This window comes from Klebsiella grimontii (genome assembly GCF_900200035.1).
Classification (GTDB): domain Bacteria; phylum Pseudomonadota; class Gammaproteobacteria; order Enterobacterales; family Enterobacteriaceae; genus Klebsiella; species Klebsiella grimontii.
Genome location: NZ_FZTC01000007.1, coordinates 1 through 56,446 on the forward strand (window position 1 = coordinate 1; position 56,446 = coordinate 56,446).

A 56,446-nucleotide genomic window follows, 5' to 3' on the forward strand; every position below is an offset into this window, starting at 1 on the left:
TAGGGAACTGCCAGGCATCAAATTAAGTAGTAAGCCGGTGCATTAATCCGGTGGTTACAGAAGTATTCGGTGGAGCGGTAGTTCAGTCGGTTAGAATACCTGCCTGTCACGCAGGGGGTCGCGGGTTCGAGTCCCGTCCGTTCCGCCACTTATTAAAAAAATTAAGCCTGCTGATAAAGCAGGCTTAATGATAAGAAAATTTAGGGGCGTAGCTCAGTTGGTAGAGCACCGGTCTCCAAAACCGGGTGTCGCGAGTTCGAGTCTCTCCGCCCCTGCCATATAATAATCCTTTGCTCAGGCAAAGGATTTTTTTTGCTTTAAATTTCCCGCCGATCCTCCTCCGTCCCTGGAGGAGTGCGTCTATCCCAATATATTGTGCTTCAGGATCTCACGAATCTGCGCTTGTTTGTCGCTGTTTTGTAGCCAAATTGCATAGAGGGGTCTTGAAAGCGTCGCACTGTCGGTCACCGTATGCAGGTTATTTTTCTCCTGCGCCCAGAGCACGGGCAACCATGTACAGCCCTTAAGGGCGCTGAGTTGCTGGTACGCTAATTCGGCAGAACTGGTGGTCAGCAGAGGAATATCATCATTTCCGATCAATCCGGCTTCATTTTGTTGAAAATCCGGCCCCCATTCCAGGCGTAAATAATTCAATTCATTCGTGTACTTAGCCGGTGATGAACAATAAAGCGCTAATGTAAAATTACCCAGTAACTGGCTGCTTAGTTCATCCATCTTCGGCGATTCTGTCGTGATCAAGAGATCAAGCTGGCGTTCATGCAGCTGTTTGACCAGCGATTGGCGCTGCGCAATCCGCGCCTCAAACTGGAGGTTATAGGGCTCCGTATAGAGCTTGCCCAGCCATCCGTTAAGCAGACATTCCCAGAGAGAAGCGCTGGCACCGATCGAAAATTCATTATGTCGGGAAGCATTCGCGACCTCCTTGCGCGCAGCTTGCCAGGTATTCATCAGGGTTTCGGCGTAGGGCAGCAGTTTCTCTCCGGCTGAAGTCAGACGGATATTATTACGATGACGGGTAAAAAGGTTCACCCCCAGCTGGTTCTCCAGCTGACGAATACGAAAGCTAACTGCTGACTGCGTCAGATAAAGCGCCTCTGCGGCTCGGCCAAAGTGGCGAGTTCTGCTCACCTCAAGGAAAGTCTTCAGCAATTCCGTATCCACACTCTTCTCCGCAAAATTATTTGTCGTGATGATTTAAATGTTTTGTTTGACGCTCTGTCAAGCGTAACTAATACTCCGCGCCATAATTAGCTCGGCCAAAGAATCAGGAGCGTGTAGGATGGCGGAAAGCTTTACGACAACTAATCGTTTTTTCGACAATAAAAATTATCCGCGCGGGTTTTCCCGTCATGGAGATTTCACCATCAAAGAGGCGCAACTGCTGGAACGTCATGGTTATGCCTTTAATGAACTCGAACTAGGTAAACGCGAGCCTGTCACCGACGATGAAAAACAGTTTGTTTCGGTATGCCGTGGTGAACGTGAGCCCGCAACGGAAGCAGAACGCGTCTGGATTAAGTACATGGCGCGCATTAAGCGTCCGAAGCGTTTCCATACTCTGTCCGGCGGCAAGCCGCAGGTGGAAGGTACGGAAGATTACACAGAAAGCGATGATTAAGAAAAAGGGCGTAAGCCCTTTTTTTACGCCATCATTTTTTGTAGATGGCTCAACATTCTGTCTATTGCCCTATAGCCGAGAGCCTCCTGCAGATGATGACGTTCGATGCAATCGACGGCTTCAATATCCGCAATAGTCCGGGAAACTTTAAGCAGGCGTTGCCAGGCGCGGATTGAAAGTCCAAGCTGAGTTAGCGTCTGCTCCAGCCAGATAGCGTCATCTTGATGAAGCCGGCAGCAGATTTTCATCTCATCATTTCCCAGATGCGCATTAAGTTTTTTCTGTCGTGATAGCTGTCTTTCGCGTGCGGCCAGAACACGTTGACGCACGCTGGCGCTACTTTCCTCCTCGTGTGTTCCCTGACTGAGTACTCCCGGCGGCGGAAGTGGGATCTCCAGAGAGAGATCGAACCGGTCGAGAAACGGGCCGGATAAACGGCCCAGGTAGCGTAGCGTCTGTTGTGGCGAGGCGCGATTATGCTGGCCCTGATAGTGCCCTGTCGGGCTGGGGTTCATCGCTGCAATAAGCTGGAAACGGGCCGGATAATCAATTTTGGCGCGCGTGCGAGAGATATGGATAACCCCTGACTCAATCGGTTCTCGTAACGCATCCAGTACCCTGCGTTCGAATTCAGGCAGCTCATCCAGAAACAGGACGCCATTATGGGCCAGCGAGATCTCTCCTGGTGCCGGAATTGAGCCGCCACCCACCATGGCCGCCAGGGAGGCGCTATGATGCGGGGCGCGAAAGGGCCTGCGACGCCAATTTTTCGTCGCACGCGTGGAATCGACCAGGCTATGTATTGCCGCGCTTTCCAGCGCCTCCTGGTTACTCAACGGCGGTAGCAGTCCCGGTAATCGACTGGCGAGCATCGTTTTACCGGTGCCGGGCGGGCCTATCATCAGCAGGTTGTGGCCACCTGCGGCGATAATTTCCAGCGCGCGTTTCCCCTGCTGCTGGCCAATAACATCACGCAGGTCAACCGGTGTATCATCCGAATACTCTCCTTCTGAGAGTGGATGAGTGAGGGGATTGCGACCTTCGAGAAAAGCGCAGACTTCCTGGAGATCGGTGGCGATAAGGCAGTCACTGCCGCCGATTAATCCTACCTCCGGAGAATTCTCATTAGAGATAACAATCTTCCGACCCGCTTTTATTGCCTCCATGGCGCTGGATATGGCACCAGGAACGCCACGCAGAGCGCCTGTAAGCGCCAGCTCGCCGACAAACTCATATTGATTTAGCCTGGTAGCATTTAGCTGCTCTGAGGCCACCAGAAGCGCGAGAGCGATAGGTAAATCATATCTTCCACCTTCTTTTGGCAGATCGGCCGGAGCCAGATTAATGGTGATTTTTTTCGCCGGATAAGCGTAGCCGCTGTTGATAATCGCACTACGTACCCGGTCACGCGCTTCTCTCACCGTTGTTTCCGGCAGCCCTACCATGGTCAGGCCAGGGAGTCCGTTGCTGATATGAACTTCAACCGTGATAAGCGGTGCGCCGATCCCGAGAGCGGCGCGGGTGTAAACAATGGCGAGTGACATAAAACCTCCTGAGAGCCAGGATTATGTCGGGGATCTGTTATCGAGTAATTCGGCAATATTAAATTTTACATGCTTGCTTCCAGCCAATTTTTGGCCCATTGCCACTTTGCACTCGCTTTGGATACTGGCTCGCAAAACACGGTTGTCAGTCAGGAACAGAAAAAGTGCTGTGGAGTACGCCACAAATTGAAATATTTTCATTTCATATTTTTTCTATTAAAAACAATTGTTTTTTCGTAAATGGTTAGCAAGGTAAGAAATGCGGTCATAAAAAAATCTTGTGTTTAACGTGATGTCTGTGGTACCTCTTTAGGTATTCCTTCGAACATGAAGCCAGAAAGAACATAAAATGACAGCCCTTCTACGAGTGATTAGCCTGGTCGTGATTAGCGTGGTGGTGATTATTATCCCACCGTGCGGGGCTGCACTTGGACGAGGAAAGGCTTAAAAAACAAGCCTTAACGAACTAAGACCCCCGCACCGAAAGGTCCGGGGGTTTTTTTATAACTTAAAAACAGAAAAGAGGAGCAGACGATGGCTGGTAGCATAAAATTCTGTTTCTCTCGATCTACGACGGGGAAGTAACTATGAATGGGGCGCGGTGGGTAGTACATGCTTTGCGAGCACAGGGAGTCGATACCGTTTTTGGCTATCCGGGTGGAGCAATTATGCCGGTTTACGATGCATTGTATGACGGCGGCGTGGAACACCTATTGTGCCGGCATGAACAGGGCGCGGCTATGGCGGCTATCGGCTATGCCAGGGCTACCGGCAAAACCGGGGTGTGTATCGCCACTTCGGGGCCTGGCGCAACCAACCTGATCACCGGCCTCGCCGACGCGCTGCTTGATTCCGTTCCCGTTGTTGCTATCACCGGCCAGGTTGCCGCCCCGTTCATTGGCACCGACGCATTCCAGGAAGTTGATGTTCTCGGTTTATCGCTGGCTTGCACCAAGCACAGTTTCCTGGTGCAGTCGCTGGAAGAACTGCCGCGCATCATTGCCGAAGCTTTCCACGTAGCAAACTCCGGGCGCCCCGGTCCCGTGCTGGTCGATATCCCAAAAGACATCCAGCTGGCTCAGGGCGATCTCGATCCGCATTTTTCCATGGTAGCCGACGACGTTGATTTTCCATATGCGGATATCGAATACGCTTTGCAGATGCTGACTCAGTCGCAGAAGCCGATGTTATACGTTGGCGGCGGCGTGGGGATGGCGCAGGCGGTTCCGGCGCTGCGCGAATTTCTTACCGTCACGCAAATGCCAGCGACCGCCACCCTGAAAGGACTGGGGGTGGTGGCGGCGGATTATCCCTACTATCTGGGGATGCTGGGGATGCACGGCACCAAGGCGGCCAACCTGGCGGTACAGGAATGTGACCTACTGATCGCGGTAGGCGCCCGCTTTGACGATCGCGTCACCGGCAAGCTGAATACGTTTGCCCCGCACGCCAAAGTTATCCATATGGATATCGATCCGGCTGAACTGAACAAGCTCCGTCAGGCGCATATCGGCCTGACCGGCGATTTGAATGTAATGCTGCCCGCGCTGCAGCAGCCGCTGTCTATTGATGCCTGGCGTCAACGTAATGCGCAGCTGCGCGCCGAGCACGCCTGGCGCTACGATCATCCGGGCGAGGCCATCTATGCTCCGCTGCTGCTGAAGCAGCTTTCCGAGCGCAAACCAGCAGATTGCGTCGTGACCACCGATGTGGGCCAGCATCAGATGTGGTCAGCGCAGCATATGACCTATACGCGTCCGGAGAATTTCATCACTTCCAGCGGATTAGGGACAATGGGCTTTGGCCTGCCGGCAGCAGTAGGCGCGCAGGTGGCCCGCCCCGATGATACGGTTATCTGTATCTCCGGTGACGGCTCCTTCATGATGAACGTGCAGGAGCTGGGCACCGTAAAACGCAAGCAGCTGCCGCTGAAGATAGTCTTACTGGACAACCAGCGTTTAGGAATGGTTCGACAATGGCAGCAGCTGTTTTTTCAGGAACGTTATAGCGAAACCACTCTTACCGATAACCCCGATTTTCTTACTCTGGCCAGCGCCTTCGGCATCCCTGGTCAACACATCACCCGTAAAGACCAGGTTGAAGCGGCACTCGACACCATGCTTTCGAGCCAGGGGCCTTACCTGCTTCATGTCTCAATCGATGAACTTGAGAACGTCTGGCCGTTGGTGCCGCCCGGTGCCAGTAATGCAGAAATGCTGGAGAAATTATCATGATGCAACATCAGGTCGCCTTGCAGGCTCGCTTTAACCCTGAAACCTTAGAACGCGTGCTGCGCGTCGTGCGCCATCGCGGGTTCCAGATTTGCGCGATGAATATGGAAACCGCCGCCGATGCCCGGAATATTAATATCGAACTGACCGTTGCCAGCCAGCGGCCCGTCGAATTACTGTTTAGTCAATTAAGCAAACTGGTGGACGTCGCCTGCGTCGAGATCCAGCAACCTACATCACAACAAATTCGCGCCTGAGCGCAAAGGAAGAATAATGACGACGAAAAAAGCTGACTACATTTGGTTCAATGGCGAGATGGTTCCGTGGGGCGAGGCGAAGGTTCACGTGATGTCCCATGCGCTGCACTACGGGACGTCCGTATTTGAAGGCATCCGTTGCTACGACTCTCACAAGGGACCGGTGGTGTTCCGTCACCGTGAACATATGCAGCGTCTGCATGACTCAGCCAAAATCTATCGTTTCCCGGTTTCTCAGAGCGTCGATGAGCTGATGGAAGCCTGTCGCGAAGTTATTCGTAAAAACAGCCTGACCAGCGCCTATATCCGTCCGTTAGTCTTTGTCGGCGACGTTGGCATGGGCGTTAACCCGCCTCCGGGCTATAACACTGACGTGATCATCGCGGCGTTCCCGTGGGGCGCCTACCTGGGTGCCGAAGCGCTGGATCAGGGGATCGATGCGATGGTTTCTTCCTGGAATCGCGCGGCGCCAAACACCATTCCGACCGCGGCCAAAGCCGGCGGTAACTATCTCTCTTCGCTGCTGGTCGGCAGCGAAGCGCGTCGCCATGGCTATCAGGAAGGTATCGCGCTGGACGTGAACGGCTACATCTCTGAAGGCGCCGGTGAAAACCTGTTTGAAGTTAAAGACGGCGTGTTGTTTACTCCGCCGTTCACCTCTTCCGCGCTGCCGGGCATTACCCGCGACGCTATCATCAAGCTGGCGAAAGACCTGGGCCTGGAAGTCCGCGAGCAGGTATTGTCCCGCGAGTCCCTGTACCTGGCTGACGAAGTCTTTATGTCCGGGACTGCCGCAGAGATCACCCCAGTACGCAGCGTTGATGGTATTCAGGTGGGCGAAGGCCGCTGCGGCCCGATCACCAAGCGCATTCAGCAAGCATTCTTTGGCCTCTTCACCGGTGAAACCGAGGATAAATGGGGCTGGTTGGATCAGGTTAATCAATAAGCATAAAAAATGGGGCGACACGCAACGCCCCATTTCACCGAAACTGGGAGTAACTAAAGCATGCCTAAGTACCGTTCCGCCACAACCACTCACGGCCGTAATATGGCGGGTGCCCGCGCGCTGTGGCGCGCCACTGGAATGACCGACGATGATTTTGGTAAGCCGATTATCGCCGTGGTGAATTCTTTCACCCAGTTCGTGCCGGGCCACGTTCACCTGCGCGATCTCGGCAAACTGGTTGCTGAGCAAATCGAAGCCGCTGGCGGCGTCGCCAAAGAATTCAACACCATTGCGGTGGATGATGGTATCGCCATGGGCCACGGGGGTATGCTTTATTCACTGCCATCCCGCGAACTGATCGCCGACTCGGTGGAGTACATGGTTAATGCCCACTGCGCTGATGCGATGGTCTGTATCTCCAACTGCGACAAAATCACTCCGGGGATGTTAATGGCGTCTCTGCGCCTGAATATTCCGGTAATTTTTGTTTCCGGCGGCCCAATGGAAGCCGGGAAAACCAAGCTGTCCGATCAAATCATTAAACTCGATCTGGTCGATGCGATGATTCAGGGCGCTGACCCGAAAGTCTCCGACGATCAGAGCGATCAGGTTGAACGTTCCGCCTGCCCGACCTGCGGCTCTTGTTCAGGAATGTTCACCGCGAACTCCATGAACTGCCTGACCGAAGCGCTGGGCCTGTCGCAGCCGGGTAACGGCTCGTTGCTGGCGACTCACGCCGATCGCAAGCAGCTGTTCCTCAATGCGGGCTCGCGTATCGTTGAGCTGACTAAACGTTACTACGAGCAGGACGACGCCTCTGCGCTGCCGCGTAATATCGCCAATAAGGCGGCGTTTGAAAACGCCATGACGCTGGATATCGCCATGGGCGGCTCCACCAATACCGTACTGCATCTGCTGGCGGCGGCGCAGGAAGCGGAAATCGACTTCACCATGAGCGATATCGATAAACTTTCCCGTAAAGTGCCGCAGCTGTGTAAGGTCGCGCCAAGTACGCAGAAATATCATATGGAAGATGTTCATCGCGCGGGCGGCGTATTGGGCATTTTAGGCGAACTGGATCGCGCCGGGCTGCTGAACCGCGACGTGAAAAACGTGCTTGGTTTGTCCCTGCCGCAGACGCTGGAGCAGTACGATATCACCGTCACGCAGGACGAAGCGGTCAAAAAAATGTTCCGCGCTGGCCCTGCGGGTATCCGCACAACGCAGGCTTTCTCTCAGAACTGCCGCTGGGATACCCTGGATGACGATCGCGCAGAAGGCTGTATCCGCTCGCTGGAACATGCTTACAGCAAGGACGGCGGTCTGGCGGTTCTGTACGGCAACTTTGCCGAGAATGGCTGCATCGTGAAAACCGCCGGCGTTGACGACAGCATCCTCAAATTTACCGGCCCGGCTAAGGTATACGAAAGCCAGGACGCGGCTGTGGATGCAATCCTCGGCGGCAAGGTTATCGCCGGTGACGTGGTGGTTATTCGCTACGAAGGGCCGAAAGGCGGTCCGGGGATGCAGGAAATGCTCTACCCGACGACCTTCCTGAAATCAATGGGTCTGGGTAAAGCCTGCGCGCTGATTACCGATGGACGCTTCTCCGGCGGTACCTCGGGTCTTTCCATTGGCCACGTTTCTCCGGAAGCCGCCAGCGGTGGCAATATCGCGATCATTGAAGATGGCGACATGATTGCTATCGATATCCCGAACCGCGGTATTCAGCTGCAGCTGAGCGATGCCGAGATTGCGGCGCGCCGCGAAGCTCAGGAAGCGCGCGGTGATAAAGCATGGACGCCGAAAGATCGTGAGCGTCAGGTTTCCTTTGCCCTTCGCGCCTACGCCAGCCTGGCAACCAGCGCCGACAAAGGCGCGGTGCGTGATAAATCGAAACTTGGGGGTTAATAATGGCCGAGTCGCAACCCCTGTCCGCCGCCCCCGAGGGGGCGGAATACCTCAGAGCGGTACTGCGCGCGCCGGTATATGAAGCCGCGCAGATCACGCCGCTGCAAAAAATGGAAAAGCTCTCGTCGCGCCTCGATAACGTTGTGCTGGTGAAGCGTGAAGATCGTCAGCCGGTGCACAGCTTTAAGCTGCGCGGGGCGTACGCGATGATGGCGGGGCTGACGGAAGAGCAAAAATCGCATGGCGTGATTACCGCTTCGGCGGGTAATCATGCGCAGGGCGTGGCTTTCTCGGCTTCTCGCCTGGGCGTGAAGGCGCTGATCGTCATGCCAACCGCCACGGCGGATATCAAAGTCGATGCGGTGCGCGGCTTCGGCGGCGAAGTGCTGCTGCACGGCGCGAACTTTGATGAAGCCAAGGCCAAAGCTATCGAGCTGGCGCAACAGCAGGGCTTTACCTGGGTACCGCCTTTCGACCACCCGATGGTGATTGCCGGGCAGGGTACGCTGGCGCTGGAGCTGCTGCAGCAGGATGCCCATATCGATCGCGTATTTGTCCCGGTCGGCGGCGGCGGTCTTGCGGCGGGCGTGGCGGTGCTGATCAAACAGCTGATGCCGCAGATTAAGGTCATTGCGGTTGAGGCCGAGGATTCTGCCTGTCTGAAAGCCGCGCTGGATGCGGGTCATCCGGTTGATTTACCCCGCGTCGGGCTCTTTGCCGAAGGCGTAGCGGTTAAACGTATCGGCGATGAGACTTTCCGTCTGTGTCAGGAGTATCTCGACGACATCGTTACTGTCGATAGCGATGCCATCTGCGCGGCGATGAAAGACCTGTTTGAAGACGTACGCGCGGTGGCTGAACCTTCCGGGGCGCTGGCGCTGGCGGGGATGAAAAAATATATCGCTCAGCATAATATTCGCGGCGAACGCCTGGCGCACGTGCTTTCCGGCGCGAACGTCAACTTCCACGGCCTGCGCTACGTTTCCGAACGCTGCGAGCTGGGGGAACAGCGTGAAGCGCTGCTGGCGGTCACCATTCCGGAAGAGAAGGGTAGCTTCCTCAAGTTCTGCCAGCTGCTGGGCGGCCGTTCGGTCACCGAATTTAACTATCGCTTCGCCGATGCGAAAAATGCCTGCATTTTTGTCGGCGTGCGCCTGAGCCGTGGTCTGGAAGAGCGGAAAGAGATCCTCAACCTGCTGCACGAGGGCGGCTACAGCGTAGTGGATCTCTCTGACGATGAAATGGCTAAGCTTCACGTGCGCTATATGGTGGGCGGGCGTCCGTCGCAGCCGCTGCAGGAACGTTTGTTCAGCTTCGAGTTTCCGGAATCCCCCGGTGCCCTGCTGAAGTTCCTGCATACCCTTGGCACCCACTGGAACATTTCTCTGTTCCATTATCGCAGCCACGGTACCGATTATGGCCGCGTGCTGGCGGCATTCGAACTGGGCGATCACGAGCCTGATTTTGAAACCCGCTTGCATGAGCTGGGCTACGATTGTCACGACGAGAGCAATAATCCAGCGTTCAGGTTCTTCCTCGCAGGTTAGGCTGCGCAGCGCTTATCTGGCCTACGATCGGGTTGTAGGCCGGTTCAGGCATCCGGCACTAGTGGCCAGGCAGCAAATTCCAGAATGCATTAATCAGCGGCTCATGCAGCCGCTTTTTTGGCGCGCAGACGCCGAGTTCAAAAGGGGTCTTCTCGTCGCTGCGCTCCAGAATCATTACGCGATTGCGTACTGGTTCCGGGCTATTTTCCAGTACCACTTCCGGCAGCAGCGCTACGCCGCAGCCCAGCGCCACCATAGAAACCATGGCTTCATGTCCGCCCACCGTAGCGTAAATCGACGGATTACTGATTTTATGGCGGCGAAACCACAGCTCAATGCGGCGGCGCACGGGCCCTTGATCGGCCATAATGAAGGGTACCGTTGCCCAGTCGGGTTTCTCCACCGAGATCTGGTTGCGAACCGGACAAGGCAGCGCCGGGGCGATCAGCACCACCGCCAGATTCTCCAGCATGGAAAACGCCACCGCGCCAGGCAGCGTCTCGGGTTTCCCGGCAATCGCCAGATCGGCCTCACCCGTGACCACTTTCTCCATCGCATCGGCGGCATCGCCGGTGGTGAGCTTTATTTCCACCGAGGGATGTTCGGCGCGGAAACGATCGAGAATCGGCGGCAGATGACTGTAGGCGGCGGTCACCGAACAGAAGATATGCAGTTCGCCCGACAGCGACGGACCTTGCTGATCGATAGCGTGGCGCAGCTGCTGATACTGCAATAGCGTCTGCTGGGCAAAGGTGCGGAGCTCTTCTCCCGCTTCGGTAAGCGTTACCGTGCGGTTATCGCGGACAAACAGCGGCTGCCCAAGGTCTTCTTCCAGGCGCTGAATCTGCCGGGAAAGCGTGGAGGGGCTGACGTGCATCGCTCGCGCGCTGCGGCCAAAATGGCGGCTTTCCGCCAGATGCAGGAAGGTTTTTAGATCGCGTAAGTCCACCGGCGGCACTCCACAATTTTACATTGCAGAAATTGCAACGTGACGTTGTGAATATATCAATTTCCGCAATAAATTTCCTGTCATATAGTAAGTTCATTCTCTCTTGCACAGACACGGCAAGCGAACCGAACAATAAGACAGCACAACATCACGAGGTATCACCATGGCTAACTACTTTAATACACTGAACCTGCGCCAGCAGCTGGCGCAGCTGGGCAAATGTCGCTTTATGGGTCGCGACGAATTCGCCGATGGCGCAAGCTACCTTCAGGGTAAAAAAGTGGTCATCGTCGGCTGTGGCGCTCAGGGCCTGAACCAGGGTCTGAACATGCGCGACTCCGGTCTGGATATCTCCTACGCGCTGCGTAAAGAAGCGATTGCCGAAAAGCGCGCTTCATGGCGTAAAGCGACCGAAAACGGCTTCAAAGTAGGTACCTACGAAGAGCTGATCCCGCAGGCTGACCTGGTGGTCAACCTGACTCCGGACAAACAGCACTCTGACGTTGTGCGTTCCGTTCAGCCGCTGATGAAAGACGGCGCGGCGCTGGGCTACTCTCATGGCTTCAACATCGTGGAAGTTGGCGAGCAGATCCGTAAAGATATCACCGTCGTGATGGTGGCGCCGAAGTGCCCGGGTACCGAAGTGCGTGAAGAGTACAAGCGCGGCTTCGGCGTACCGACCCTGATCGCGGTTCACCCGGAAAACGATCCGAAAGGCGAAGGCATGGCGATTGCTAAAGCCTGGGCTGCGGCGACCGGCGGTCACCGTGCGGGCGTTCTGGAATCTTCCTTCGTTGCGGAAGTGAAATCTGACCTGATGGGCGAGCAGACCATCCTCTGCGGTATGCTGCAGGCCGGTTCTCTGCTGTGCTTCGATAAGCTGGTGGAAGAGGGTACCGACCCGGCATACGCTGAAAAACTGATTCAGTTCGGCTGGGAAACCATCACCGAAGCGCTGAAGCAGGGCGGTATCACCCTGATGATGGATCGCCTGTCTAACCCGGCTAAGCTGCGTGCTTACGCGCTGTCCGAACAGCTGAAAACGATCATGGCGCCGCTGTTCCAGAAGCATATGGATGACATCATCTCCGGTGAATTCTCCTCCGGCATGATGGCTGACTGGGCCAACGACGATAAGAAACTGCTGACCTGGCGTGAAGAAACCGGTAAAACCGCGTTCGAAACCGCACCGCAGTTTGAAGGTAAAATCGGCGAGCAGGAGTACTTCGATAAAGGCGTTCTGATGATCGCGATGGTGAAAGCGGGCGTTGAGCTGGCATTTGAAACCATGGTGGATTCCGGCATCATCGAAGAGTCTGCTTACTACGAATCACTGCACGAGCTGCCGCTGATCGCCAACACCATCGCTCGTAAGCGTCTGTACGAAATGAACGTGGTTATCTCCGATACCGCTGAATACGGTAACTACCTGTTCTCTTACGCTTGCGTACCGCTGCTGAAAGAGTTCATGACCACCCTGCAGACCGGCGACCTGGGCAAAGCGATTGCCGAAGGCGCGGTAGACAACGCTCAGCTGCGCGACGTGAACGAAGCCATTCGCGGCCATGCTATCGAGCAGGTTGGTAAGAAACTGCGTGGTTACATGACTGATATGAAACGCATTGCGGTTGCCGGGTAAATAAAAACGACGGTGGTGGGGGGATACCCTCACCCCAGCCCTCTCCCACAGGGAGAGGGAGCAAACATTCAAGGCCTTCTCAGCGAGAAGGCCTTGTTGTTTATTTCCGGTACAGCACTTTGATGATGTGATAACCAAACTGGGTGTGCAGCGGGCCGGTGGGCTCCAGCTCCGGGCAGGAGAAGACGACTTTATCAAACGCCGGCACCATCTGGCCCTGGCGGAATTCACCTAAATCGCCGCCGCGTTTGCCTGACGGGCAGATCGAGTGCTTCTTCGCCAGTTTACCGAAATCGGCGCCGTTTTTAATTTGCTCCAGAAGATCCAGTGCCAGCTGCTCTTCTTTAACCAGGATATGCAGTGCTGCTGCCGTTTTTGCCATGATCGTACCTTGATTGAATAGGGGATGAATCAGGGCGCAATAGTAGCATGGGCTAGCGGCGATACAGCACCTTAATGATGTGGTAGCCAAACTTGGTTTTGACCGGCCCGTAAGGTTTGAGCAGCGGGCAGCTGAAGACTGCCTTATCGAACGGCCCAACCATGACTCCTTGATTAAACTCTCCGAGATCGCCGCCGTTGCGCCCGGAGGGGCACTTTGAATAGCGCTTTGCCAGATGATCGAAGCTTACGCCACGTTCCAGTTTGGCGAGGATCTCTTGCGCCAGCTTCTCTTCTTTAACCAGGATGTGCAGGGCTGCTGCGCTCTTTGCCATTATTTTGTTCTCACGTCTCAAAGATATCCCGTTACTTTACCATCCGCTTTGGTCGTGGACATATACTCTTCGCCATCGCGGGACAGATGTCTCGCCTGATAGACGGAAGCGGGAGATGAGCAACACTTTTATCCGGCGTATTCCCCCCTGCCAGGGACAGCCGTCCTGTCCTTAACGTTGTGGAGCGAGATAACATGGGCACAATGAAAAAACCTGACTTTTCAGTTAGCTGGCTTTCCGGGCTGAGCGAGATTGTGAGCGATCCGCTGCTCTATGAATTACTGAAATATTGTCCTCTGGAGATCATGCGGCGCTGGCGCTTCGAAGAGATCCCGCGCGGTGATTTTATCTGCCGGCAGGGTGACGTGTGTCAGCGGTTTTCGCTGATTATCGCCGGTGAGGTGGACGTTTTCTATGAGGCTGAAGACGGGCGCCGCTACCGCCAGGCCCGTTACCGTAAAGGCGACATGCTGGGCGAGCTCGAGATCTTTGAGTCGCGTCATTACATCTGCTCGGTGGTGGCGGTGGGTCATGTGCAGCTCCTGAGCCTGTCGCAGGAACATTTCTGCCGCTGGCTGGCGTTAGATAACCATTTTAACCAGCGGATGCTGCGCTTTTTTAGCCAGCAGTATTACCAGCTGTCGAAGAAGGCCAGCAGCGACAATCTTTACTCGCTGCATCAGCGGGTATGTCAGGCGTTATGGCTGCGTTATCAAAATGATGGCGCCAGTGAAATCTTGCTGGATAAGCAAAATCTCAGCCAGGAATTCGCGGCGACGACCCGCAGTATTAACCGTATTTTGCATGACCTGAAAGCGCTACAGATTATTGATACCGATGGTGAACGCATTGTGTTGTTAGCTCCTGAAAAACTGAAGCAGGAGGCTGATATCGGATAACCGCAAGAGTAAGGAGGCGGGAGAATGTCGCTGCAACCCCATATCCAGTTAAGCAAAGAGATGACCGGCGCGCGGTACGCGCTGCTGCCGGGCGACCCGCAGCGGGTCGACCGCATCGCCAATTTTCTTGATAATCCACAGCCGCTCGGTCAGAACCGGGAGTTTCGCGCCGCGCGCGGCTGGTATCAGGGCGTCGAGATTTTGGTACTCTCCACCGGAATCGGTGGCCCCTCCACCGCGATCGCCATTGAAGAACTGCGCCAGATCGGCGTAACCACTCTGATTCGTATCGGCAGCTGCGGGGCACTGCAGGATAATCTTGCGCTCGGCGACGTGATTATCGCTCACGCCGCGGTGATGGATGACGGTACCAGCCGAACCTATGCGCCGGCGGGCTATCCGGCCTGCGCTGACCCACAGCTGACCTGGGAACTGATGGCGCAGGCGCGGCAGATGAATATCCCGGCCGCGTGCGGTCTGGTGCGCAGCCATGACAGTTTCTATACCGATCGTGAGGCGGAACTGGATGCGCAGTGGTCGGCGCGCGGCATTCTGGGGGCGGATATGGAGAGCGCCGCCCTGATGACTATCGGCGCGCTGCGCGGGCTACGTACGGCTTCATTACTCAACGTGGTTGTTGCCCATAACGGTTGTCTGGATAGCAGCATCAATGATTATGTCCAGCAGGAAGCGCTGTGCCAGCAGGGCGAAGAACGGCAAATTACCCTGGCGCTGCGCGCCATTTATTCCGCTAGCCAGCAAGGAGGTTTGTGATGGACTTTTTTAGCATTAACAATGTGATGGTCAACATTCCTCTCGGCGAAGGCGGCTATGCGCTATCGTGGATTGAAGCCATCGGTACCATATTCGGCCTGTTGTGTATCTGGTGCGCCAGCCGGGAAAAAATCATCAACTATCTGTTTGGCCTGATCAACGTCACGCTGTTTGCGGCCATTTTTTTCCAGATTCAGCTCTATGCCAGCCTGCTGCTGCAGGTGTTTTTTTTCGCAGCCAACATTTACGGCTGGTACGCGTGGAGCCGGCAAAACGAGGCGCAGGAGGCCGCGCTCAAGGTACGCTGGCTTTCCCGTCAGCAAACCCTGGCGCTGGGCGGCGTCTGCGCGGTGGCGATTGTGCTGATGACGTTGTTTATCGATCCGGTGTTCGCGACGCTCACTCGTATCATGATTGCCCTGCTGCAAACTTTCGGTATGCAGGTTGCGATGCCCGACCTCCAGCCCGATGCCTTCCCGTTCTGGGATTCCACCATGCTGGTGTTGTCGATTGCCGCCATGGTGCTGATGACGCGTAAGTTCGTCGAAAACTGGCTGCTGTGGGTACTTATTGACGTGATTAGCGTCGTTATCTACGCGGTACAAGGCGTTTACGCCATGTCGCTTGAATATGTCCTGCTGACGGCGATCGCGGTGATGGGCTCGTACAGCTGGATCAAGAGCGCGCAGCGTAACGGCTATACTCCGCTTGCCGCATCCTGATTGACCGATTTCCAGGCTGCCTGAATGGGCAGCCTGTTGCTCTCACCGCCCCTCTTTCTGCTACAATCCCCACCCCGTTCGAAGATTGAGCAAAATACACCCATGCGTTTAAATCCTGGCCAACAACAAGCCGTCGAATTCGTTACCGGACCGTGCCTGGTGCTGGCGGGTGCCGGTTCCGGTAAGACCCGCGTTATTACCAATAAAATCGCCCACCTGATCCGCGGCTGCGGCTACCAGGCGCGCCATATCGCGGCGGTTACCTTTACCAACAAGGCGGCGCGCGAAATGAAAGAGCGCGTCGGGCAAACGCTGGGGCGTAAAGAAGCGCGCGGCCTGATGATTTCCACCTTCCACACGCTGGGGCTGGATATCATCAAACGCGAATACGCTGCATTAGGGATGAAATCCAACTTCTCGCTGTTCGACGATACCGACCAGGTGGCGCTGTTAAAAGAGCTCACCGAAGGGCTGATCGAAGACGATAAAGTGGTGCTTCAGCAGCTGATCTCCACGATCTCCAACTGGAAAAACGATCTGAAAACCCCTGCCCAGGCCGCCGCCGGCGCGAAAGGGGAGCGGGATCGGATCTTTGCTCACTGCTACGGACTGTACGACGCGCATATGAAAGCCTGTAACGTACTCGACTTTGACGATCTGATCCTGCTGCCGACCCTGCTGCTGCAGCGCAACGAAGAGGTGCGGGAGCGCTGGCAGAACAAGATTCGCTATCTGCTGGTGGATGAATACCAGGACACCAACACCAGCCAGTACGAGCTGGTGAAACTGCTGGTGGGGCAGCGGGCGCGCTTTACCGTAGTCGGCGATGACGATCAGTCGATCTACTCCTGGCGCGGCGCGCGGCCGCAGAACCTGGTGCTGCTAAGCCAGGATTTCCCGGCGCTGCAGGTGATCAAGCTGGAGCAAAACTACCGCTCTTCCGGGCGTATTCTGAAGGCGGCCAACATCCTGATTGCCAACAACCCGCACGTCTTCGAAAAGCGCCTGTTTTCCGAGCTGGGCTATGGCGTAGAGCTGAAGGTGCTCTCCGCCAACAATGAAGACCACGAGGCGGAACGCGTGGCTGGCGAACTGATCGCCCATCACTTTATTAATAAAACCGCCTATAAGGATTACGCGATCCTGTATCGCGGCAACCATCAGTCGCGGGTTTTCGAAAAGATGCTGATGCAAAATCGCATCCCGTACAAAATTTCCGGCGGCACGTCGTTCTTTTCCCGTCCGGAAATTAAAGACCTGCTGGCCTATCTGCGCGTGCTGACTAACCCTGATGACGACAGCGCCTTCCTGCGCATCGTCAATACGCCGAAGCGCGAAATCGGTTCGGCGACGCTGCAAAAGCTGGGCGAATGGGCGATGGGGCGCAATAAAAGCATGTTTACTGCCAGCTTCGATATGGGCCTGACCCAGACGCTGAACGGACGCGGCTATGAGTCTTTGACCCGCTTCACCCACTGGCTGCGGGAGATCCAGCAGCTTTCAGAGCGCGAGCCGATTGCCGCCGTCCGCGATCTGATCCGCGGCGTGGATTATGAATCCTGGCTCTATGAAACTTCGCCCAGCCCGAAAGCCGCCGAAATGCGGATGAAAAACGTCAATACGCTCTTCACGTGGATGACGGAAATGCTGGAGGGCAGCGATATCGATGAACCGATGACGCTCACCCAGGTCGTGACCCGTTTTACGCTACGAGACATGATGGAGCGCGGCGAGTCGGATGAGGAGACGGATCAGGTTCAGCTGATGACGCTTCACGCTTCAAAAGGGCTGGAGTTCCCCTACGTCTACCTGGTTGGCATGGAGGAAGGGCTGCTGCCGCACCAGAGCAGCATTGATGAAGACAACGTCGATGAAGAACGCCGTCTTGCCTACGTGGGTATCACCCGCGCGCAGAAAGAGCTTACTTTTACCTTGTGCAAAGAGCGCCGTCAGTACGGCGAGCTGGTGCGACCGGAGCCGAGCCGTTTCCTGCTGGAGCTGCCGCAGGATGATCTGATTTGGGAGCAGGAGCGCAAAGTGATTTCGCCGGAAGAGCGTATGCATAAAGGTCAGGCGAACGTCGCCAACATCCGGGCGATGCTGGCGAAAGCGCGTAAATAGCGGCTAGCGGCCGTTTTGCTGCTGAATCTGGAACTGACGTAGCTCTTCGCGACCCGGAGCACCGTCTGCACCCGGCCGGGTGACGACAATAGCCGCTACTTCATTGCCCAGCAGCGCGGCCTGGCGCAGATCCATCCCGCAGGCCAGCCCGGCGATCGTACCGGCGCAGTGGCTGTCTCCAGCGGCAATCGTATCGTAGACCTTCACGCGGCAGGCAGGAATATGCTGCGGTTGTGCGTCAGGTTCAACCACCCACGCGCCATCTTTATCGAACCGACAGATCGCCCGTAAATGCCAGTCGCTGGCGAGCCGTGAAGCGGCGTCAAGGGTCGCGCTATCCAAATCGTATAAACGTGCGCACAGCACGCTGAGTTCATCGCGATTCAGAGTGAGCACAGGAGCTTTGCCCAGCAGCGCCTGGATAAAGTGAATATCCAGATCGTTCAGACGCGGGCCAAAATCGACAAACAGCGTTTTATCTTCCGTAAGGTCCAGAATCCACTGGCGCAGCGCTTCGCTGGCCAGCTCGTAGCCAGAGACATAAATTATGGCGTCCTTCGGCTGCGGAATTTGTGCCAGCAGCTCGTTGTTCCAGTGCTGCTCGCAGCCCTCAACGGTGATAAACGTCCGCTCTTTGTTCGCCTCGACGAGTGCCAGACACCAGCCGTTATCGTGGGTGGGGTGGCGCAAGAGGACGGGTAGGTTTTCCAGCGCCATTTTCTGTGCAACGGCCTGCCCCCACTCGCCATTGCCCACCGGTATCGCGTTTATCAAAGGGAGTTCAAGGCGCGAGAGCGCGCGGGCGACATTAAACGCGCAGCCGCCAATCTGCCGTCCGCCATCGCGGGCAGAAACATCGCTACCGCTATGCGGCAGCGCATCGAGATGGAGAATCATGTCGCCAAAAGCGGCGCCGATAACCACGATCGGCCGCCGCGGCGACAGCAGGTCAGCTGTTATTGTCACGGCTGGCCTCCTTTCTTGCGCCGAACGCCAGATACAGCGCCAGGCTCAGAATAAAAGAGACAAACAGACCCAGGCTGGAGTCCGCGAAAATGCCGACCGCGAAAGGTCCGTCGATAAACCCGGTTTTGGATACCATCAATCCCGCCAGCGCGCCGACAATCCAGCAGCCCAGCGCGGTGCGGTTCGCTCCGCTGTCCCTGAATAAATCAGCTTCAGCATATCCGGCTCGGCGGCGAATCCGATAAAAATCGACCATAAAAATGGCGGCCCAGGCGGCCAGAAATACGCCGCAGAAAATCAGAAACGCGATGAAAGGGCCGAGAAAATCTTTCGAGACAAACAGCACGTAGAGCGCGATCCCCAGCACCAGAACGGCATCAAGGGCTACGGCGGAGCGCTGCTGGAGCTTAATCCCCATGCTTAACAGGTTAAGGCTGGCGGAATAGAGACTCAGCACGGCGATGGTCACGACCCCGGCGGTCGCCGCGGCCAGATAGGGGATTGCCATCCAGGAAGGCAGCAGTTTGCCAATTGCTGAAATGGGGTTCTCGCTGGAGGCCAGGTCGGGGATCTGGGCGGTAAGCAGTATCCCGGTGAGCATCAGCAGCAGTAGGGGGAGCGCGGCGCCGCTGACAACGGCGAGAAAAATAGGCTTTTCACCGGCGTCGGGACGCTGATCCCGGCTATAGTCGGCGCCGGCGATAGCCCAACTGATGCCGGTGCCCGCGGCAATAATTGATACCGCTGGCAAAAAGCCGGTGAGCCAGCTGCCTGAAGGCAGCGCGAGGATGGCCTGCCAGTCTGCGGTGAAGAGTAAATAGATCACTACCAGCAGCGTCATGGCGCCAAAGATCCGGGTGATCCATTTTTGCATCATCAGCACGGCATTTTGTCCGAGCACGCTGACCAGTACGGTCAGCCCGCCAAACAAGAAAAGCGACAGCGCGGTGGTGGTCAGGCTCTCTTCAAGACCCATGGCGGCAAACAGCGCGACGAGGGTGAGCGTGCCGGTAATGATATTGACCGCTTCCCAGCCCATCAGATTCACCCAACAGAAGCTGGTGGGCGCGATATTGCCGCGTTTGCCAAAAATGACCCGGGAGAGGGTGAGCGTCGTGGTGCGGCCGATTTTGCCGGCGATGCTGGTGACGCCGACCAGCGCAAAAGAGGCGACGCCTGCCACGGCGGCAAGGATCGACTGCCAGAATGAGAGGCCAAACGCCACAATGACCGCGCCGTAAACGACCCCAAGAATGCCAATATTCGCGGCGCACCAGACGAAAAACAGCTGGACCGGTTGTTGGGTCTGGTGGACCGGGGGAACGAGACCGATCCCTAATTCCGCCATTCCGGGATCTGTCGTCTGGATATTTCCATCGTATGAAGCTTTGCTGTCCATAGTGATGCCCTCAGTGAATTATGCGAAGCGGTATCCTGCAAGCCGCTGTGCGTAAGGCGCGAAGTCGATGCTGTTGGCCTGCTTAATCTGTTGTATAGGTTCTTCAGGAAAAGCCTCTATGCCATGAAGCGCGCCGCAGATGGCGGTTGCCATCGCGCCAATAGTGTCGGTGTCGCCGCCTAAATTGGCTGCCAGCATAGCGCATTTCATGGGCTGCGTTTTTGCCAGCTCGACCAGCGCAATCGCTGCGGGGACAGACTCGATAATATCCATACCGGCGCCGATATCCTCATAAATACGTTCGATACCTGTCAGGTGGTCAGTCTCTCCGGAGATCGTTTCCAGCGCCAGGTGGATACGGTTCCCAAGAAGTGGACTAAAAGTGGACTCGTAATGGCGCTGGGTTTCATTTGCCAGCGACGCCAGCTCCGTTTTGATTAACGGCCATTCGGCCCCTTCAATGGCGCGGCTGATCGCCCAGGCAATGACCACCGCGCCGGCGATGCCGATGTCGGATTTGTGCGTCGGCAGGCAGGATAGCCGCACTTGCTCAATGAAAAACGCCCTGTCACCGGTGGGCAGTCGACAGCCCATCGGCGCCACGCGCATTGCCGCACCGTTGGTCACGCCGTTGGCCGCGATCTCATCCAGCGGTTGCCCCTGTTCGAGCGCGATCAGAGAAGCCTTTGAGGTTGGGCCGAGAATATTTTTCTCAAATGCCTGGCAGCGTCGGGCCCACAGCAGAATGTGTCTGGCGATGGCCAGTGGATCGGTCACGCCGTTGGTTTCATCAAGCGCATCCATCAAAGCGATGCACTGATGGGTGTCATCCGTGAACTCGGCGGCGCGAAATTCGCAGGCAGCAATATTCTCTTTCGGTCCGGGAAGAAAGCGTTCAATCCAGCCAAAATGGTTAATGATTCGACGTTTAGGCCACAGTTCAGAGGGCATGCCCATCGCATCACCGATGGCTTGCCCAAAAAGACAGCCAAGGATGCGGCTTTCGGCAATATAGGTAGGGCGAATATCAGACATCGTCGGCTCCCAGGAAGAAATGAATAAAAGTTAATCTAAAAATAGATCCAGATTAAGTCCAGTTAAAGTCCTTTATCATCATGCTGTGATCGCAGGCGCATTCTGAGAGAAAAATGCGGCGCTCAAAATAGTGGGGAGACGTTATGATGGGGCTATTGATTCCAGTATGGATCCACTATGATAAATCCACTGCCACTGAATTCCGCAAGGCCACGAAATTATGTCGCAACCGTTGCTTGAGTATATAAAAGGGCGTCTGAATGCAGAGGCTCCCGCGCCGCTTTATATTCAGCTTAAACAAGCTATTGAAGCTGCGATGACGGAGCGGTTATTGACGCACGGCAGCATTCTGCCCTCTGAGCGCAAAATGTCGCAGACGCTGGAACTATCGCGCGTGACGGTGGTTAAGGCCCTTGATGCGTTGCTGGAAGCCGGGCTGGTGATTAAGCGCCATGGAAAAGGGACCGAGGTGAATCTGCCGGTAAGCTATAACCTTGCCAGCGGCGGGTTTTCTGCCCAGCTACAAAATTCAGGAACGGTGTCCAATCGATGGCTGGTGCGGGAAAAGCTGGCGGCGGATGATTTTCTGGCTCGTGAGCTGGAGATCGCGGTCGGCGATCGGGTGGCGAAAATTAAACGCGTACGTCTGGTCGATGCCCTTCCGGTTTCTATCGAAACCATGTTTATTCCCGAGCGTTTCTTGCCCCGCCCGGATTTACTTGAAGGGTCGCTGTACGCGCACTGGGCGGAAAATGCTATTTTTCCCGATCTTCAGGATTACTCCCTGACGGTACATGTTCCTTCGGGGGAAGAGCTGAATTTGCTCGACTTGCCGCAGGGGGTGCCATTGATGAAAATTACGCTGAAAAGCCGTAATGCTCAGGGCGAGGTGCTTGAGTACGGTACCGCCTTCTGCCTGAGCAATTACTTTAATTTTGATTTCAGAGTGAAACTCCAGTCGTTGCCTGGCGGCAAACCAGACGTCGTACGCAGAAAAGAGGCGTGATGCCAGTATCCGGGCGATGCTGGTAAAGATGCCCTTCAGGCGATGCATTGTTGCCAGGCGGCGGAGAAGGGCATTACCAGCAGCAGCGAGGGTAGCATGTTCGCCGTTGGAAAAGCGCGAATACCGCAGAGTCGAAAACCCGTCGCCAACATGACGATGCCGCCGCAGGCCGTAAAATCCGCGATCATTGACGGAGTGATAAACACCATAATAAAGCTGGCGGCGAAGAAGAGGATCGCAAATACAATTAGCTGGGGCACAAAAATAACGGCGATGATATACCCCAGCGCGGAGGCAAAAATAGCGGCGGTGAAGAAGTCGAGAATAGATTTAGTGATCAATATTGTCGCATCTCCGGTCATTCCTTCGGTTAATGCACCAAAAATACCGGTTCCGCTGGCGCAAAACAGGATCAGTACGGCGATAAACTGGTTGGTAAAATCCTCTGGCTCCATACCGGAGTTGCCGTTGGTGGGAAAAACCTTCTCGATAGGACCCCGAAGCTTCATTGCGGCATTTTCGATAAGCTTTTCGATATGCAGCAGGCTACCGATAATGGTACCCACGATGACTGCCAAAGCAATAGGCGGCAGATTTATCAACTTATTGAGAAAAAATACGCCCATACTGATGGATATTAATCCGGCGATTAGCGGTAAGGTTTTTTTTAAATGCTCAGGAATAAATCGGTTGAGAGAAGCGCCAAAAATGGCACCGATAAGCAGTGAACCACTGCAAATAAAAATACCTAGCGGCATGATATATTCTCCATAAATGAAAAGGGCCTGTTATTAGGCCCTTTAGTTGTAATGGGATGGGTTATTTAATATTAAAAACGCGGCTAGCGTTGCCCCAGGCAATTTTATCTTTCAGTTCAGTATCCATTTCCAGCGGATCGAACCAATCGCAGGCCTGATGAATATCTTCATAGGGATAATCGACGGAAAACATCACGCGATCCGGGCCCATAATATCAAGCGCATTTTGCAGCGAATAAGTATTAAAGTGGCCGCTGGTGGTCACGATAAAGTTATTCTGCAAATAGTGCATTAATGGTTTTTCTGCTTTACCGAGGCCGCAGCCGAAACGCTGGCGATAGAGACGATGCTGCGTTCGTGGCAGCATATGGACCAGTCCTTCGCCTAAATGGCCCAGCACCAGATTCAGGTTTGGATAGCGGTCAAACAGTCCGCTCATCATTAGGCGAATCGCATGAACTGCGGTTTCCTGCGCAAACCCCCAGGCGGAACCGATCAGGCTTTCATAGCCGGTGTAGATACCGCGCGCAGCGCCTTCTAATGGTTCACGAGGATGCAGATAAACGGGAACGTTCAGCTCATTGACTTTATCCCAGAATACCAGCATCGATTCATCATCCAGGTACAGGCCGTGTTCGCTATCCTGGACATTGGTATAACCGTTAATCAGCGCGCCTTTCATTCCCAGTTTTTTTACTGCGCGATCCAGCTCTTCGGCCGCAGCTTCGGGATTTTGTAATGCTAAAGTAGCGAATGCGCTGAATTTATCCGGATTGGGTTTAACGTAGTTCTCGATGATATAGTCATTGGTTTCGCGAGCAAAAGATACGGCTGTCGCTTTATCTAAAATAGATTGGGCCCCAGGTGAAGTTAAAGAAAGGATAACATGGTCAATATTCCTCTGGGCCATTTCATTCAGCTGATAGCTACGATCTAATAAGCGGCGCTCAACGTCCTGCATGTATTCAGAACCATTTCTTGAGGCTTCACCCGTTGCATCCCACAGGCTGTTATTTTTAGGTGTTGAAACGTGCTCTTCTAAAGCGATTTTACCACGCATAATCTATTCCTCTAATCGTTTTCGATATTATCTGATGCGAGGAGAATAGGATTTTTTACGTATTGGCAGCAATATGCAGAATGTAATACAGACTATCAGGAAAACTAATACAGTATTATGATTTGAGGTCTAAAAATTAATAGATGGTTGTGTTACTGCCCGTTGTGGGTAAGTTGACGATCAGCGACCGTAGCCAGATATGCCCCGGATCGCGATGTAGACGCTGATGCCAGACCTGGCGAATAGCAATTTCCGGTAACGAAAATGGCAACGGCCAGCTGCAGCAGGGATAGCGATTAATAATATGGTTCGCCAGCTGCTCGGGGACGACGGCAAGCAATTCGCTATCCGCAACCAGTTCGCCTGCGCCTAAAAAGCTGGGGAGGGTGAGGGCGATACGGCGCGGCATGCCGTACTCATTAAGCAATTTATCGATATCGCCATGCCCTGTGCCGTTGACGTGAACGGCAAGATGCTTTTCCAGCCGCCAGTTCTCGGCAGTAAACGAGTCTCGGATCCGCGGATGGTTTTCTGCCGCCAGGCAAACGTAGGATTGATTAAACAGGCGTTGCTGATAAACGCTATCCGGTAGCTGCATCAGATAGCCAATAGCTAAATCGCATTTACCCGACTCAAGCGCGCCCAGCGTTTGATCGTCGATATTCAATACGGAAAAAGTAATGCCTTCGGCGCGCTGCTGCTGTAGCAGAGCCTGCAGCGGCGGTAACAACGTCATTTGGCTAATATCGGTCATGCCGATAGTGAAGTTACGCGTATTGGTTTGGGGGTTAAATTCAGGATTGCCGGGAAGTTGGTTATCGACTAGCTGAAGAATGGTAAAAATGGTCTGGGCGATATCATCGGCGCGAGGCGTGGGCACCATACGTTGCCCGATTCGCACAAACAGGGGATCGTCAAAATGCTCGCGCAGCTTTTTCAACAACAGGCTGCCGGTCGGCTGACTGACGTTGAGCGCTTCGGCGGCAGGAGAGACATTCCCCAGGCGGAAGAGGGCGGAAAAAAAACGTAGCGATTTGAAGTCCAGTTCTTCTCGCATGATATTCCCCTGATTGGGCTATTTTGCTGCGCCATCCTCGTTCAGCAGTAGCGGCCAGTGAACGTAGCTCTGCCACTGGCACTCCTGTTCGACCATTTCCCGGCCCAGCGGATGATTTTCCATCCACCCATGGGGCAGCGTTAATGTCAAATTTTCATCGACGGCAGCCAGCGTAATCATCGGCAGCAGGTCGTCGCGTCGGCGGCTGGCAAACAGAATAGCCAGACGCAGCAGACGACACATATGCTCCGCGACTCTCGGCGGAACCGCGTTTTGTTGATGAAGGGAAGAAAGGTCGACGGTGCTGGTTTGGTTTAACAGCAGGGTCGCCAACAGCTTCTTTTGCGCGGGGGTAAAGCCGGGCAGGTCCAGATTGCGCACCAGCCAGGCGGCGTGCAAAGGCGCCTGCTTGTACTCCACGCTCAGGCCGATTTCATGCAGCTGGCAGGCGCTTTGCAGCAAATCGAAGCATAGCGGCTCAATTTCCCAGCTGTTTTCCACCTGATGAACGAAATGGGCGGCCAGCTGGGCAACGCGCTGCGCCTGTTCGGTATCAACCAGAAACCGGCGCTGAATATTACGTAAGGTACGACTGCGAATATCCTGATCGATCGACAGGTGCAGCATGCCGTAGACCAGACCTTCACGCAGCGCGCCGCCGGCGAGCGTCATGCACTGAATGTTCAGCTCGCTGAAGATGGCCATGAGAATCGCCAGTCCGCTAGGAAAGACGAGCGCGCGTTCAAGGGTCAGGCCTTCAATCTCCAGCTCTTCCAGACGACCGCACTGAATAGCGCGCTGTTTGAGCTGCTGTAGTTTGGCTAAGGTGATGCGTTCATCCATCCCCTGCGCCATCATGATTTCTTGTAACGCCTGGACCGTACCGGAAGCCCCGACGCACACTTTCCAGCCGTGATAGCGCAGAACATCGGCGACGGGACGCAAAACTTCACGCGCGGCGGTTTCGGCCTGGTCAAAGTTTTCTTTGGTCAGGCTGCGATCGGCGAAGTACCGTTCCAGCCAGGTCACGCAGCCCATCGACAGGCTAAAAAGCGAGGTGGTTTGCGCGCCGGTGCCGGTAACCAGCTCGGTGCTGGCGCCGCCAATATCCACGACCAGACGCTGATCCGCGCCGCCGGTTGTATGCGCGACGCCCTGATAAATCAGGCGCGCTTCCTCTTCGCCGCTGATAACCTGCACCGCGCAGCCGAGGATTTCCCGCGCTTTTTCCAGAAACTCACCGGCGTTAACCGCCAGGCGCAGCGTCGCCGTAGCGACCACGCGGATTTGCGTCGGGGGAATATCCTGCAAACGCTCGGCGAACAGGCGCAAGCATTGCCAGCCGCGCTCCATGGCTTCGGCAGAGAGCGTGTTGTCGCCATTAAGGCCAGCGGCCAGACGGACTTTGCGTTTGATACGACTGAGGGTCTGGATGCTCCCGGCCACCTCGCGTACAACCAACATATGAAAGCTATTGGAGCCAAGATCGATAGCTGCATAGAGCGAGGTGGAACTCATACACTTCATCCTTCAAGCTGCCTCTGCGCTGGCCGCGTTCTCTTTCCCGGAGCGCTTACCAGAATAGGCTCATCGGGATTCGTTCTCTTGCCGCCTTGATGCAACTTGCATGATGTTGTGTATGGCATATTGCTTTAACCTGAACGACGACGATTACGTGGTGGACCGTTACGACGCGGGCCGTTGCCAGGGCGCGGGCGCGTGAGGCGCAGCGGTCTGGGCAGTTCGGTCATGAGCGCGTCAGAATTGTATTTGCTGACCGGAATTGAATGACCAATATAGGTTTCAATCGCCGGCAGGTTCAGCGCGTACTCTTCACAGGCCAGGCTGATGGAGTGACCGCTGGCGCCAGCGCGGCCGGTACGGCCAATACGGTGAACGTAGTCTTCGCAATCGTCCGGCAGGTCGTAGTTAAAGACGTGCGTAACGGCCGGAATATGCAGACCGCGGGCGGCAACGTCGGTTGCGACCAGAATGTCGATATCGCCGCGGGTAAATTCATCGAGAATGCGCAGGCGTTTTTTTTGCGCGACGTCGCCGGTTAACAGGCCAACACGATGGCCGTCCGCCGCCAGGTGACCCCAGATATCTTCACAACGATGCTTGGTATTGGCGAAAATAATCGCGCGATCCGGCCACTCTTCTTCAAGCAAGGTCTGCAGGAGGCGCATTTTTTCTTCGTTGGAAGGATAGAACAGCTCTTCTTTAATACGGTGGCCCGTTTTCTGCTCAGGCTCAACTTCGACGTACTCGGCGTTGTTCATTTGTTCGAACGCCAGTTCACGGACGCGATAAGAAAGGGTGGCTGAGAACAGCATGTTCAGGCGCTGATTCGCCGGCGGCATACGGCGGAACAGCCAACGGATATCTTTAATAAAGCCGAGATCGTACATGCGATCGGCTTCGTCAAGAACGACAACCTGAATGGCGCCGAGGTTAATATGGTTCTGTTTGGCGTAGTCGATAAGGCGACCGGTGGTACCGATCAAAATATCCACGCCGCTTTCCAGTACTTTCAGCTGCTTATCGTAGCCGTCGCCGCCGTATGCCAGGCCCAGCTTCAGACCGGTAGACTGCGCCAGCGGTTCGGCGTCAGCATGAATCTGTACCGCCAGTTCACGCGTCGGCGCCATGATCAGCGCGCGCGGCTGGTTGACCTGGCGGTCAGCGATCGCCGGGTGAGTGAGAAGATAATGAAACGTTGACGTCAGAAACGCCATCGTTTTACCGGTACCGGTTTGCGCCTGCCCGGCGACATCGCGACCTTCCAGCGTAAGCGGGAGGGCGAGTGCCTGGATGGGTGTGCAATTATGAAACCCTTTCTTTTCAAGGGCTTCAATCACTGCCGGGTGCAGGGCGAAGTCGGAAAACTTCTGTTCTGTTAAATGTGTTTTGCTCATAGTGTGGTAGAATATCAGCTAACTATTGCATTAAGAAAGCGTATCCGGTGAAATAACGTCAACCTTTCGTTGGCTATGTATGAAATTATTCAAGGTGCGTCTGCGGCAACTGAACGAATCTTCGAAAGCTTAGACTACTAAGCGAGGCGAGGGTGACAAATCTGCGATAAGCCGGTTTGAACGTGGGTTGCTTTATCTTTTGCGGGGCAAAGTTCATGATGGACATTGTGACGCAGATCGATAAAAGAGGCATTCTGAAGAACAGCGTGCGTAACGTAGCATCGACACGTCGTTGATGGCCGCGACACCAACACACCAGGCTTATTCCTGTGGAGTTAAATATGAGCGATAAAATTATTCACCTGACTGACGACAGTTTTGACACGGACGTACTCAAGGCTGACGGGCTAACCCTCGTCGATTTCTGGGCAGAGTGGTGTGGTCCGTGCAAAATGATCGCCCCGATTCTGGATGAGATCGCTGAAGAGTATCAGGGCAAACTGACCATTGCGAAACTGAACATCGATCAGAACCCGGGCACCGCGCCGAAATACGGCATTCGCGGTATCCCGACCCTGCTGCTGTTCAAAAATGGCGAAGTTGCAGCGACCAAAGTTGGCGCGCTGTCCAAAGGCCAGTTAAAAGAGTTCCTCGACGCCAACCTGGCGTAAGCGGCTTGCTCTCCCGGCGTCCAGCCTCCTATTTTTTGCGGATCTCTGGACGCCCGGCGAGAGTCGTGCTAAGTTAATCTCAGACTTCGTTTTAAACATACCTTTGTTTGAATCTTGTTTTACCCAAAGCGTCCCGCAAAAATGCGCGTGAGGCTTATAATCCGGGCTTATCACTCATTCCGTTTAGTCGTTTCAGTTCTGCGTTCTTTCCTGTGACCAGGCAACGTACAGACACGAGATGAAGGCCGTTAACAGGCATGGATGTTCCTGCCATACCATTCACAACATTAAGTTCGAGAATTACCCCGAGTTTAAGAACCCACACCATTATGAATCTTACCGAATTAAAGAATACGCCGGTTTCTGAGCTGATTACTCTCGGCGAAAATATGGGGCTGGAAAACCTGGCCCGTATGCGTAAGCAGGATATTATTTTTGCCATCCTCAAGCAGCATTCGAAGAGTGGCGAGGATATCTTTGGCGATGGCGTACTGGAGATACTGCAGGATGGATTTGGTTTCCTCCGTTCAGCAGACAGCTCCTACCTCGCCGGTCCCGACGACATCTACGTATCCCCCAGCCAAATCCGCCGTTTCAACCTCCGCACTGGTGACACCATTTCCGGTAAGATTCGTCCTCCTAAAGAGGGTGAGCGTTACTTTGCGTTGTTGAAAGTTAACGAAGTTAACTACGATAAGCCGGAAAACGCGCGTAACAAGATTCTGTTCGAGAACTTAACCCCGCTGCACGCAAATTCACGTCTGCGTATGGAACGTGGTAACGGCTCAACGGAAGACTTAACCGCCCGCGTACTGGATCTGGCGTCGCCGATCGGCCGCGGCCAGCGTGGTCTGATTGTCGCGCCGCCGAAGGCCGGTAAAACCATGCTGCTGCAGAACATCGCGCAGAGCATTGCGTACAACCATCCTGATTGCGTACTGATGGTACTGCTTATCGACGAACGTCCGGAAGAAGTGACCGAGATGCAGCGTCTGGTTAAAGGTGAAGTTGTCGCTTCGACCTTTGACGAGCCGGCATCCCGCCACGTTCAGGTTGCCGAGATGGTTATCGAGAAGGCGAAGCGTCTGGTTGAGCATAAGAAAGACGTTATCATCCTGCTCGACTCCATTACCCGTCTGGCGCGCGCCTACAACACCGTGGTCCCGGCTTCCGGTAAAGTGTTGACCGGTGGTGTGGACGCCAACGCCCTGCATCGTCCGAAGCGTTTCTTCGGCGCCGCGCGTAACGTGGAAGAGGGCGGCAGCCTGACCATCATCGCTACGGCACTGATCGATACCGGTTCTAAAATGGACGAAGTTATCTACGAAGAGTTTAAAGGCACCGGTAACATGGAGCTTCATCTCTCTCGTAAGATCGCAGAAAAACGCGTCTTCCCGGCTATCGATTACAACCGTTCCGGTACCCGTAAAGAAGAGTTGCTCACCACTCAGGAAGAGCTGCAGAAGATGTGGATCCTGCGTAAAATCATTCACCCGATGGGTGAAATCGACGCGATGGAATTCCTCATCAATAAACTGGCGATGACCAAAACTAACGATGACTTCTTCGACATGATGAAGCGCTCGTAAGTTAAAAATGTCAGAAAACGCCACGCTATTGCGTGGCGTTTTGTTTTCCGGGTTTGTATGATCCAGCAAGGGAAAACAAAATGGGTATTAACGTATGATGTGTGCAGAATGCTGGCAGGCAGAGACGGCTTTAACAGTCTAAAATTTCTACAATAAATTTGTAATGTTCTGCTTTGCCCCTTCTGGAGTTGAGGCATCATCGTTATACTTCCCGGATTAACTATGCTGAGAGCACATGCGTTGTGAATTTACTCACTGCTATTACTGAATTAATCAGTATTTTCTTATTCACTACCCTGTTTATATTTATCGCCCGCAAGGCGGCAAAAAGAGTTGGGCTGGTGGATAAACCTAACTATCGCAAACGGCATCAGGGTTTGATTCCGTTAGTCGGTGGTATTTCAGTTTTCGCAGGTATTTGTTTTACGTTTGCCATCGCCGATTATTACATTCCCCATGCAAGGTTATACCTGGGGTGTGCCGGGGTGCTTGTGCTGGTCGGCGCGCTGGACGACCGCTTTGATATCAGCGTAAAAATTCGCGCCGTTATTCAGGCCGCTATCGCCGTCATTATGATGATGGTGGGTAATCTTCATCTTAGTAGCCTCGGTTTTATATTCGGCTCTTGGGAACTGGTGCTCGGCCCCTTTGGCTTCTTCCTCACGCTGTTCGCCGTTTGGGCGGCGATCAATGCTTTCAATATGGTAGATGGTATCGATGGGCTGCTTGGCGGCCTCTCCTCCGTCTCTTTCGCGGCAACGGGAATCATCCTGTGGTTTGATGGCCAGTACAGCCTGGCGATGTGGTGTTTTGCGATGATTGCCGCCATTTTGCCCTATATTTTACTTAACCTCGGTGCGCTTGGTCGTCGCTATAAGGTCTTTATGGGTGATGCCGGCAGCACCATGATTGGCTTTACTATCATCTGGATCCTGCTGGAGACCACGCAGGGAAAAACGCATCCTATTAGCCCGGTCACGGCGCTGTGGATTATTGCTATCCCATTGATGGATATGGTGGCGATTATGTACCGTCGCCTGCGTAAAGGGATGAGTCCATTCTCCCCGGATCGCCAGCATATTCATCACTTAATCATGCGCGCCGGCTTTACTTCCCGCCAGGCATTTGTCCTGATCACCCTGGCCGCCGCGCTGCTGGCCCTGGTTGGCGTGGTGGCGGAATACACCCGCATTGTGCCGGAATGGGTGATGTTAATACTCTTTTTGGTAGCCTTCTTTCTTTATGGCTACTGCATTAAACGCGCCTGGAAAGTGGCGCGCATGGTTAAGCGCATTAGACGCAGAATTCGGCGACACAGCGGCAATAATCCTAATTAACCAAGTCAATCTGGGGACGTGATGACTCAACCATTACCGGGAGCACAAACAGTGAACGTTGAGAATGAGCTGGATATTCGCGGGCTGTTTCGCGCCTTATGGGCAGGAAAAAGCTGGATAGCAGGTATCGCAGTGCTCTTTGCACTGATTGTTCTGGTTTATACCTTTTTTGCTCGCCAGGAGTGGAGCGCGACGGCGATTACCGACCGGCCAACGGTAAACATGCTGGGGGGATACTATTCGCAGCAGCAGTTTTTACGCAATCTCGATATCAAGGCCAATCTCGTCTCGGTCGATCAGCCTTCGGTAATGGATGAAGCTTATAAAGAGTTCATCATGCAGCAGGCGTCATGGGATACCCGCCGCGACTTCTGGCTGCAAACGGACTACTACAAGCAGCGCCAGTCGGGTAACGCTCGCGCCGATGCCGCCCTGCTGGATGACCTGATCAACGATATCCAGTTTATGCCCGGCGATGCGCTAAAAAGTGTCAACGATAGCGTGAAGCTGACTGCGGAAACCGCTCAGGATGCCAATAATCTGCTGCGCCAGTATGTGGCTTTCGCCAGCCAGCGTGCGGCAGGGCATCTGAATGACGAGCTTAAAGGCGCCTGGGCCGCGCGTACCATCCAGATGAAAGCGCAGGTGAAGCGCCAGGAAGAGGTGGCACGAGAGATTTTCAATCGCCGCATGCATAGCGTGGAACAGGCGCTGAAAGTCGCGCAGCAGCACAATATCTCCCGCAGCGAAACCGATATTCCACCAGACCAGCTGCCGGATTCAGAGCTGTTTTTACTGGGGCGGCCGATGCTGCAGGCCCGACTGGAAAATCTGCAGGCGGTGGGGCCGCAGTACGATCTTGATTATGACCAAAGCCGCGCCATGCTAACGACATTAAACGTTGGGCCAACCCTGGATCCGCGTTTTCAGACTTACAGGTATTTGCGAACGCCTGAAGAACCGGTAAAACGCGATAGCCCGCGCCGCGTGTTTCTGATGGTGATGTGGGGGATTGTGGGCGCGCTCATCGGCGCAGGCGTTGCGTTATCGCGTCGCCGTGTCCAGTGAATGCGGCCCGTGGTGAAGGACATTCAGCCTTTATCACCTAATCGAAGAGAATCGATGTGAAAGTACTAACGGTATTTGGCACGAGACCAGAAGCTATCAAAATGGCGCCTCTGGTTCATGCGCTGGCAAAGGATCCTCATTTTGAGGCGAAAGTTTGCGTGACCGCGCAGCATCGGGAGATGCTCGATCAGGTGTTGAAACTTTTTTCTATTGTTCCGGAATACGACCTTAACATTATGCAGCCGGGGCAGGGTTTGACGGAGATTACCTGTCGTATCCTTGAGGGCTTAAAGCCGGTGCTGGAGTCGTTTAAGCCGGACGTGGTGCTGGTGCATGGCGATACCACCACGACGATGGCGGCAAGCCTGGCCGCTTTTTATCAGCGCATTCCGGTAGGGCATGTGGAAGCCGGGCTGCGTACCGGCGATCTGAGCTCGCCATGGCCGGAAGAGGGGAACCGTACGTTGACCGGACATCTGGCAACGTACCACTTTGCGCCAACGGAAACCTCGCGGCAGAACCTGCTGCGGGAAAACATCGCCGACAATCGGATCGCGGTAACCGGCAATACGGTTATTGACGCGCTGTTCTGGGTGCGCGACCGGGTGTTGAGCGATGAAGCCCTGCGCAACGAACTGACTCAGCGCTATCCCTTCCTCGCCAACGGCAAAAAGATGATTCTGGTCACCGGGCACCGTCGGGAAAGCTTTGGCCGTGGTTTTGAGCAAATCTGCCATGCGCTGGCGGAGATCGCCGCCAACAATCCGGATGTACAAATTGTCTATCCGGTGCATCTGAACCCGAACGTCAGCGAGCCGGTTAAGCGTATTCTCGGCCACGTTGAGAACGTCATGCTTATTGAGCCACAGGATTATCTACCGTTCGTCTGGCTGATGAATCGCGCATGGTTGATCCTGACCGATTCAGGCGGTATCCAGGAAGAAGCGCCATCGCTCGGTAAGCCGGTGCTGGTGATGCGTGACATGACCGAGCGTCCGGAAGCGGTCAGCGCGGGAACCGTGTGCCTGGTGGGCACCGATAGCCAACGCATCGTCAATGAAGTCACGCGCTTGCTGCAAGATGAGTCCGCGTATCAGGCCATGAGCCGGGCGCATAACCCGTACGGCGATGGACAAGCGTGTCATCGTATTTTGTCTGCACTTAAAAATAATCAGGTAACGCTATGAATTTTTCTACCATTTCAGTGATTGGCCTTGGATATATTGGCCTGCCAACCGCTGCCGCGTTCGCCTCCCGGCAAAAGCGGGTGGTCGGCGTTGATATCAATCAACACGCCGTGGAGACCATTAACCGTGGAGAAATTCATATCGTGGAGCCGGATCTGGCGAGCGTCGTCAAAACGGCGGTCGAGCAGGGCTACCTGAGCGCCACCACCGCGCCGGTAGCAGCCGACGCCTATCTTATTGCGGTGCCGACGCCGTTTAAAGATCTGCACGAACCGGATATGGTTTTCGTCGAATCGGCGGCGAAATCTATCGCCCCGACGCTGAAGAAAGGCTCGTTGGTTATCCTTGAGTCCACGTCGCCGGTGGGGGCAACCGAGCAGATGGCGGGCTGGCTGGCGGAAATGCGCCCCGATCTGAGTTTCCCCCAGCAGGCTGGCGAAGCGGCCGACGTCAATATCGCCTACTGTCCAGAGCGCGTTTTGCCGGGGCAGGTGATGGTTGAGCTGATTAAAAACGATCGCGTGATTGGCGGCATGTCGCCGGTTTGCTCGGCCCGCGCCAGCGAGCTGTATAAAATCTTCCTTGAAGGCGAATGCGTGGTGACCAACTCGCGCACTGCCGAGATGTGCAAGCTGACTGAAAACAGCTTCCGTGACGTTAATATCGCTTTTGCCAATGAACTTTCGCTAATTTGCGCCGATCAGGGGATTAACGTCTGGGAACTGATTCGCCTGGCGAATCGTCATCCGCGCGTCAATATTCTTCAGCCGGGCCCGGGCGTTGGCGGCCACTGTATCGCGGTCGACCCGTGGTTTATCGTGGCGCAGAATCCGCAGCAGGCTCGGCTTATCCGGACCGCGCGTGAAGTTAACGATCACAAACCAGAATGGGTAATCGACCAGGTGAAAGCGCGAGTCGCCGACTGCCTCGCGGTGAGCAACAAACGCGCCAGCGAGCTAAAAATCGCCTGCTTTGGCCTCGCGTTTAAGCCGAATATTGATGACCTGCGCGAAAGCCCGGCAATGGCTATCGCCGCGCAAATCGCCCGCTGGCACGGCGGCGAAACCCTGGTCGTTGAGCCAAATATTCATCATCTGCCGAAAAAGCTCGACGGACTGTGCGCTCTGGCGACGCTGGACGAAGCGCTGGCGAGCGCCGATGTGCTGGTGATGCTGGTCGATCACAAAGAATTTAAAGCGGTCGGCGGGGATAGCGTTAGCCAGCAGTTTATCGTCGATACCAAAGGGGTGTGGCGGTGAGCACGATTCTGGTCACCGGTGGCGCGGGATTTATCGGTTCGGCGGTGGCGCGCGAAATCATCACTGCAACTACTGATAACGTAGTGGTGGTTGATAAGCTGACCTACGCCGGAAATCTGATGTCGCTGGCGCCTGTTGCCGGGGATCCGCGTTTCGCCTTTGAACAGGTGGATATCTGCGATCGTGCCGAACTGGACCGTGTCTTCCACCACTATCAGCCCGATATCGTGATGCATCTGGCCGCCGAAAGCCACGTCGACCGCTCTATTGATGGTCCGGCGTCGTTTATCGAAACCAACATTGTCGGTACCTATACGCTGCTTGAAGCGGCGCGTGCTTACTGGAATACGCTGGGGAACGAAAAAAAATCGGTCTTTCGCTTCCACCATATCTCAACGGATGAGGTCTATGGCGATCTGCACGATAGCGGCGCGTTTTTTACCGAAACCACGCCTTATGCGCCCAGCAGTCCCTATTCGGCCTCGAAAGCCAGCAGCGATCATCTGGTACGGGCCTGGCAGCGCACCTACGGACTGCCAACGTTGGTGACCAACTGCTCGAATAACTACGGGCCGTATCACTTCCCGGAAAAACTGATCCCGCTGACCATCCTGAATGCGCTGGCGGGTAAAGCGCTGCCGGTTTATGGCAATGGCGAGCAGATCCGCGACTGGCTGTTCGTTGAAGATCACGCCAGGGCGCTCTATCAGGTAGCAACGCGCGGTGAGCCGGGCGAAACTTATAATATTGGCGGCCATAATGAACGGAAGAATATCGAGGTGGTAGAAACCATTTGCGATCTGCTGGAAGAGCTGGCGCCGCACAAGCCGAATGGCCTGGCGCGCTATCGCGATCTCATCACTTTTGTTGCCGACCGTCCCGGCCACGACCTACGCTACGCCATTGACGCGACGAAAATAGAGCGGGAGCTGGGCTGGACGCCGAATGAAACGTTTACCAGCGGGATGCGCAAAACGGTTGCGTGGTATCTGGCCAATGAATCCTGGTGGCGGCAGGTGCTGGACGGCAGCTATCAGGGTGAACGCCTGGGGCTGCATGGCTGAGCGCTTGAGGGGGGAAAAATGAAAGGTATTATTCTGGCAGGCGGATCGGGGACACGTCTGCATCCGATCACGCGCGGCGTCTCAAAACAGCTGCTACCTATCTACGACAAGCCGATGATCTACTATCCGCTCTCGGTGCTGATGCTGGCCGGGATCCGCGAAGTGTTGATCATTACCACTCCGGATGACCAGCGTGATTTCCAACGACTGCTTGGTGATGGTTCGGAGTTCGGCGTGCAGCTAAGCTACGCCGCACAGCCAAGCCCGGACGGGCTGGCGCAGGCTTTTATCATTGGAGAGGCTTTTCTCAACGGTGAACCATCATGTCTGGTGCTGGGCGATAACATCTTTTTCGGCCAGGGGTTTAGTCCGAAGCTGCGTAGCGTCGCGGCCCGCATGACCGGGGCGACGGTGTTCGGCTATCAGGTGATGGACCCGGAACGCTTTGGCGTGGTGGAGTTTGATGACGATTTCCGCGCGATTTCGCTGGAGGAGAAGCCAAAGCAGCCCAAATCCAACTGGGCGGTAACCGGCCTCTATTTCTACGACGGTAAAGTCGCGGAATACGCGAAACGGGTTAAACCCTCGGCGCGCGGCGAGTTGGAGATCACCTCCATCAATCAAATGTATCTCGACGATGGCGCGCTGACGGTTGAGTTGCTGGGCCGCGGTTTTGCCTGGCTCGACACCGGTACGCACGATAGCCTGATCGAGGCCAGCATGTTTGTGCAAACGGTGGAAAAACGTCAGGGTTTCAAGATTGCCTGCCTGGAAGAGATCGCCTGGCGCAACGGCTGGCTGGACGACGACGGCGTAAAGCGCGCGGCGAAACGGCTGGAAAAAACTGGCTACGGCCAATACTTACTGGATTTACTCCGTGCCCGTCCGCGCCAGTATTAAACCCCTTGAATGGGAAAACCGCTTCTTCGGCGTCAATAGCGCTATCGTACGCTTTGGCGACGATGCGCCGCCGCTGACGGCGCAAGCGCTGGCCGGATGGTCGCGGGTGCAGGCGAAAGTCGCGGCGGATGATGTCGCGCGTCTGGACGCACTGCAGGCATTGGGCTTCCGGCTGGTGGAGGGCGAGGTCGATCTCGCGCTTTCGCCTGCGGCTTCTGATGATAGCGGCGCCGAGCCGGCGACCGCGGTGGATATCCCCCGGCTGCGCGAGCTGGCGGCGCTGGCCTTTGCGCAGAGCCGTTTTCGTGCCCCCTGGTACGCAGCCGATGCCAGCGGTCGTTTCTATGCCCAGTGGATTGAAAATGCGGTGCGCGGGACTTTCGATCATCAGTGTCTGGTGTTTCGCGCCCCTGATGGTGATATTCGCGCGTTTGTCTCCCTGCGCCAACTCAGCGAGCGCGAGGCGAGGATTGGCCTGCTGGCCGGACGCGGCGCCGGAGTGGAATTAATGCAGGCAGCCCAGCGCTGGGCCGCGCTGCGTGGGCTGACGACACTGCGGGTGGCGACCCAGATGGGCAACACCGCCGCGCTTAAACGTTACATTCTTAGCGGTGCGAATATCGAAAGCACCGCGTACTGGTTATACAGGTGACATGATGATTCCATTTAACGCGCCGCCGGTGGTGGGAACCGAACTTGATTATATGCAGTCCGCGATGGGCAGCGGCAAGCTGTGCGGCGATGGCGGTTTTACCCGCCGCTGTCAGCAGTGGATGGAGCAGCGTTTCGGCACCGCCAAAGCGCTGCTGACGCCGTCCTGCACCGCTTCGCTGGAGATGGCAGCGCTGCTGCTGGACATCCAGCCGGGCGATGAAGTGATTATGCCGAGCTATACCTTCGTCTCCACCGCCAACGCCTTTGTGCTGCGCGGCGCGAAAATCGTCTTCGTTGATATTCGTCGCGATACCATGAATATTGATGAAACGCTGATTGAAGCGGCCATTACCGAGAAAACCCGCGCGATTGTACCGGTCCACTACGCCGGCGTGGCCTGCGAGATGGACACCATTATGGCTATCGCCAGCAAGCATAATCTGTTTGTGGTGGAGGATGCCGCTCAGGGCGTGATGTCGACTTATAAAGGTCGGGCGCTCGGCACTATCGGCCATATTGGCTGCTTCAGCTTCCATGAAACCAAAAACTACACCGCGGGCGGTGAAGGCGGCGCGACGCTGATTAACGATCGCAAGCTGATCGAGCGCGCAGAGATCATTCGTGAAAAAGGCACCAACCGCAGCCAGTTTTTCCGTGGTCTGGTGGATAAATATACCTGGCGCGATATCGGCTCCAGCTATCTGATGTCCGATTTACAGGCCGCCTACCTGTGGGCGCAACTGGAAGCGGCGGAGCGGATTAACCAGCAGCGCCTGGCGCTGTGGCAGAACTACTACGATGCCCTGCTGCCGCTGGCGCGGGCTGGACGTATCGATCTGCCGATCGTTCCTGCCGACTGCGGGCAAAATGCGCACATGTTCTATATCAAGCTGCGCGATATTGACGATCGCAGCAAGCTGATCGCCTGGCTGAAAGAGGCGGAGATTCTGGCGGTGTTCCACTATATCCCGCTGCACAGCTGCCCGGCCGGAGAAACCTTCGGCGAGTTCCACGGGACGGATCGCTACACCACTCAGGAGAGCGAACGCCTGCTGCGTCTGCCGTTATTCTACAACCTGTCGAACGTCAACCAGCGCACGGTAATTAACTCGCTGCTGAGCTATTTCTCCTGATATGTCGTTGGCAAAAGCGTCTCTGTGGACCGCGGCGTCCACGCTGGTCAAAATCGGCGCCGGTCTGCTGGTGGTTAAGCTGCTGGCCGTGTCGTTCGGCCCGGCAGGGGTGGGGCAGGCGGGTAACTTCCGCCAGCTGGTGACCGTACTTGGCGTACTGGCGGGGGCCGGGATATTTAACGGCGTCACTAAGCTGGTAGCCCAGCATCATAACGATCGCCGGCAGTTGTACAACGTCGTTGGCACCGCTTCGGCGATGGTACTGGGTTTCTCCACCCTGCTGGCGCTGATCTTCCTGCTGGCGGCCGCGCCAATTAGCCAGGGGCTGTTCGGCCATCAGCAATATCAGAACCTGGTGCGGCTGGTGGCCCTGGTGCAGATGGGGATCGCCTGGGCGAATTTCCTGTTAGCGCTGATGAAAGGTTTTCGCGATGCGGCGGGCAATGCGCTGTCGCTTATCGCCGGGAGCCTGATTGGCGTGGCGGCGTACTATGCCTGCTACCGTTTCGGCGGCTACCAGGGCGCATTGCTGGGACTGGCGCTGGTACCCGCGCTGGTGGTGGTGCCAGCGGCCTTCGTACTGTGGCGACGCGGTAATATTCCGCTGAGCGCGCTGCGCCCGCGTTGGGACAACGGCTTGGCGGGGCAGCTGTCCAAATTTACCCTGATGGCGCTGATTACCTCGGTGACGCTGCCGGTCGCCTACGTGATGATGCGTAACCTGCTGGCGGCCCATTATGGCTGGGACGCGGTGGGGATCTGGCAAGGGGTGAGCAGCATCTCCGACGCCTATCTGCAGTTTATTACCGCCTCATTTAGCGTTTATCTGTTACCGACATTGTCCCGGCTAACGGCGAAAGCGGATATCACCCGCGAGATTGGCAAAGCGTTAAAATTTGTTCTCCCGGCGGTGGCGGCAGCAAGCTTAACGGTGTGGCTGCTGCGCGATTTCGCTATCTGGCTACTTTTTTCCGATCGTTTCACGGCGATGCGCGACCTGTTTGCCTGGCAACTGGTGGGCGATGTGCTGAAGGTGGGGGCGTACGTCTATGGCTATCTGGTGATCGCCAAAGCCTCGCTGCGTTTTTATATTCTGACGGAAATCAGCCAGTTCGCGCTGTTGACCGCATTCTCGCACTGGCTTATCCCGGCACATGGCGCAATCGGCGCGGCGCAGGCGTATATGGCTACTTATATTGTTTATTTCGCTCTCTGTAGCGGCGTGTTTTTACTTTGGCGTAAACGGGCATGACAGCACTGATACATGTACTGGGATCGGATATCCCGCACCACAACCAGACCGTGCTGCGGTTCTTTAATGATGAGCTGGCCGTCGATGACGAGCAGGCGCGTATATTTATGGTCGTCGGTGAGGAGACAGGGATCCGCGCAGCCTATCCCGCGCTCTCCATCAGCTGTTATCCGGGGAAAAAGTCGCTGGCGCAGGCGGTTATCGCGCTGGCAAAAGCGAACCGGCAGCAGCGCTTTTTCTTTCACGGCCAGTTCAATACCGGCCTGTGGCTGGCGCTGCTCAGCGGCGGGATCCGCCCGGCGCAGTTTAACTGGCATATCTGGGGGGCGGACCTGTATGAGAACTCCGCCAGCCTGAAGTTTCGTCTGTTTTATCCCCTCCGGCGCATGGCGCAGGGCCGGGTAGGGCGCGTGTTTGCTACCCGCGGCGATCTGAGCTGGTTCGCCGCCCGCCATTCGGGCGTGCCGGGTGAGCTGCTCTACTTCCCGACCCGCATGGATCCGGCGCTGAATTCGCTCGCCGATAGCGCCCCGCGCGGCGACACGCTGACTATCCTGGTGGGTAATTCCGGCGACCGCAGCAACGAGCATATCGCGGCGCTGCGCGCGATTCGCCAGCAGTTTGGCGATACGGTTAACGTTGTCGTGCCGATGGGCTATCCGGCCAATAATAGCGACTACATTAACGAAGTTCGCGAGGCCGGCGCGGCTCTGTTCAGCCCGCAGCATCTCCAGGTATTGAGCGACAAGCTGGCGTTTGATGATTATCTTGCGCTGCTGCGCCGCTGCGATCTGGGCTACTTCCTGTTTGCCCGCCAGCAGGGTATCGGCACGCTATGCCTGCTGATTCAGGCGGGGATCCCTTGCGTGCTGAATCGGGATAATCCTTTCTGGCAGGATATGTCGGAGCAGCATATTCCGGTACTCTTTACCCGCGATGCGCTGGACGTGAGCGTTGTGCGTGAAGCACAGCGCCAGCTGGCCGGCGTGGATAAAAATCAGATCGCCTTCTTCCGTCCGAATTATCTGACGGGCTGGCGACGAGCGTTGCGGATTGCCGCGGGGGTGGACGCATGACATTAATGCAATTTAGCGGGCTGCTGCTGGTCTGGCTGCTGTCGACGCTTTTTATCGCCACCGCCACGTACTTTGAATTTCGTCGCGTGCGCTTCAACTTCAACGTTTTTTTCTCGCTGCTGTTTCTGCTGACCTTTTTCTTTGGCTTCCCGCTGACCAGTATTCTGGTGTTTCGCTTTGACGTCGCGGTCGCCCCGCCGGAAATTCTGCTGCAAACCCTGTTGGTTTCCGTCTGTTTTTATGCGGTTTACTATGCCACCTACAAAACGCGGCTACGCTCGGCGACGCGCGGCCATTCGCATCGTCCGCTGTTTACGATGAATCGCGTGGAGACCCATCTGACCTGGGGCATTTTACTGGGGCTGGCGCTGCTCAGCGTCGGCATCTTCTTTGCGCACAACGGTTTTCTGCTATTCAAGCTCAACTCCTATAGCCAGATCTTCTCCAGCGAAGTTTCCGGCGTGGCGCTAAAGCGCTTCTTCTACTTTTTCATCCCGGCAATGCTGGTGGTCTATTTTTTGCGTCAGGATTATAAAGCGTGGATATTCTTCCTCGTTAGCACCGTCGCCTTTGGCCTGCTGACCTACGCCATCGTTGGCGGCACCCGGGCGAACATTATCATCGCTTTTGCCATTTTCCTGTTTATCGGCATCATTCGCGGCTGGATCAGCCTGTGGATGCTGGCGGCGGCGGGCGTGCTGGGCATCGTCGGTATGTTCTGGCTGGCGCTCAAACGCTACGGTATGAACGTCAGCGGCGATGAGGCGTTTTATACTTTCCTCTATCTGACCCGCGACACCTTCTCGCCGTGGGAGAACCTGGCCCTGCTGCTGCAAAACTACGACAAGATTGAGTTTCAGGGACTGGCGCCCATCGTCCGGGATTTCTATGTCTTTATCCCCAGCTGGTTGTGGCACGGTCGACCGACAATGGTGCTCAATACCGCGAACTATTTCACCTGGGACGTGCTGAATAACCATTCTGGCCTGGCGATTTCGCCGACCCTGATTGGCTCGCTGGTGGTGATGGGAGGCGTCTGGTTCGTGCCGCTGGGAGCGGTAGCGGTTGGGCTGATCATTAAATGGTTTGACTGGCTGTACGAGCTTGGCAACCGGGAGACGAACCGCTATAAAGCGGCGATCCTGCACAGTTTCTGTTTTGGCGCTATCTTCAACATGATCGTGCTGGCGCGTGAAGGGCTGGATTCATTTGGTTCCCGCGTGGTTTTTTTCCTCGTCATCTTTGGGATCTGCCTGCTGGCGGCAAAACTGCTGTACTGGTTCCTGGATAGCGTGGGGCTGATTCACAAGCGGGCTAAACCGCTGACGCAACCTCAAGTCTGATAAGGGTGTACATGACTGAGACCACATCCGCGCCGTTGTATCTGCTGAGAGGGCTACAACTCATTGGTTGGCGCGATATGCAACACGCTCTGGATTATCTGTACGCCGACGGCGAGATCCGTACGGGGACGCTGGTGGCGATTAATGCAGAGAAGATGCTGGCGGTAGAAGACAGCCCCGACGTTCGGGCGCTGATCGAAGCCGCAGAATTCAAATACGCTGACGGCATCAGCGTAGTTCGCTCATTACGTAAAAAATATCCTCAGTCGCAAGTGTCGCGCGTCGCCGGCGCGGATTTATGGGAAGCCCTGATGGTGCGCGCAGGCGCTCAGGGAACGCCGGTATTTCTGATCGGCGGCAAGCCCGAGGTACTGGCGCAAACGGAGCAGCAGCTTCGCCAGCGCTGGAATGTGAATATCGTTGGAAGCCAGGACGGCTATTTTGCCGCTGACCAGCGTCAGGCGCTATTTGAGCGTATCCGCGATAGCGGGGCGAAGATCGTCACGGTGGCGATGGGCTCGCCGCGTCAGGAAATCCTGATGCGCGACTGTCGGGACGTTTATCCGCAGGCGCTGTATATGGGCGTGGGCGGTACCTACGACGTCTTTACTGGCCACGTGCAGCGGGCGCCGAAGTTCTGGCAGGACCTGGGTCTGGAGTGGTTCTATCGACTGGTTTCGCAGCCGAGCCGCATAAAAAGGCAGGCGCGCCTGCTGCGCTATTTACGCTGGTATTACACCGGTAAGCTGTGACATTCCACTGCAAGCGGGCGGGTTTACCTGGGTATTCTGTGTAATGTCTTCACTCGCCTGATACTTTATTTGCCATTTCCCTCAAATTCATTAACCATTCGCATGCTTAAAACGCGACGGTCAGTTTACCGTCGCGCAGGCAGGGCTATTCCATTTTATTCATTCATAAAAATAACCGGTATAGACACATCCTGGTTGGGATGCGCTTAAACCCGGAGCAGGGCAAACACAAGAGGTTATATGACTGAGAAAAAAGCGGAACTTCAGCGGGGACTGGAGGCGCGACACATTGAGCTAATCGCCCTTGGCGGCACGATTGGCGTGGGGTTATTTATGGGCGCGGCAAGTACGCTCAAGTGGGCCGGACCTTCGGTTCTGCTGGCGTATATTATTGCCGGGCTCTTTGTCTTCTTTATCATGCGTTCGATGGGCGAAATGCTGTTCCTTGAACCGGTAACCGGCTCGTTCGCCGTTTATGCCCACCGCTATATGAGCCCGTTTTTCGGCTATCTCACCGCATGGTCCTACTGGTTTATGTGGATGGCGGTCGGGATATCGGAGATTACGGCGATCGGGGTCTATGTCCAGTTCTGGTTCCCGGAGATGGCGCAGTGGATACCGGCGCTTATCGCGGTTGGGCTGGTAGCGCTGGCGAATCTGGCGGCGGTACGTCTGTACGGCGAAATTGAATTCTGGTTCGCCATGATTAAGGTCACCACCATTATTGTGATGATCGTGGTGGGGCTGGGCGTTATTTTCTTTGGCTTTGGCAACGGCGGACACGCTATTGGCTTTGGCAATCTGACCGAGCACGGTGGCTTCTTCGCCGGCGGCTGGAAGGGTTTCCTGACGGCGCTGTGTATCGTGGTCGCTTCCTACCAGGGCGTCGAGCTTATCGGCATTACGGCCGGTGAAGCGAAGAACCCGCAGGTCACGCTGCGCAGCGCGGTAGGCAAAGTGCTGTGGCGAATCCTGATTTTCTACGTGGGGGCGATTTTCGTGATCGTCACTATTTTCCCGTGGGATCAGATTGGCTCCAACGGCAGTCCGTTCGTGCTGACCTTTGCCAAAATCGGCATCACCGCGGCGGCAGGTATTATTAACTTTGTAGTACTCACGGCGGCGCTGTCCGGCTGTAACAGCGGAATGTACAGCTGCGGACGCATGCTCTACGCGCTGGCAAGGAATCGTCAGCTGCCTGCGGCCATCGCCAAAGTCTCGCGCAACGGCGTACCCTCGGCGGGCGTGGCGCTATCGATCCTGATTCTGCTGGTCGGTTCGTGCCTGAACTACATTATCCCTAATCCACAGCGGGTTTTCGTCTACGTCTACAGCGCCAGCGTGCTGCCGGGCATGGTACCGTGGTTTGTGATTCTGATTAGCCAGCTGCGTTTTCGTCTCGTGCATAAAGAAGCCATGGCCAGCCATCCGTTTCGCTCGCTGCTGTTCCCGTGGGCAAACTATTTGACCATGGCGTTCCTGGTTTGCGTGCTAATAGGGATGGGATTTAACGACGATACGCGTATGTCGCTCTTTGTCGGAATAATTTTCCTTGCCGCCGTGACGCTTATTTATAAGGTATTTGGCCTTGGTCGACGCGGAAATGTTGATAATGTGGCGCAATAAGCAACAAAACGCACAAAGCATGAGCAAACGATAATTTTCTTTAAAAAGGCACTAGACAGCGGGGTAGGAAGTCCGTATTATCCGACCCCGCAACGGCGCTAAGCGCCCGTAGCTCAGCTGGATAGAGCGCTGCCCTCCGGAGGCAGAGGTCTCAGGTTCGAATCCTGTCGGGCGCACCATTTACCCGGTGCTGGAGCTGCGGTGGTTTCAATACCGCGTAAAAGATTTGCAGTGGTGGCTATAGCTCAGTTGGTAGAGCCCTGGATTGTGATTCCAGTTGTCGTGGGTTCGAATCCCATTAGCCACCCCATTATTTAGAAAGTTGTGATATTGCGAAGGTGGCGGAATTGGTAGACGCGCTAGCTTCAGGTGTTAGTGTTCTTACGGACGTGGGGGTTCAAGTCCCCCCCCTCGCACCACGACTTTATAAAGAATTGAACTAAAAATTCAAAAAAGCAGTACATCGGCGAGTAGCGCAGCTTGGTAGCGCAACTGGTTTGGGACCAGTGGGTCGGAGGTTCGAATCCTCTCTCGCCGACCAATTTTGAACCCCGCTTCGGCGGGGTTTTTTGTTTTCTGATTTTGCAAAAAAAAACTCTTTTATCTTCCTGATATCGCAAATAATATTCCGCTAATCACAATGCTATTTATTCTCCAGAATAGTCCCAATTCCCTGTTCGGGTAGATGCATTTTCTACCGATCCTGTGCGATAATAACCGGGTAGATGCTCATTCCATCTCTTATGTTCGCCTTAGTGCCTCATAAACTCAGGAATGATGCAGAGCCGTTTTACGGTGCTTATCGTCCACTGACAGATGTCGCGCAAGCCTCATCAAACACCATGGACACTACGTTGAGTGAAGCACCCAATTTGTTGTCAAACAGACCTGTTTTAACGCCTGCCCTGGTTTCAGAGCAGGCGTTTTTTTCTTTTCAGGGATCGGAAAGCGTTCAGGCGGGAAGAGAAGAGATTCTCGCCCCCGGCGGAGGCGAGAATCGCATTATTGCTGCGGGTTGTTTTGCAGGGTTAACAGCAGGCCGTCGCGACGCATCGTCGCCGCTTCTTCCGGCTGATGCAGGCGGTCGAGGGTATCGGCCAGCCACGCGTAGTCAAACGCATCCGGGCGCTGCTTGAGCGCAGCGCGGAACGCAATGCTGGCTTCCTGCCACTCGCCGTGGCGCATGAGCGATTGTCCCAGCGTACTCCACAGCAGCGGGCGGTCGCCGACCGTTTTAATCTGCTGACGCAGCACTTTTTCCAGCTGTTCCGGATTATTGGTTTTCAGCCGCGGGATCGGCATGACCAGACGGTCGTCGTAGTGCTTTTTCAGACCATCGATAATAATCTGCTGCGCGGTATCATGGTCGTCGCTTTCGATAAGGCGATTCGCCATTGCCACCTGTAGCGCCACCTGGCTGCGGGTTTTACGGTTCTGATTTTTCCACCAGCCACGCAAACCTTCGCTGCCGCCGTCGGCCAGCGTTTTATCCATCAGACCAATCCACGCCAGCTGTTCCAGTTCGGCGCGGTGCTCTTCATCGCTGACGTCGGCTTTCGCCATTGACGGAATGATATCCAGCAGCGAATTCCAGGCTCCGGTACGAATGTAGGCCTGCTCGGCGAGGCGCAGGACCTCCGGATGACGCGGCGTGATCTCCAGCAGCTTGTCGATACCGTGGCGGGCGGCGTGGTTTTCATTACGCGCCAGCTGCAGACGTACGCGGGTGATTTCGACAGGAATCAGGTCGTCGCCGGCGAGCTCGGTGGCGCGCTCCAGATGCTGGTTGGCGCGAGCTTCATCCCCTCGCTGCTGAGCGGCTTCTGCCGCCAGCAGGTAGTTCACAACCGGCTGCTCAGCGTGATCGGCATTTTTCGCCATCAGCTTCTCAACCTGCTGATAATCGCCTTCCGCCAGCTTCAGCAGCGCCTGCTCGGTTTGCTTACGGGCGCGACGACGTTTGCGGCCCACGAACCAGCCGCGGGTATGCGCGCCGGTGCGGAAAATACGCCGTAGCAGCCACTCAATGGCAAACAGCACCACCATGGTGAGGATCATGATGATCGCTAGCCCGGTGACGCTGGTTTCAATGTTGTAGTTATCGGTCTGGATCAAGACGTAGCCCTGATGACCGGCGATCATCGGGCCAACAACGATCCCGGCAAGCAGCAGCGCGAAGAGTAAGAGAATTTTCAACATGCGTTACTCTCCTTGTGGCGCAGGGACAGAGGCTGGAGCCGGTGCGCTGGGTTGGGTTTCAGCCGGCTGCGCCATCAGATTACGAACGCGCGTCTGCATGAGCTTCTCGAGCAGCGCCTGGCTCTGCAGGCTCTCTGGTACGTTCATGGTGATGCTTTGCTGGCTGAGCTTATCCACATCCTCAAGGAAGGCTTTAGTGGTCGCGTCTTCAGTATCGTAGTAGGCGCGAACCCAGGTTGAGACGTTATCCAGCGCCTGTTTGTAGGTTTCTTCCTGATGACGTGGAACGGCCTGCGCCGCGACCAGCAGACGCGAGCGAATGTTTTCGCGCAGGTAGACGTCCTGGTTTGGCGCCAGCAGCGGCACGGCGGTCTCATCTCGGCGGCGAACGGTAATAAAGCTGTCCATAAAGTTCTGCCAGCTTTTTTGCAGGTTTACCCGCCACTCGCTAATGGAGCTGGACAGCTCATCGCTATCGGAATCCATCGGGGTGTCATCGTCATTATTGTCCGCCAGACGTAAATTATCGATCTGGTTGGCGAGCTGGTTAACCTTCAGAATGATGCCGTCATAGTCCACCTGACTTACGGCGGAGAGCGAGGCGATATCGTCGGTGATGGCGCGACGGGCGCTAATCAGACTTGGATCGTTCATGTCGGCCAGGCTGGCATCGGCGCTTTTCAGCAGCGCGGCGGCGGTCGTCACGTCCTGATCGCTCCACAGCTTACGTCCGGCCAGCTTCACGAGGAAATCAGCCTGCGCGAGCAGCCAGGTTTTTGCGTCGCTGCCGGAAATGACCGCGACCTTCTCCTGCACTTCTTCCAGCTTCTTCGCCAGAGCATCCTGCTGACGCTGCGCTTGCGTCAACTGGTCGGCCTGCTGCTTAATGATGCCTTCAAGCTCGCTTTTTTGGTTTTCCTGCGCTTTTTGCAGCGCGGCGATCTGGCTGGATAGCCCGGCGCTGGCTTCGCTCTGGCGGGTCGCCTGGGTCTTCGTCAAGCCATAAAGACCTATGCCAGCGGCGAGGGCGATAGCGATAGCTATGGCGCTCAGAGCGAGGCTGGTTTTACTGCCGCCGTTTTTCTTTTCTACGTTATTTTCTGGCTGTGGCGTCGTGTCCACGGCCTCCCTGGTCTCTTCAACCACGGCGGATTGATTCTGTTGTTCCGTCATTATGGCTTCCAATGTTGAGAGTTATTGTAATGCGCGTAGCAGCGCATCGTTGTCGGCGCTATCGGCAACCTGGATATCCTGCCAGCCCAATTCCCTGGCCTGTTCGGCCAGACGTTCACTGACAACTAAAATGCGACAGCTCAGGAGCCAACGCTCGCGATACCACTGTGGTATTAGCATCCAGAGCTGCTGCAGCATCTCGCCGCTGGTAATAACCAGCGTCGAAACCCCGCGAGACTGCCAGCGCATTGCTTCTTCTGCGCCATCATAGTGCCTCGCACTACGTTGATAACATTCACAAAAAGTGACATCGGCACCGCGTTCGCGAAGCGTGTCGCCGAGTAATTCTCGTCCGCCGTTGCCGCGCAGGATGAGCGCTTTTTTCCCCGCAATGTTTTGTAATTCAGGTAATTGTAGCAAGACTTCGCTGATTTCCCGATCTAACGGGTAGCGAACTTGTCGATTGCTGACTTTATGCAGTGCCAGCGCGGTGGTGCGGCCAATGGCAAAATAGTCGGGCGCAGCGGGCCAGCGCAGCCCCTGCTGCTGGAGGCGAGAGTGGGAAAACTCAACGGCGTGCTGGGATAGCGCGAAGAGTAAATCGCCCGCCGCCAGGCTTGCCAACTGGCTGCCCAGCTCAGGGAGCTGTCGGCCTGGGGTAAACTCGATGAGCGGAAAGCTCCAGGCCACGCGTCCCAGCGCGCGCAGGCGGCTGACTAACTCTTCGCCTTGCGGCAGCGGACGGGTAACCAGAATGCTCATCGTGGCGCTTCTCCTGCGTAAACGACGGCGAGAATGTCGCGCGCGCCGTTATCCAGGAGTTCTTCGGCAAGGGAGACGCCCAGCGTTTCGGCATCTTCCGGACGACCGCGCCGCTCGCCGCGTACCGTGTGCGAGCCATCCGGCGCGCCAACCAGCGCGCGCAGCCATAGTTCACCGTCGATCAGTTCGGCATAGCTGCCGATAGGCACCTGGCAACCGCCTTCAAGCCGGGTGTTCATCGCCCGTTCAGCGCGTACGCGTATGGCCGTTTCCGTATGGTTCAGCGGGGCCAGCAGCGCTTTGGTCCATTCGTCGTCAAGGCGACACTCGATGCCGACAGCGCCCTGGCCGACGGCGGGCAGAGATTGCTCCGGTGACAGCGGTTGACGAATACGCACTGCCAGATTCAGACGTTTAAGCCCTGCGGCGGCAAGAATGATCGCGTCGTACTCGCCGCTATCGAGCTTGCTTAAACGGGTGCCAACGTTGCCTCGCAGGGAGCGGATGGTGAGATCCGGCCGCGCTGCGGCCAGCTGACACTGGCGGCGTAAACTTGATGTGCCTACGACGCTGCCGTGCGGCAGTTCATCAATGGAAGCGTAGTGATTCGAGACAAACGCATCGCGCGGATCTTCCCGTTCACAAATGGTCACCAGCCCCAGTCCTGCGGGAAATTCCACCGGCACGTCTTTCATGGAATGGACGGCAATATCGGCGCGGCCTTCCAGCATCGCCAGCTCTAACTCTTTCACAAAGAGCCCCTTGCCGCCCACTTTTGCAAGGGGCGTATCAAGGATCACGTCGCCGCGGGTGACCATCGGCACCAGTTCAACAGAAAGCCCCGGATGACAGGCTTCCAGACGCTCTTTCACATAATGTGCCTGCCATAGCGCAAGCGGGCTTTGCCGTGTGGCAATTCTCAAAACTTTGTCTAACATGCTTGTTACCGTCATAGTCGACCACTAACCATCCTAACATTGTTGTCTTAGGGATGTTAGTTTTGTGGGGGTAAGGGTCGCGGCCATCATTTTAGCCTTTCATGCGTTTGCGGGTTGCCGCAAACGTAGTGAAGAATTTACACGTAGTAAAGGGTGCTACACTTGTATGTAGCGCATCTTTCTTTACGGTCAATCAGCAAGGTGTTAGATTGATCACGTTTTAAACCATTTGTCAGTCAGCAGCTCATCACAACCACACCGACGACGAATGGTGACGGTTTTTGTTGAAATACTGAAACTCTCCGTACTATTGTACGTCGGGTTTTTGAACATCAGGCGATATGTCTTGTACCTCTATATTGAGACACTGAAACAGAGACTGGATGCCATCAACCAATTGCGCGTGGATCGCGCCCTTGCTGCCATGGGACCCGCTTTCCAGCAGGTTTACAGTCTACTGCCGACATTACTACATTATCATCATCCGCTGATGCCGGGTTACCTTGACGGTAACGTTCCCCGTGGCATTTGCCTCTACACGCCTGATGAAACCCAACGTCACTACCTTGACGAGCTTGAACTCAATCGTGGAATGCTGACCCAGGAACCGCCGAAAGGCGAGCTGCCGATCACCGGCCTTTACTCCATGGGCAGTACTTCTTCCGTCGGCCAAAGCTGCTCTTCCGACCTGGATATCTGGGTTTGCCATCAGTCGTGGCTGGATAGCGAAGAGCGCCAGCTGCTGCAGCGCAAATGTAGCCTGCTGGAAAGCTGGGCGGCGTCGCTGGGCGTTGAGGTGAGTTTCTTCCTGATCGACGAAAACCGCTTCCGCCATAACGAAAGCGGCAGCCTGGGCGGTGAAGACTGCGGCTCAACTCAACACATCCTGCTGCTGGATGAGTTTTACCGCACCGCGGTGCGCCTTGCCGGGAAGCGTATTCTGTGGAATATGGTGCCGTGCGAGGAAGAGGAGCATTACGATGATTACGTGATGAGCCTCTACGCGCAGGGCGTGCTGACGCCGAACGAATGGCTGGATCTCGGCGGCCTGAGTTCCCTGTCGGCGGAAGAGTACTTCGGCGCCAGCCTGTGGCAGCTGTATAAAAGCATCGACTCGCCCTATAAGGCGGTGCTGAAGACGCTGCTGCTGGAAGCGTACTCCTGGGAGTATCCCAACAACCGCCTGCTGGCGAAAGATATCAAGCAGCGCCTGCATGACGGTGAAATCGTATCGTTTGGCCTCGACCCTTACTGCATGATGCTGGAGCGCGTGACGGTCTATCTGCAGGCTATCGAAGATGAAACGCGCCTCGATCTGGTGCGTCGATGTTTCTATTTAAAAGTCTGCGAGAAGCTGAGCCGCGAGCGCGCCTGCGTCGGCTGGCGTCGCGAAGTCGTCAGCCACCTGGTGAAAGAGTGGGGCTGGGATGAAAAGCGTCTGATGATGCTCGATAACCGGGCCAACTGGAAGATTGACGAAGTCCGTAAAGCGCATAACGAGCTGCTTGATGCGATGATGCAGAGCTATCGTAACCTGATTCGCTTTGCGCGCCGCAATAACCTGAGCGTTTCCGCCAGTCCGCAGGATATTGGCGTGCTGACGCGTAAGCTGTACGCCGCCTTTGAAGCGCTGCCGGGGAAAGTGACCCTGGTCAACCCGCAAATTTCGCCGGATCTGTCTGAGCCGAATCTGACCTTTATCCACGTGCCGCCGGGCCGTGCCAACCGTACCGGCTGGTATGTCTATAACCGCGCGCCGGATATGGAGTCGATCATCAGCCACCAGCCGCTGGAATATAACCGTTATCTTAATAAGCTGGTGGCCTGGGCCTGGTTTAACGGCCTGCTGACGTCACGCACTCGCCTGTTTATTAAGGGCAACGGCATTGTCGATTTGGCTAAACTGCAGGAGATGGTGGCTGACGTGGCGCACCACTTCCCGCTGCGCCTGCCGTCCCCGACGCCGAAAGCGCTGTATAGCCCGTGCGAAATTCGCCATCTGGCGATTATCGTCAATCTCGAATATGACCCGACGGCGGCCTTCCGCAATCAGGTGGTGCATTTTGACTTCCGTAAGCTTGATGTTTTCAGCTTCGGCGAAGAGCAAAAGTGCCTGATTGGCAGCATCGATCTGCTGTACCGCAACTCGTGGAACGAGGTGCGAACGCTGCACTTTAACGGCGAGCAGGCGATGATCGAAGCGCTGAAAACGATTCTCGGCAAGATGCATCAGGACGCCGCGCCGCCGGATAGCGTGGAGGTCTTCTGCTATAGCCAGCATTTGCGCGGCCTGATCCGTACTCGCGTGCAGCAGCTGGTTTCTGAATGCGTTGAGCTACGCCTCTCCAGCACCCGTCAGGATACCGGCCGCTTTAAAGCGCTGCGCGTTTCCGGGCAGACCTGGGGGCTGTTCTTCGAGCGCCTTAACGTCTCGGTACAGAAGCTGGAAAACGCCATCGAATTCTACGGCGCGATTTCGCATAACAAACTGCATGGTCTGTCGGTGCAGGTGGAAACCAACCACGTCAGGCTGCCCCAGGTGGTGGATGGTTTTGCCAGCGAAGGGATCATTCAGTTCTTCTTTGAAGATGCGGATAACGATAACGGATTTAACATCTATATTCTTGATGAGAGCAACCGCGCCGAGGTGTATCACCACTGCGAGGGCAGCAAAGAGGAGCTGGTGCGCGACGTCAGCCGCTTCTACTCTTCGTCGCATGACCGCTTTACCTACGGCTCCAGCTTTATCAACTTTAACCTGCCGCAGTTTTATCAAATTGTCGACGTCGACGGTCGCGAACAGGTGATCCCGTTCCGCAGCCAGGTGATTGCCGCCGCCACCGCTTCAGCCGGTCAGGATGCTGCATCATCGCCGATGCTGCAGCACTATTCCTGAGAAAGGGTAGCGTGCGGTAGAGGGTTATGTAGCCCGGATAAGGCGTCAGCCGTAATCCGGGGAACTCGAATCACGCGCGCTTAGCGAAAACTCACCGCTTCACCGGCCTGCGCGGTCGCCGCCTGTTCCAGTAGATCCCAGAACGTTTCGCCGCTGCGATCGCACACCCACTCGTCGCCTTTCAAGTCGAAATGGTAGCCGCCTTGCTTCGTTGCCAGCCACACCTGGTGCAGCGGCTCCTGACGGTTAATGATAATTTTGCTGCCGTTTTCAAAGCTGATAGTCAGCACGCCGCCGTTGATTTCGCAGTCGATATCGCTGTCGCCATCCCAGTCGTCGAGGCGCTCTTCGATAGTCATCCACAGGGTATCGGCCAGGCGATGGAATTCACTGTCGTTCATGGTTCTTTCCCGCTTTTTTGATAGTGGCGGCAGTATAGCGCGAAACAAAAGCGCGCGCAGTGAGATGCTAAACGCTTGCTTTTACGTCTTCTCCTGCGATGATAGAAAGCAGAAAGAATGAATTACGGGCAACTATCCATGAAAAACGTTTTCCCAGCGCTTGCCGTTTTATTAGCGGTCCTCAGCCTGACCGGCTGTGGCCTGAAAGGGCCGCTTTATTTCCCACCAGCGGATAAAACGGCGCCTCCGCCGACTAAACCGGTTGATAGCGGTATCCAGAGCTCTACGCCGGATCGTAACGATCGCGGCGATAGCGGTGGTCCGACCCAGGTGAATTACTGACAGTTCCGCGCTGCTGGAGTAGATGATGCAGTTCTCTAAGATGCATGGCCTTGGCAATGACTTTATGGTCGTTGACGCGGTAACTCAGAATGTTTTTTTCTCCCCGGAACTGATTCGCCGCCTGGCGGATCGGCATCTTGGCGTGGGCTTCGATCAGCTGCTGGTGGTTGAGCCGCCCTACGATCCAGAGCTCGATTTCCACTATCGCATCTTCAATGCAGACGGTAGCGAAGTGGCGCAATGCGGCAATGGCGCGCGCTGTTTCGCCCGCTTTGTGCGCCTGAAAGGCCTGACCAATAAACGTGATATCCGCGTGAGTACGTCAAATGGCCGTATGGTATTAAGCGTGACGGAAGACGATTTGGTGCGCGTGAATATGGGCGAGCCGAACTTCGAACCGTCGCAGGTGCCGTTTCGCGCGAACAAAGCGGAAAAGACCTATATCATGCGCGCCGCTGAACAGACAGTATTGTGCGGCGTGGTGTCGATGGGTAATCCGCACTGCGTTATTCAGGTCGATGATGTGGAAACCGCGACGGTGGAAACGCTCGGTCCGGTGATGGAAAACCACGAGCGCTTCCCGGAGCGGGCGAACATCGGCTTTATGCAGGTGATCAGCCGCTCCCATATTCGTCTGCGCGTGTATGAACGCGGCGCGGGTGAAACGCAGGCCTGCGGCAGCGGCGCCTGTGCGGCGGCGGCAGTAGGTATCCAGCAGGGTTTACTGGGCGAGGAGGTCCGCGTGGAATTACCCGGCGGGCGTCTTGATATCGCCTGGAAAGGTCCGGGCCAACCGTTGTATATGACTGGCCCGGCGGCACATGTCTATGACGGATTTATTCATTTATGAAACAAGTCGGGGAAGAACAGCAGGAAATCACCAGCGTGCTGAACGATCGCGCAGTGGTGGACTATCTGTTGCAACATCCTGAATTCTTTATTCGTAATGCGGCGCTGGTGGAGCACATGTCGGTTCCGCATCCGGTACGTGGTTCGGTCTCGCTGGTGGAATGGCATATGGCGCGGGCGCGGAATCATATCAACGTGCTGGAAGAGAATATGTCGCTGCTGATGGCGCAGGCGACGGCGAACGAAAGCCTGTTTCAGCGCCTGTTTGATCTCCAGACGCGGCTGGCGGCGGCCGATAGCCTTGATGAAATGCTGAACCGCTTTCATCGCTGGGCGCGCGAGCTGGGGCTGGCGGGCGCGACGGTGCGCCTGTTTCCCGACAGCTGGCGGCTCGGCGCGCCCTCTAAATTCACCCATCTGGCGATAAGCCGTCAGGCGTTTGAGCCCATTCGCATCCAGCGGCTTGGCCAGCAGCGCCACTATCTTGGCCCATTGAACGGTCCGGAACTGCTGGTGGCGCTGCCGGAAGCAAAAGCCGTTGGCTCGGTGGCGATGTCGCTGCTGGGGGGTGATGAAGCGCCCGGCGTGATGCTGTTCAGCAGTCGCGATCCCCAGCACTATCAGCAAGGTCAGGGAACGCAGCTGTTGCAGGAAATTGCGTCGATGCTCCCGGGGTTGCTGGAGCGCTGGATCGAGCGCGCATGAACGCCTCACCGCTGTTGCCTTCCGTAGAGCGCTTTTTACGCTATCTCGGCGTCGAGCGTCAGCTTAGCCCAATAACGCTGCTGAACTACCGCCGTCAGCTCGAGACGCTTATCGCGCTGGCGGAAAACGCCGGGCTGAAAAGCTGGCAGCAGTGCGATGCTGCTCAGGTCCGTAGCCTGGCGGTACGCAGCCGTCGTCAGGGGCTGGGGCCGGCGAGCCTGGCGTTACGCCTCTCCGCATTACGCAGCTTCTTTGACTGGCTGGTGAGCCAGGGTGAACTGGCGGCTAATCCGGCAAAGGGGATTTCGGCGCCGAAAACACCGCGCCATTTACCGAAAAATATCGATGTCGACGACGTTAACCGGCTGCTGGATATCGATCTTAACGATCCGCTGGCGGTACGCGACAGGGCGATGCTGGAAGTGATGTACGGCGCGGGGCTGCGTCTCTCGGAGCTGGTGAATCTCGACATTAAGCACCTCGATCTGGAATCCGGCGAGGTGTGGGTGATGGGCAAAGGCAGCAAAGAGCGCCGCCTGCCGATTGGCCGCAACGCGGTGGCGTGGATTGAGCACTGGCTCGACCTGCGCGGCCTGTTCGGCGCCGATGAAGACGCGCTGTTCTTATCGAAACTGGGCAAGCGAATTTCAGCGCGCAATGTGCAAAAGCGCTTTGCCGAATGGGGCGTTAAGCAGGGCCTCAACAGTCACGTACATCCGCATAAGCTGCGCCACTCCTTCGCGACTCATATGCTGGAGTCGAGCGGCGATCTGCGCGGAGTGCAGGAGCTGCTGGGGCATGCGAACCTTTCCACCACTCAAATCTATACCCATCTTGATTTTCAACACCTTGCGTCGGTGTACGATGCGGCGCATCCGCGCGCCAAACGGGGGAAATAATGCGTTTTTACCGACCTCTGGGCCAGATTTCAGCACTGACATTTGACCTGGACGATACCCTTTATGACAACCGCCCGGTGATTGACCGGACGCTGCATGAGTCGCTGAGCTTTGTGCGCAGCTACCATCCGTCGCTGAGTCAATTTGACGCCAGCGAACTCAACCGGCTGCGCCAGACGCTGCTGGCCTCAGAGCCGGAAATTTACCACGATGTCACCGAGTGGCGCCGCCGCGCGCTGGAGCTGGGGATGCTCAACGCCGGGCTTTCTGCGGCGCT

52 protein-coding genes and 6 tRNA genes (1 of these 58 cut by a window edge) are annotated in these 56,446 nt (G+C 55.8%); 40 read left to right on the top strand and 18 right to left on the bottom strand.

All coding sequences use genetic code 11. From position 1 onward, the window contains the following. The first annotated feature begins 71 nt into the window (after positions 1–71). Together KOSB73_RS01985 and KOSB73_RS01990 are read left to right on the top strand one after the other, a co-directional pair. A tRNA-Asp gene (locus KOSB73_RS01985) sits at positions 72–148 on the top strand. Positions 149–202: 54 nt separating this feature from the next. Further along, positions 203–278, top strand: a tRNA-Trp gene (locus KOSB73_RS01990). Positions 279–360: 82 nt separating this feature from the next. Here the strand turns inward: KOSB73_RS01990 and hdfR are convergent. Then, positions 361–1,182, bottom strand: coding sequence for an HTH-type transcriptional regulator HdfR (gene hdfR, locus KOSB73_RS01995; protein ID WP_024360645.1), 822 nt, complete (start codon positions 1,180–1,182; stop codon positions 361–363). A 118-nt stretch (positions 1,183–1,300) separates the two neighbouring features. On the opposite strand from hdfR, the gene KOSB73_RS02000 reads away from it, so the two are divergent. Further along, positions 1,301–1,639 carry a MaoP family protein gene (locus KOSB73_RS02000; RefSeq protein WP_004097464.1) on the top strand — a complete coding sequence of 113 codons (339 nt, stop codon included), beginning with the start codon at positions 1,301–1,303 and terminating at the stop codon, positions 1,637–1,639. 23 nt (positions 1,640–1,662) lie between these two features. Here the strand turns inward: KOSB73_RS02000 and KOSB73_RS02005 are convergent, their stop codons facing one another. Next, a complete protein-coding gene (locus KOSB73_RS02005) occupies positions 1,663–3,183 on the bottom strand; it encodes a YifB family Mg chelatase-like AAA ATPase (RefSeq protein WP_049131529.1) in 1,521 nt (506 codons plus the stop codon). Positions 3,184–3,532: 349 nt separating this feature from the next. Here KOSB73_RS02005 and ilvL point away from each other — a divergent pair, with 349 nt between their 5' ends. The 6 genes from ilvL to ilvA all read left to right on the top strand — a co-directional run bounded on the left by ilvL (position 3,533) and on the right by ilvA (position 10,075). Continuing rightward, positions 3,533–3,631, top strand: a complete 99-nt coding sequence (ilvL, locus tag KOSB73_RS02010) for an ilv operon leader peptide (RefSeq protein WP_001311244.1) — start codon at positions 3,533–3,535, stop codon at positions 3,629–3,631. Between the two features lie 139 nt (positions 3,632–3,770). Continuing rightward, positions 3,771–5,417, top strand: coding sequence for an acetolactate synthase 2 catalytic subunit (gene ilvG / locus KOSB73_RS02015; RefSeq protein WP_024360643.1), 1,647 nt, complete (start codon positions 3,771–3,773; stop codon positions 5,415–5,417). Beyond that, on the top strand, positions 5,414–5,671 hold the full coding sequence (gene ilvM / locus KOSB73_RS02020) for an acetolactate synthase 2 small subunit (protein ID WP_004107599.1): 258 nt from the start codon (positions 5,414–5,416) through the stop codon (positions 5,669–5,671). The genes ilvG and ilvM overlap by 4 nt, the downstream gene beginning before the upstream one ends. Positions 5,672–5,687: 16 nt before the next feature. Continuing rightward, positions 5,688–6,617: a branched-chain amino acid transaminase gene (locus tag KOSB73_RS02025; protein WP_004097473.1), complete on the top strand. Its 930-nt coding sequence runs from the start codon at positions 5,688–5,690 to the stop codon at positions 6,615–6,617. Positions 6,618–6,677: 60 nt separating this feature from the next. After that, positions 6,678–8,528 carry a dihydroxy-acid dehydratase gene (gene ilvD / locus KOSB73_RS02030; protein ID WP_098140198.1) on the top strand — a complete coding sequence of 617 codons (1,851 nt, stop codon included), beginning with the start codon at positions 6,678–6,680 and terminating at the stop codon, positions 8,526–8,528. A 2-nt stretch (positions 8,529–8,530) separates the two neighbouring features. Then, on the top strand, positions 8,531–10,075 hold the full coding sequence (gene ilvA / locus KOSB73_RS02035; protein ID WP_004133308.1) for a threonine ammonia-lyase, biosynthetic: 1,545 nt from the start codon (positions 8,531–8,533) through the stop codon (positions 10,073–10,075). Positions 10,076–10,133: 58 nt separating this feature from the next. Here ilvA and ilvY read toward each other — a convergent pair whose 3' ends face one another. Further along, entirely contained in the window at positions 10,134–11,024 is an 891-nt protein-coding gene (ilvY, locus tag KOSB73_RS02040; RefSeq protein ID WP_004133306.1) for an HTH-type transcriptional activator IlvY, read from the bottom strand. Between the two features lie 163 nt (positions 11,025–11,187). Between ilvY and ilvC the strand changes: the two genes are divergently transcribed. Continuing rightward, positions 11,188–12,663, top strand: coding sequence for a ketol-acid reductoisomerase (ilvC, locus tag KOSB73_RS02045; RefSeq protein WP_004133304.1), 1,476 nt, complete (start codon positions 11,188–11,190; stop codon positions 12,661–12,663). A gap of 100 nt (positions 12,664–12,763) precedes the next feature. Here the strand turns inward: ilvC and ppiC (KOSB73_RS02050) are convergent, their stop codons facing one another. Next, positions 12,764–13,045, bottom strand: coding sequence for a peptidylprolyl isomerase PpiC (gene ppiC, locus KOSB73_RS02050; RefSeq protein ID WP_004127351.1), 282 nt, complete (start codon positions 13,043–13,045; stop codon positions 12,764–12,766). A 52-nt stretch (positions 13,046–13,097) separates the two neighbouring features. Further along, positions 13,098–13,379: a peptidylprolyl isomerase PpiC gene (gene ppiC, locus KOSB73_RS02055; RefSeq protein WP_004127352.1), complete on the bottom strand. Its 282-nt coding sequence runs from the start codon at positions 13,377–13,379 to the stop codon at positions 13,098–13,100. A gap of 194 nt (positions 13,380–13,573) precedes the next feature. Here ppiC (KOSB73_RS02055) and KOSB73_RS02060 point away from each other — a divergent pair, with 194 nt between their 5' ends. The 4 genes from KOSB73_RS02060 to rep all read left to right on the top strand — a co-directional run bounded on the left by KOSB73_RS02060 (position 13,574) and on the right by rep (position 17,895). Continuing rightward, complete coding sequence (locus tag KOSB73_RS02060; protein WP_098140199.1) at positions 13,574–14,278, top strand: Crp/Fnr family transcriptional regulator; 705 nt, start codon at positions 13,574–13,576, stop codon at positions 14,276–14,278. Positions 14,279–14,302: 24 nt separating this feature from the next. Continuing rightward, positions 14,303–15,052, top strand: coding sequence for a nucleoside phosphorylase (locus KOSB73_RS02065; RefSeq protein ID WP_032711118.1), 750 nt, complete (start codon positions 14,303–14,305; stop codon positions 15,050–15,052). Then, entirely contained in the window at positions 15,052–15,774 is a 723-nt protein-coding gene (pnuC, locus tag KOSB73_RS02070) for a nicotinamide riboside transporter PnuC (protein ID WP_029669992.1), read from the top strand. The genes KOSB73_RS02065 and pnuC overlap by 1 nt, the downstream gene beginning before the upstream one ends. A 102-nt stretch (positions 15,775–15,876) precedes the next feature. Next, the gene (gene rep / locus KOSB73_RS02075) at positions 15,877–17,895 is read left to right on the top strand and encodes a DNA helicase Rep (RefSeq protein ID WP_024360636.1); all 2,019 of its coding nucleotides are present in this window, start codon (positions 15,877–15,879) and stop codon (positions 17,893–17,895) included. 3 nt (positions 17,896–17,898) lie between these two features. On the opposite strand, the gene KOSB73_RS02080 is transcribed toward rep, so the two are convergent. Genes KOSB73_RS02080 through KOSB73_RS02090 form a run of 3 tightly spaced genes read right to left on the bottom strand, consistent with a single transcriptional unit; the run spans position 17,899 to position 21,295 of the window. Then, a complete protein-coding gene (locus KOSB73_RS02080; RefSeq protein WP_098140200.1) occupies positions 17,899–18,861 on the bottom strand; it encodes a PfkB family carbohydrate kinase in 963 nt (320 codons plus the stop codon). Beyond that, positions 18,845–20,260, bottom strand: coding sequence for a purine-cytosine permease family protein (locus KOSB73_RS02085; RefSeq protein ID WP_098140201.1), 1,416 nt, complete (start codon positions 20,258–20,260; stop codon positions 18,845–18,847). The genes KOSB73_RS02080 and KOSB73_RS02085 overlap by 17 nt, the downstream gene beginning before the upstream one ends. An 18-nt stretch (positions 20,261–20,278) precedes the next feature. After that, positions 20,279–21,295: an ADP-ribosylglycohydrolase family protein gene (locus tag KOSB73_RS02090; RefSeq protein WP_098140202.1), complete on the bottom strand. Its 1,017-nt coding sequence runs from the start codon at positions 21,293–21,295 to the stop codon at positions 20,279–20,281. 220 nt (positions 21,296–21,515) lie between these two features. Here KOSB73_RS02090 and KOSB73_RS02095 point away from each other — a divergent pair, with 220 nt between their 5' ends. Beyond that, on the top strand, positions 21,516–22,301 hold the full coding sequence (locus KOSB73_RS02095) for a GntR family transcriptional regulator (RefSeq protein WP_004133295.1): 786 nt from the start codon (positions 21,516–21,518) through the stop codon (positions 22,299–22,301). Between the two features lie 35 nt (positions 22,302–22,336). On the opposite strand, the gene KOSB73_RS02100 is transcribed toward KOSB73_RS02095, so the two are convergent. The 5 genes from KOSB73_RS02100 to rhlB all read right to left on the bottom strand — a co-directional run bounded on the left by KOSB73_RS02100 (position 22,337) and on the right by rhlB (position 28,094). Then, positions 22,337–23,059: a DUF554 domain-containing protein gene (locus tag KOSB73_RS02100; RefSeq protein ID WP_004133293.1), complete on the bottom strand. Its 723-nt coding sequence runs from the start codon at positions 23,057–23,059 to the stop codon at positions 22,337–22,339. 61 nt (positions 23,060–23,120) lie between these two features. Further along, complete coding sequence (locus tag KOSB73_RS02105) at positions 23,121–24,119, bottom strand: amidohydrolase family protein (protein ID WP_004133291.1); 999 nt, start codon at positions 24,117–24,119, stop codon at positions 23,121–23,123. A gap of 136 nt (positions 24,120–24,255) precedes the next feature. After that, positions 24,256–25,176 carry a LysR family transcriptional regulator gene (locus tag KOSB73_RS02110; RefSeq protein ID WP_004133290.1) on the bottom strand — a complete coding sequence of 307 codons (921 nt, stop codon included), beginning with the start codon at positions 25,174–25,176 and terminating at the stop codon, positions 24,256–24,258. 18 nt (positions 25,177–25,194) lie between these two features. Next, on the bottom strand, positions 25,195–26,703 hold the full coding sequence (gene gppA / locus KOSB73_RS02115; protein WP_162685363.1) for a guanosine-5'-triphosphate,3'-diphosphate diphosphatase: 1,509 nt from the start codon (positions 26,701–26,703) through the stop codon (positions 25,195–25,197). A gap of 125 nt (positions 26,704–26,828) precedes the next feature. Then, the gene (gene rhlB / locus KOSB73_RS02120) at positions 26,829–28,094 is read right to left on the bottom strand and encodes an ATP-dependent RNA helicase RhlB (protein WP_024360632.1); all 1,266 of its coding nucleotides are present in this window, start codon (positions 28,092–28,094) and stop codon (positions 26,829–26,831) included. A 341-nt stretch (positions 28,095–28,435) separates the two neighbouring features. Between rhlB and trxA the strand changes: the two genes are divergently transcribed. The 19 genes from trxA (at position 28,436) to KOSB73_RS02215 (ending at position 45,546) form a co-directional block, all read left to right on the top strand. Continuing rightward, entirely contained in the window at positions 28,436–28,765 is a 330-nt protein-coding gene (gene trxA / locus KOSB73_RS02125; RefSeq protein WP_004097507.1) for a thioredoxin TrxA, read from the top strand. 329 nt (positions 28,766–29,094) lie between these two features. Beyond that, a complete protein-coding gene (gene rho, locus KOSB73_RS02130) occupies positions 29,095–30,354 on the top strand; it encodes a transcription termination factor Rho (protein ID WP_002883293.1) in 1,260 nt (419 codons plus the stop codon). 242 nt (positions 30,355–30,596) lie between these two features. Continuing rightward, positions 30,597–31,691, top strand: coding sequence for a UDP-N-acetylglucosamine--undecaprenyl-phosphate N-acetylglucosaminephosphotransferase (gene wecA / locus KOSB73_RS02135; RefSeq protein ID WP_004127391.1), 1,095 nt, complete (start codon positions 30,597–30,599; stop codon positions 31,689–31,691). Between the two features lie 21 nt (positions 31,692–31,712). Further along, positions 31,713–32,759 carry an ECA polysaccharide chain length modulation protein gene (wzzE, locus tag KOSB73_RS02140; protein ID WP_098140203.1) on the top strand — a complete coding sequence of 349 codons (1,047 nt, stop codon included), beginning with the start codon at positions 31,713–31,715 and terminating at the stop codon, positions 32,757–32,759. 56 nt (positions 32,760–32,815) lie between these two features. Next, the gene (gene wecB / locus KOSB73_RS02145; RefSeq protein ID WP_024360631.1) at positions 32,816–33,946 is read left to right on the top strand and encodes a non-hydrolyzing UDP-N-acetylglucosamine 2-epimerase; all 1,131 of its coding nucleotides are present in this window, start codon (positions 32,816–32,818) and stop codon (positions 33,944–33,946) included. After that, positions 33,943–35,205, top strand: a complete 1,263-nt coding sequence (gene wecC / locus KOSB73_RS02150; protein WP_004133284.1) for a UDP-N-acetyl-D-mannosamine dehydrogenase — start codon at positions 33,943–33,945, stop codon at positions 35,203–35,205. Before wecB ends, wecC begins: the two co-directional genes overlap by 4 nt. Next, positions 35,202–36,269: a dTDP-glucose 4,6-dehydratase gene (gene rffG / locus KOSB73_RS02155; RefSeq protein ID WP_049086030.1), complete on the top strand. Its 1,068-nt coding sequence runs from the start codon at positions 35,202–35,204 to the stop codon at positions 36,267–36,269. The genes wecC and rffG overlap by 4 nt, the downstream gene beginning before the upstream one ends. Positions 36,270–36,287: 18 nt before the next feature. Continuing rightward, positions 36,288–37,169, top strand: coding sequence for a glucose-1-phosphate thymidylyltransferase RfbA (gene rfbA / locus KOSB73_RS02160; RefSeq protein ID WP_004133281.1), 882 nt, complete (start codon positions 36,288–36,290; stop codon positions 37,167–37,169). Next, positions 37,147–37,821 carry a dTDP-4-amino-4,6-dideoxy-D-galactose acyltransferase gene (rffC, locus tag KOSB73_RS02165; RefSeq protein ID WP_049131541.1) on the top strand — a complete coding sequence of 225 codons (675 nt, stop codon included), beginning with the start codon at positions 37,147–37,149 and terminating at the stop codon, positions 37,819–37,821. The genes rfbA and rffC overlap by 23 nt, the downstream gene beginning before the upstream one ends. 4 nt (positions 37,822–37,825) lie before the next feature. Next, positions 37,826–38,956, top strand: a complete 1,131-nt coding sequence (rffA, locus tag KOSB73_RS02170; RefSeq protein ID WP_024360629.1) for a dTDP-4-amino-4,6-dideoxygalactose transaminase — start codon at positions 37,826–37,828, stop codon at positions 38,954–38,956. 1 nt (position 38,957) lies between these two features. Next, positions 38,958–40,208 (top strand): lipid III flippase WzxE, encoded by a 1,251-nt coding sequence (gene wzxE, locus KOSB73_RS02175; protein ID WP_024360628.1) that lies wholly within the window; start codon positions 38,958–38,960, stop codon positions 40,206–40,208. Beyond that, a complete protein-coding gene (locus KOSB73_RS02180; RefSeq protein ID WP_024360627.1) occupies positions 40,205–41,284 on the top strand; it encodes a TDP-N-acetylfucosamine:lipid II N-acetylfucosaminyltransferase in 1,080 nt (359 codons plus the stop codon). The genes wzxE and KOSB73_RS02180 overlap by 4 nt, the downstream gene beginning before the upstream one ends. Beyond that, complete coding sequence (wzyE, locus tag KOSB73_RS02185; RefSeq protein WP_098140204.1) at positions 41,281–42,627, top strand: ECA oligosaccharide polymerase; 1,347 nt, start codon at positions 41,281–41,283, stop codon at positions 42,625–42,627. Before KOSB73_RS02180 ends, wzyE begins: the two co-directional genes overlap by 4 nt. Positions 42,628–42,638: 11 nt before the next feature. Further along, positions 42,639–43,379, top strand: a complete 741-nt coding sequence (gene wecG / locus KOSB73_RS02190; protein WP_049131546.1) for a lipopolysaccharide N-acetylmannosaminouronosyltransferase — start codon at positions 42,639–42,641, stop codon at positions 43,377–43,379. Between the two features lie 240 nt (positions 43,380–43,619). Continuing rightward, the gene (gene thrP, locus KOSB73_RS02195) at positions 43,620–45,005 is read left to right on the top strand and encodes a bifunctional threonine/serine APC transporter ThrP (protein ID WP_004133272.1); all 1,386 of its coding nucleotides are present in this window, start codon (positions 43,620–43,622) and stop codon (positions 45,003–45,005) included. Positions 45,006–45,107: 102 nt separating this feature from the next. Further along, positions 45,108–45,184 (top strand) — tRNA-Arg (locus KOSB73_RS02200). Between the two features lie 55 nt (positions 45,185–45,239). Further along, a tRNA-His gene (locus KOSB73_RS02205) sits at positions 45,240–45,315 on the top strand. Between the two features lie 22 nt (positions 45,316–45,337). Continuing rightward, positions 45,338–45,424, top strand: a tRNA-Leu gene (locus KOSB73_RS02210). Between the two features lie 45 nt (positions 45,425–45,469). Beyond that, positions 45,470–45,546: transfer RNA gene (locus KOSB73_RS02215), tRNA-Pro, on the top strand. Between the two features lie 461 nt (positions 45,547–46,007). On the opposite strand, the gene hemY is transcribed toward KOSB73_RS02215, so the two are convergent. The 4 genes from hemY to hemC are packed head-to-tail and all read right to left on the bottom strand — an operon-like array spanning position 46,008 to position 50,077. After that, on the bottom strand, positions 46,008–47,204 hold the full coding sequence (hemY, locus tag KOSB73_RS02220) for a protoheme IX biogenesis protein HemY (RefSeq protein WP_004133271.1): 1,197 nt from the start codon (positions 47,202–47,204) through the stop codon (positions 46,008–46,010). A gap of 3 nt (positions 47,205–47,207) precedes the next feature. Then, positions 47,208–48,377, bottom strand: a complete 1,170-nt coding sequence (gene hemX / locus KOSB73_RS02225) for a uroporphyrinogen-III C-methyltransferase (protein ID WP_064342053.1) — start codon at positions 48,375–48,377, stop codon at positions 47,208–47,210. Positions 48,378–48,398: 21 nt separating this feature from the next. After that, a complete protein-coding gene (gene hemD / locus KOSB73_RS02230) occupies positions 48,399–49,139 on the bottom strand; it encodes a uroporphyrinogen-III synthase (RefSeq protein ID WP_024360625.1) in 741 nt (246 codons plus the stop codon). After that, a complete protein-coding gene (hemC, locus tag KOSB73_RS02235) occupies positions 49,136–50,077 on the bottom strand; it encodes a hydroxymethylbilane synthase (protein ID WP_024360624.1) in 942 nt (313 codons plus the stop codon). The genes hemD and hemC overlap by 4 nt, the downstream gene beginning before the upstream one ends. Before the next feature lie 346 nt (positions 50,078–50,423). Between hemC and cyaA the strand changes: the two genes are divergently transcribed. Next, the gene (gene cyaA / locus KOSB73_RS02240; protein ID WP_024360623.1) at positions 50,424–52,973 is read left to right on the top strand and encodes a class I adenylate cyclase; all 2,550 of its coding nucleotides are present in this window, start codon (positions 50,424–50,426) and stop codon (positions 52,971–52,973) included. An 80-nt stretch (positions 52,974–53,053) separates the two neighbouring features. On the opposite strand, the gene cyaY is transcribed toward cyaA, so the two are convergent. After that, on the bottom strand, positions 53,054–53,374 hold the full coding sequence (gene cyaY / locus KOSB73_RS02245; RefSeq protein WP_004097546.1) for an iron donor protein CyaY: 321 nt from the start codon (positions 53,372–53,374) through the stop codon (positions 53,054–53,056). Positions 53,375–53,512: 138 nt separating this feature from the next. Here cyaY and lptM point away from each other — a divergent pair, with 138 nt between their 5' ends. The 5 genes in view from lptM to yigB are tightly spaced (at most 25 nt apart) and all read left to right on the top strand, a layout consistent with a single transcriptional unit that may run on beyond the window. Continuing rightward, positions 53,513–53,716, top strand: coding sequence for an LPS translocon maturation chaperone LptM (gene lptM / locus KOSB73_RS02250; RefSeq protein ID WP_024360622.1), 204 nt, complete (start codon positions 53,513–53,515; stop codon positions 53,714–53,716). A gap of 25 nt (positions 53,717–53,741) precedes the next feature. Continuing rightward, positions 53,742–54,566, top strand: coding sequence for a diaminopimelate epimerase (gene dapF / locus KOSB73_RS02255; RefSeq protein ID WP_004107680.1), 825 nt, complete (start codon positions 53,742–53,744; stop codon positions 54,564–54,566). Further along, the gene (locus KOSB73_RS02260; protein WP_004133256.1) at positions 54,563–55,270 is read left to right on the top strand and encodes a DUF484 domain-containing protein; all 708 of its coding nucleotides are present in this window, start codon (positions 54,563–54,565) and stop codon (positions 55,268–55,270) included. The genes dapF and KOSB73_RS02260 overlap by 4 nt, the downstream gene beginning before the upstream one ends. After that, complete coding sequence (xerC, locus tag KOSB73_RS02265) at positions 55,267–56,169, top strand: tyrosine recombinase XerC (protein WP_004133253.1); 903 nt, start codon at positions 55,267–55,269, stop codon at positions 56,167–56,169. Before KOSB73_RS02260 ends, xerC begins: the two co-directional genes overlap by 4 nt. Then, a protein-coding gene (gene yigB, locus KOSB73_RS02270; protein ID WP_004133252.1) for a 5-amino-6-(5-phospho-D-ribitylamino)uracil phosphatase YigB crosses the window boundary here: on the top strand, positions 56,169–56,446 show its 5' end (the start). It continues 439 nt past the right edge of the window; the window shows 278 of its 717 coding nt (coding positions 1–278); it begins with the start codon at positions 56,169–56,171; its stop codon lies off the right edge, out of view. Before xerC ends, yigB begins: the two co-directional genes overlap by 1 nt.

What these genes read in the sequence shown, in the direction of transcription:
- KOSB73_RS02090 (WP_098140202.1), bottom strand. Translation starts at nt 21,295, where the DNA reads ATGTCTGATATTCGCCCTACCTATATTGCCGAAAGCCGCATCCTTGGC.
- KOSB73_RS02110 (WP_004133290.1), bottom strand. Translation starts at nt 25,176, where the DNA reads ATGCGAGAAGAACTGGACTTCAAATCGCTACGTTTTTTTTCCGCCCTC.
- KOSB73_RS02005 (WP_049131529.1), bottom strand. Translation starts at nt 3,183, where the DNA reads ATGTCACTCGCCATTGTTTACACCCGCGCCGCTCTCGGGATCGGCGCA.
- pnuC (WP_029669992.1), top strand. Translation starts at nt 15,052, where the DNA reads ATGGACTTTTTTAGCATTAACAATGTGATGGTCAACATTCCTCTCGGC.
- ilvG (WP_024360643.1), top strand. Translation starts at nt 3,771, where the DNA reads ATGAATGGGGCGCGGTGGGTAGTACATGCTTTGCGAGCACAGGGAGTC.
- lptM (WP_024360622.1), top strand. Translation starts at nt 53,513, where the DNA reads ATGAAAAACGTTTTCCCAGCGCTTGCCGTTTTATTAGCGGTCCTCAGC.
- rep (WP_024360636.1), top strand. Translation starts at nt 15,877, where the DNA reads ATGCGTTTAAATCCTGGCCAACAACAAGCCGTCGAATTCGTTACCGGA.
- wzxE (WP_024360628.1), top strand. Translation starts at nt 38,958, where the DNA reads ATGTCGTTGGCAAAAGCGTCTCTGTGGACCGCGGCGTCCACGCTGGTC.
- trxA (WP_004097507.1), top strand. Translation starts at nt 28,436, where the DNA reads ATGAGCGATAAAATTATTCACCTGACTGACGACAGTTTTGACACGGAC.
- hemC (WP_024360624.1), bottom strand. Translation starts at nt 50,077, where the DNA reads ATGTTAGACAAAGTTTTGAGAATTGCCACACGGCAAAGCCCGCTTGCG.
- wzyE (WP_098140204.1), top strand. Translation starts at nt 41,281, where the DNA reads ATGACATTAATGCAATTTAGCGGGCTGCTGCTGGTCTGGCTGCTGTCG.
- KOSB73_RS02095 (WP_004133295.1), top strand. Translation starts at nt 21,516, where the DNA reads ATGTCGCAACCGTTGCTTGAGTATATAAAAGGGCGTCTGAATGCAGAG.
- wzzE (WP_098140203.1), top strand. Translation starts at nt 31,713, where the DNA reads ATGACTCAACCATTACCGGGAGCACAAACAGTGAACGTTGAGAATGAG.
- gppA (WP_162685363.1), bottom strand. Translation starts at nt 26,703, where the DNA reads ATGAAGTGTATGAGTTCCACCTCGCTCTATGCAGCTATCGATCTTGGC.
- cyaY (WP_004097546.1), bottom strand. Translation starts at nt 53,374, where the DNA reads ATGAACGACAGTGAATTCCATCGCCTGGCCGATACCCTGTGGATGACT.
- KOSB73_RS02025 (WP_004097473.1), top strand. Translation starts at nt 5,688, where the DNA reads ATGACGACGAAAAAAGCTGACTACATTTGGTTCAATGGCGAGATGGTT.
- ppiC (WP_004127352.1), bottom strand. Translation starts at nt 13,379, where the DNA reads ATGGCAAAGAGCGCAGCAGCCCTGCACATCCTGGTTAAAGAAGAGAAG.
- hemX (WP_064342053.1), bottom strand. Translation starts at nt 48,377, where the DNA reads ATGACGGAACAACAGAATCAATCCGCCGTGGTTGAAGAGACCAGGGAG.
- hemD (WP_024360625.1), bottom strand. Translation starts at nt 49,139, where the DNA reads ATGAGCATTCTGGTTACCCGTCCGCTGCCGCAAGGCGAAGAGTTAGTC.
- hemY (WP_004133271.1), bottom strand. Translation starts at nt 47,204, where the DNA reads ATGTTGAAAATTCTCTTACTCTTCGCGCTGCTGCTTGCCGGGATCGTT.
- rffA (WP_024360629.1), top strand. Translation starts at nt 37,826, where the DNA reads ATGATTCCATTTAACGCGCCGCCGGTGGTGGGAACCGAACTTGATTAT.
- wecG (WP_049131546.1), top strand. Translation starts at nt 42,639, where the DNA reads ATGACTGAGACCACATCCGCGCCGTTGTATCTGCTGAGAGGGCTACAA.
- KOSB73_RS02065 (WP_032711118.1), top strand. Translation starts at nt 14,303, where the DNA reads ATGTCGCTGCAACCCCATATCCAGTTAAGCAAAGAGATGACCGGCGCG.
- dapF (WP_004107680.1), top strand. Translation starts at nt 53,742, where the DNA reads ATGCAGTTCTCTAAGATGCATGGCCTTGGCAATGACTTTATGGTCGTT.
- KOSB73_RS02100 (WP_004133293.1), bottom strand. Translation starts at nt 23,059, where the DNA reads ATGCCGCTAGGTATTTTTATTTGCAGTGGTTCACTGCTTATCGGTGCC.
- ppiC (WP_004127351.1), bottom strand. Translation starts at nt 13,045, where the DNA reads ATGGCAAAAACGGCAGCAGCACTGCATATCCTGGTTAAAGAAGAGCAG.
- rhlB (WP_024360632.1), bottom strand. Translation starts at nt 28,094, where the DNA reads ATGAGCAAAACACATTTAACAGAACAGAAGTTTTCCGACTTCGCCCTG.
- ilvL (WP_001311244.1), top strand. Translation starts at nt 3,533, where the DNA reads ATGACAGCCCTTCTACGAGTGATTAGCCTGGTCGTGATTAGCGTGGTG.
- wecC (WP_004133284.1), top strand. Translation starts at nt 33,943, where the DNA reads ATGAATTTTTCTACCATTTCAGTGATTGGCCTTGGATATATTGGCCTG.
- rho (WP_002883293.1), top strand. Translation starts at nt 29,095, where the DNA reads ATGAATCTTACCGAATTAAAGAATACGCCGGTTTCTGAGCTGATTACT.
- rfbA (WP_004133281.1), top strand. Translation starts at nt 36,288, where the DNA reads ATGAAAGGTATTATTCTGGCAGGCGGATCGGGGACACGTCTGCATCCG.
- KOSB73_RS02180 (WP_024360627.1), top strand. Translation starts at nt 40,205, where the DNA reads ATGACAGCACTGATACATGTACTGGGATCGGATATCCCGCACCACAAC.
- KOSB73_RS02060 (WP_098140199.1), top strand. Translation starts at nt 13,574, where the DNA reads ATGGGCACAATGAAAAAACCTGACTTTTCAGTTAGCTGGCTTTCCGGG.
- ilvD (WP_098140198.1), top strand. Translation starts at nt 6,678, where the DNA reads ATGCCTAAGTACCGTTCCGCCACAACCACTCACGGCCGTAATATGGCG.
- KOSB73_RS02260 (WP_004133256.1), top strand. Translation starts at nt 54,563, where the DNA reads ATGAAACAAGTCGGGGAAGAACAGCAGGAAATCACCAGCGTGCTGAAC.
- xerC (WP_004133253.1), top strand. Translation starts at nt 55,267, where the DNA reads ATGAACGCCTCACCGCTGTTGCCTTCCGTAGAGCGCTTTTTACGCTAT.
- KOSB73_RS02085 (WP_098140201.1), bottom strand. Translation starts at nt 20,260, where the DNA reads ATGGACAGCAAAGCTTCATACGATGGAAATATCCAGACGACAGATCCC.
- KOSB73_RS02105 (WP_004133291.1), bottom strand. Translation starts at nt 24,119, where the DNA reads ATGCGTGGTAAAATCGCTTTAGAAGAGCACGTTTCAACACCTAAAAAT.
- thrP (WP_004133272.1), top strand. Translation starts at nt 43,620, where the DNA reads ATGACTGAGAAAAAAGCGGAACTTCAGCGGGGACTGGAGGCGCGACAC.
- KOSB73_RS02000 (WP_004097464.1), top strand. Translation starts at nt 1,301, where the DNA reads ATGGCGGAAAGCTTTACGACAACTAATCGTTTTTTCGACAATAAAAAT.
- ilvM (WP_004107599.1), top strand. Translation starts at nt 5,414, where the DNA reads ATGATGCAACATCAGGTCGCCTTGCAGGCTCGCTTTAACCCTGAAACC.
- ilvA (WP_004133308.1), top strand. Translation starts at nt 8,531, where the DNA reads ATGGCCGAGTCGCAACCCCTGTCCGCCGCCCCCGAGGGGGCGGAATAC.
- ilvC (WP_004133304.1), top strand. Translation starts at nt 11,188, where the DNA reads ATGGCTAACTACTTTAATACACTGAACCTGCGCCAGCAGCTGGCGCAG.